This is a genomic window from Candidatus Leptofilum sp. (genome assembly GCF_965223525.1).
GTDB lineage: Bacteria > Chloroflexota > Anaerolineae > Promineifilales > Promineifilaceae > Leptofilum.
In genome coordinates this window covers 517,788-575,458 of the sequence record NZ_CBDCWX010000004.1, presented here as the reverse complement: position 1 = coordinate 575,458, position 57,671 = coordinate 517,788, and the positions used below count along the sequence as shown (strand labels likewise).

At 51.2% G+C, this 57,671-nt stretch carries 50 protein-coding genes and 1 other annotated feature (2 of these 51 cut by a window edge); of the genes, 23 read left to right on the top strand and 27 right to left on the bottom strand.

What is annotated here, in order from left to right; all coding sequences use genetic code 11:
* The 5 genes from ACOQPM_RS02675 to ACOQPM_RS02655 form a co-directional block, all read right to left on the bottom strand.
* Window positions 1-5,675 carry the 5' portion of a LamG-like jellyroll fold domain-containing protein gene (locus ACOQPM_RS02675; protein ID WP_420627681.1) on the bottom strand. It extends 2,284 nt beyond the left edge of the window, so the window shows 5,675 of its 7,959 coding nt (coding positions 1-5,675); its start codon is at window positions 5,673-5,675; the stop codon falls past the left edge of the window.
* Between the two features lie 250 nt (window positions 5,676-5,925).
* Window positions 5,926-6,297: a VanZ family protein gene (locus ACOQPM_RS02670; protein ID WP_420627680.1), complete on the bottom strand. Its 372-nt coding sequence runs from the start codon at window positions 6,295-6,297 to the stop codon at window positions 5,926-5,928.
* Between the two features lie 70 nt (window positions 6,298-6,367).
* Window positions 6,368-6,766, bottom strand: coding sequence for a hypothetical protein (locus tag ACOQPM_RS02665; RefSeq protein WP_420627679.1), 399 nt, complete (start codon window positions 6,764-6,766; stop codon window positions 6,368-6,370).
* A 105-nt stretch (window positions 6,767-6,871) separates the two neighbouring features.
* Window positions 6,872-7,333, bottom strand: a complete 462-nt coding sequence (locus ACOQPM_RS02660) for a hypothetical protein (RefSeq protein ID WP_420627678.1) — start codon at window positions 7,331-7,333, stop codon at window positions 6,872-6,874.
* Window positions 7,334-7,523: 190 nt separating this feature from the next.
* Entirely contained in the window at window positions 7,524-8,324 is an 801-nt protein-coding gene (locus tag ACOQPM_RS02655; protein WP_420627677.1) for a DnaJ domain-containing protein, read from the bottom strand.
* Between the two features lie 119 nt (window positions 8,325-8,443).
* On the opposite strand from ACOQPM_RS02655, the gene ACOQPM_RS02650 reads away from it, so the two are divergent.
* Window positions 8,444-9,853: a C39 family peptidase gene (locus ACOQPM_RS02650; protein ID WP_420627676.1), complete on the top strand. Its 1,410-nt coding sequence runs from the start codon at window positions 8,444-8,446 to the stop codon at window positions 9,851-9,853.
* A 25-nt stretch (window positions 9,854-9,878) separates the two neighbouring features.
* Here the strand turns inward: ACOQPM_RS02650 and ACOQPM_RS02645 are convergent, their stop codons facing one another.
* Window positions 9,879-11,042 (bottom strand): alpha/beta fold hydrolase, encoded by a 1,164-nt coding sequence (locus tag ACOQPM_RS02645; RefSeq protein WP_420627675.1) that lies wholly within the window; start codon window positions 11,040-11,042, stop codon window positions 9,879-9,881.
* A gap of 34 nt (window positions 11,043-11,076) precedes the next feature.
* Between ACOQPM_RS02645 and ACOQPM_RS02640 the strand changes: the two genes are divergently transcribed.
* From ACOQPM_RS02640 to ACOQPM_RS02620, 5 genes are all read left to right on the top strand, one after another.
* Window positions 11,077-11,751: a response regulator gene (locus ACOQPM_RS02640; protein ID WP_420628246.1), complete on the top strand. Its 675-nt coding sequence runs from the start codon at window positions 11,077-11,079 to the stop codon at window positions 11,749-11,751.
* Window positions 11,752-11,757: 6 nt separating this feature from the next.
* The gene (locus ACOQPM_RS02635) at window positions 11,758-13,167 is read left to right on the top strand and encodes a sensor histidine kinase (RefSeq protein ID WP_420627674.1); all 1,410 of its coding nucleotides are present in this window, start codon (window positions 11,758-11,760) and stop codon (window positions 13,165-13,167) included.
* Between the two features lie 71 nt (window positions 13,168-13,238).
* Window positions 13,239-13,604 carry a PepSY domain-containing protein gene (locus tag ACOQPM_RS02630; protein ID WP_420627673.1) on the top strand — a complete coding sequence of 122 codons (366 nt, stop codon included), beginning with the start codon at window positions 13,239-13,241 and terminating at the stop codon, window positions 13,602-13,604.
* A 145-nt stretch (window positions 13,605-13,749) separates the two neighbouring features.
* Window positions 13,750-14,118: a DUF4260 family protein gene (locus ACOQPM_RS02625; RefSeq protein ID WP_420627672.1), complete on the top strand. Its 369-nt coding sequence runs from the start codon at window positions 13,750-13,752 to the stop codon at window positions 14,116-14,118.
* Between the two features lie 35 nt (window positions 14,119-14,153).
* Window positions 14,154-14,711, top strand: a complete 558-nt coding sequence (locus ACOQPM_RS02620; protein ID WP_420627671.1) for a TetR/AcrR family transcriptional regulator — start codon at window positions 14,154-14,156, stop codon at window positions 14,709-14,711.
* 67 nt (window positions 14,712-14,778) lie between these two features.
* Here ACOQPM_RS02620 and ACOQPM_RS02615 read toward each other — a convergent pair whose 3' ends face one another.
* The 7 genes from ACOQPM_RS02615 to ACOQPM_RS02585 form a co-directional block, all read right to left on the bottom strand.
* Complete coding sequence (locus tag ACOQPM_RS02615; RefSeq protein WP_420627670.1) at window positions 14,779-14,955, bottom strand: hypothetical protein; 177 nt, start codon at window positions 14,953-14,955, stop codon at window positions 14,779-14,781.
* 160 nt (window positions 14,956-15,115) lie between these two features.
* Window positions 15,116-16,075: a hypothetical protein gene (locus ACOQPM_RS02610; protein WP_420627669.1), complete on the bottom strand. Its 960-nt coding sequence runs from the start codon at window positions 16,073-16,075 to the stop codon at window positions 15,116-15,118.
* Window positions 16,076-16,117: 42 nt separating this feature from the next.
* A complete protein-coding gene (locus ACOQPM_RS02605) occupies window positions 16,118-17,521 on the bottom strand; it encodes an RtcB family protein (RefSeq protein ID WP_420627668.1) in 1,404 nt (467 codons plus the stop codon).
* 158 nt (window positions 17,522-17,679) lie between these two features.
* A complete protein-coding gene (locus tag ACOQPM_RS02600) occupies window positions 17,680-19,311 on the bottom strand; it encodes a ribonuclease J (RefSeq protein WP_420627667.1) in 1,632 nt (543 codons plus the stop codon).
* A 428-nt stretch (window positions 19,312-19,739) separates the two neighbouring features.
* Window positions 19,740-19,970 (bottom strand): hypothetical protein, encoded by a 231-nt coding sequence (locus tag ACOQPM_RS02595; RefSeq protein WP_420627666.1) that lies wholly within the window; start codon window positions 19,968-19,970, stop codon window positions 19,740-19,742.
* Between the two features lie 221 nt (window positions 19,971-20,191).
* The gene (locus tag ACOQPM_RS02590; protein WP_420627665.1) at window positions 20,192-20,713 is read right to left on the bottom strand and encodes an HNH endonuclease; all 522 of its coding nucleotides are present in this window, start codon (window positions 20,711-20,713) and stop codon (window positions 20,192-20,194) included.
* 253 nt (window positions 20,714-20,966) lie between these two features.
* Window positions 20,967-21,431 carry a hypothetical protein gene (locus tag ACOQPM_RS02585; RefSeq protein WP_420627664.1) on the bottom strand — a complete coding sequence of 155 codons (465 nt, stop codon included), beginning with the start codon at window positions 21,429-21,431 and terminating at the stop codon, window positions 20,967-20,969.
* Between the two features lie 200 nt (window positions 21,432-21,631).
* Between ACOQPM_RS02585 and ppk2 the strand changes: the two genes are divergently transcribed.
* Together ppk2 and ACOQPM_RS02575 are read left to right on the top strand one after the other, a co-directional pair.
* The gene (ppk2, locus tag ACOQPM_RS02580; protein WP_420627663.1) at window positions 21,632-22,492 is read left to right on the top strand and encodes a polyphosphate kinase 2; all 861 of its coding nucleotides are present in this window, start codon (window positions 21,632-21,634) and stop codon (window positions 22,490-22,492) included.
* Window positions 22,493-22,497: 5 nt separating this feature from the next.
* Window positions 22,498-22,800, top strand: a complete 303-nt coding sequence (locus tag ACOQPM_RS02575; RefSeq protein WP_420627662.1) for a hypothetical protein — start codon at window positions 22,498-22,500, stop codon at window positions 22,798-22,800.
* A gap of 54 nt (window positions 22,801-22,854) precedes the next feature.
* Here the strand turns inward: ACOQPM_RS02575 and ACOQPM_RS02570 are convergent, their stop codons facing one another.
* The 5 genes from ACOQPM_RS02570 to ACOQPM_RS02550 all read right to left on the bottom strand — a co-directional run bounded on the left by ACOQPM_RS02570 (window position 22,855) and on the right by ACOQPM_RS02550 (window position 27,484).
* A complete protein-coding gene (locus tag ACOQPM_RS02570; protein WP_420627661.1) occupies window positions 22,855-25,137 on the bottom strand; it encodes a CopD family protein in 2,283 nt (760 codons plus the stop codon).
* A gap of 75 nt (window positions 25,138-25,212) precedes the next feature.
* On the bottom strand, window positions 25,213-25,737 hold the full coding sequence (locus ACOQPM_RS02565; RefSeq protein ID WP_420627660.1) for a hypothetical protein: 525 nt from the start codon (window positions 25,735-25,737) through the stop codon (window positions 25,213-25,215).
* A gap of 123 nt (window positions 25,738-25,860) precedes the next feature.
* On the bottom strand, window positions 25,861-26,460 hold the full coding sequence (locus ACOQPM_RS02560; protein WP_420627659.1) for a hypothetical protein: 600 nt from the start codon (window positions 26,458-26,460) through the stop codon (window positions 25,861-25,863).
* 113 nt (window positions 26,461-26,573) lie between these two features.
* Window positions 26,574-26,906 carry a hypothetical protein gene (locus ACOQPM_RS02555; protein ID WP_420627658.1) on the bottom strand — a complete coding sequence of 111 codons (333 nt, stop codon included), beginning with the start codon at window positions 26,904-26,906 and terminating at the stop codon, window positions 26,574-26,576.
* A gap of 35 nt (window positions 26,907-26,941) precedes the next feature.
* A complete protein-coding gene (locus tag ACOQPM_RS02550; protein ID WP_420627657.1) occupies window positions 26,942-27,484 on the bottom strand; it encodes a DUF3105 domain-containing protein in 543 nt (180 codons plus the stop codon).
* A 122-nt stretch (window positions 27,485-27,606) separates the two neighbouring features.
* On the opposite strand from ACOQPM_RS02550, the gene ACOQPM_RS02545 reads away from it, so the two are divergent.
* Window positions 27,607-28,440 carry an IS982 family transposase gene (locus ACOQPM_RS02545; RefSeq protein WP_420627656.1) on the top strand — a complete coding sequence of 278 codons (834 nt, stop codon included), beginning with the start codon at window positions 27,607-27,609 and terminating at the stop codon, window positions 28,438-28,440.
* A gap of 7 nt (window positions 28,441-28,447) precedes the next feature.
* Here the strand turns inward: ACOQPM_RS02545 and ACOQPM_RS02540 are convergent, their stop codons facing one another.
* Window positions 28,448-29,050 (bottom strand): DUF3105 domain-containing protein, encoded by a 603-nt coding sequence (locus ACOQPM_RS02540; RefSeq protein ID WP_420627655.1) that lies wholly within the window; start codon window positions 29,048-29,050, stop codon window positions 28,448-28,450.
* Window positions 29,051-29,286: 236 nt separating this feature from the next.
* On the opposite strand from ACOQPM_RS02540, the gene ACOQPM_RS02535 reads away from it, so the two are divergent.
* Window positions 29,287-29,481 carry a hypothetical protein gene (locus tag ACOQPM_RS02535; protein ID WP_420627654.1) on the top strand — a complete coding sequence of 65 codons (195 nt, stop codon included), beginning with the start codon at window positions 29,287-29,289 and terminating at the stop codon, window positions 29,479-29,481.
* On the top strand, window positions 29,478-31,136 hold the full coding sequence (locus tag ACOQPM_RS02530) for an ArnT family glycosyltransferase (protein ID WP_420627653.1): 1,659 nt from the start codon (window positions 29,478-29,480) through the stop codon (window positions 31,134-31,136). The genes ACOQPM_RS02535 and ACOQPM_RS02530 overlap by 4 nt, the downstream gene beginning before the upstream one ends.
* Before the next feature lie 81 nt (window positions 31,137-31,217).
* On the opposite strand, the gene ACOQPM_RS02525 is transcribed toward ACOQPM_RS02530, so the two are convergent.
* Window positions 31,218-31,703 carry a YbaK/EbsC family protein gene (locus ACOQPM_RS02525; RefSeq protein WP_420627652.1) on the bottom strand — a complete coding sequence of 162 codons (486 nt, stop codon included), beginning with the start codon at window positions 31,701-31,703 and terminating at the stop codon, window positions 31,218-31,220.
* A 172-nt stretch (window positions 31,704-31,875) separates the two neighbouring features.
* On the opposite strand from ACOQPM_RS02525, the gene ACOQPM_RS02520 reads away from it, so the two are divergent.
* The 10 genes from ACOQPM_RS02520 to ACOQPM_RS02475 all read left to right on the top strand — a co-directional run bounded on the left by ACOQPM_RS02520 (window position 31,876) and on the right by ACOQPM_RS02475 (window position 48,771).
* Complete coding sequence (locus ACOQPM_RS02520; protein WP_420627651.1) at window positions 31,876-33,336, top strand: glycoside hydrolase family 13 protein; 1,461 nt, start codon at window positions 31,876-31,878, stop codon at window positions 33,334-33,336.
* A 245-nt stretch (window positions 33,337-33,581) separates the two neighbouring features.
* On the top strand, window positions 33,582-34,016 hold the full coding sequence (locus tag ACOQPM_RS02515) for a response regulator (RefSeq protein WP_420627650.1): 435 nt from the start codon (window positions 33,582-33,584) through the stop codon (window positions 34,014-34,016).
* 6 nt (window positions 34,017-34,022) lie between these two features.
* On the top strand, window positions 34,023-36,836 hold the full coding sequence (locus ACOQPM_RS02510; RefSeq protein ID WP_420627649.1) for a GAF domain-containing protein: 2,814 nt from the start codon (window positions 34,023-34,025) through the stop codon (window positions 36,834-36,836).
* Window positions 36,833-37,654: an SAM-dependent methyltransferase gene (locus ACOQPM_RS02505; RefSeq protein ID WP_420627648.1), complete on the top strand. Its 822-nt coding sequence runs from the start codon at window positions 36,833-36,835 to the stop codon at window positions 37,652-37,654. The genes ACOQPM_RS02510 and ACOQPM_RS02505 overlap by 4 nt, the downstream gene beginning before the upstream one ends.
* A gap of 70 nt (window positions 37,655-37,724) precedes the next feature.
* Window positions 37,725-41,774 carry a GAF domain-containing protein gene (locus tag ACOQPM_RS02500; protein ID WP_420627647.1) on the top strand — a complete coding sequence of 1,350 codons (4,050 nt, stop codon included), beginning with the start codon at window positions 37,725-37,727 and terminating at the stop codon, window positions 41,772-41,774.
* 106 nt (window positions 41,775-41,880) lie between these two features.
* A complete protein-coding gene (locus ACOQPM_RS02495) occupies window positions 41,881-43,596 on the top strand; it encodes a pyridoxal-phosphate dependent enzyme (protein ID WP_420627646.1) in 1,716 nt (571 codons plus the stop codon).
* A 206-nt stretch (window positions 43,597-43,802) separates the two neighbouring features.
* Window positions 43,803-45,071 (top strand): hybrid sensor histidine kinase/response regulator, encoded by a 1,269-nt coding sequence (locus ACOQPM_RS02490; RefSeq protein ID WP_420627645.1) that lies wholly within the window; start codon window positions 43,803-43,805, stop codon window positions 45,069-45,071.
* A gap of 132 nt (window positions 45,072-45,203) precedes the next feature.
* The gene (locus tag ACOQPM_RS02485) at window positions 45,204-46,226 is read left to right on the top strand and encodes a DMT family transporter (protein WP_420627644.1); all 1,023 of its coding nucleotides are present in this window, start codon (window positions 45,204-45,206) and stop codon (window positions 46,224-46,226) included.
* Window positions 46,227-46,471: 245 nt separating this feature from the next.
* Window positions 46,472-47,476 carry a GNAT family N-acetyltransferase gene (locus tag ACOQPM_RS02480; RefSeq protein WP_420627643.1) on the top strand — a complete coding sequence of 335 codons (1,005 nt, stop codon included), beginning with the start codon at window positions 46,472-46,474 and terminating at the stop codon, window positions 47,474-47,476.
* A gap of 17 nt (window positions 47,477-47,493) precedes the next feature.
* On the top strand, window positions 47,494-48,771 hold the full coding sequence (locus tag ACOQPM_RS02475; protein WP_420627642.1) for a glycosyltransferase: 1,278 nt from the start codon (window positions 47,494-47,496) through the stop codon (window positions 48,769-48,771).
* Between the two features lie 36 nt (window positions 48,772-48,807).
* On the opposite strand, the gene serS is transcribed toward ACOQPM_RS02475, so the two are convergent.
* The 4 genes from serS to ACOQPM_RS02455 all read right to left on the bottom strand — a co-directional run bounded on the left by serS (window position 48,808) and on the right by ACOQPM_RS02455 (window position 53,637).
* Window positions 48,808-50,169 carry a serine--tRNA ligase gene (serS, locus tag ACOQPM_RS02470; protein WP_420627641.1) on the bottom strand — a complete coding sequence of 454 codons (1,362 nt, stop codon included), beginning with the start codon at window positions 50,167-50,169 and terminating at the stop codon, window positions 48,808-48,810.
* 96 nt (window positions 50,170-50,265) lie between these two features.
* Window positions 50,266-50,470 (bottom strand) — a binding site (T-box leader).
* Window positions 50,471-50,590: 120 nt separating this feature from the next.
* Window positions 50,591-51,460, bottom strand: a complete 870-nt coding sequence (locus ACOQPM_RS02465; RefSeq protein WP_420627640.1) for a GNAT family N-acetyltransferase — start codon at window positions 51,458-51,460, stop codon at window positions 50,591-50,593.
* A gap of 256 nt (window positions 51,461-51,716) precedes the next feature.
* Window positions 51,717-51,875: a hypothetical protein gene (locus ACOQPM_RS02460; RefSeq protein ID WP_420627639.1), complete on the bottom strand. Its 159-nt coding sequence runs from the start codon at window positions 51,873-51,875 to the stop codon at window positions 51,717-51,719.
* Between the two features lie 94 nt (window positions 51,876-51,969).
* The gene (locus ACOQPM_RS02455; RefSeq protein ID WP_420627638.1) at window positions 51,970-53,637 is read right to left on the bottom strand and encodes a WD40 repeat domain-containing protein; all 1,668 of its coding nucleotides are present in this window, start codon (window positions 53,635-53,637) and stop codon (window positions 51,970-51,972) included.
* A gap of 49 nt (window positions 53,638-53,686) precedes the next feature.
* Here ACOQPM_RS02455 and ACOQPM_RS02450 point away from each other — a divergent pair, with 49 nt between their 5' ends.
* Window positions 53,687-53,998, top strand: coding sequence for a hypothetical protein (locus tag ACOQPM_RS02450; protein ID WP_420627637.1), 312 nt, complete (start codon window positions 53,687-53,689; stop codon window positions 53,996-53,998).
* 49 nt (window positions 53,999-54,047) lie between these two features.
* On the opposite strand, the gene ACOQPM_RS02445 is transcribed toward ACOQPM_RS02450, so the two are convergent.
* Window positions 54,048-54,476 carry a VOC family protein gene (locus ACOQPM_RS02445; RefSeq protein WP_420627636.1) on the bottom strand — a complete coding sequence of 143 codons (429 nt, stop codon included), beginning with the start codon at window positions 54,474-54,476 and terminating at the stop codon, window positions 54,048-54,050.
* A gap of 279 nt (window positions 54,477-54,755) precedes the next feature.
* On the opposite strand from ACOQPM_RS02445, the gene ACOQPM_RS02440 reads away from it, so the two are divergent.
* The gene (locus ACOQPM_RS02440) at window positions 54,756-55,637 is read left to right on the top strand and encodes a bile acid:sodium symporter family protein (RefSeq protein ID WP_420627635.1); all 882 of its coding nucleotides are present in this window, start codon (window positions 54,756-54,758) and stop codon (window positions 55,635-55,637) included.
* Between the two features lie 69 nt (window positions 55,638-55,706).
* Here ACOQPM_RS02440 and ACOQPM_RS02435 read toward each other — a convergent pair whose 3' ends face one another.
* On the bottom strand, window positions 55,707-57,032 hold the full coding sequence (locus ACOQPM_RS02435) for a cytochrome P450 (protein ID WP_420627634.1): 1,326 nt from the start codon (window positions 57,030-57,032) through the stop codon (window positions 55,707-55,709).
* A gap of 153 nt (window positions 57,033-57,185) precedes the next feature.
* Window positions 57,186-57,671, bottom strand: partial view of a lysine--tRNA ligase gene (lysS, locus tag ACOQPM_RS02430; protein WP_420627633.1) — the end only. Its footprint extends 1,044 nt past the window's final position; only the last 486 of its 1,530 coding nucleotides appear in the window; its start codon lies beyond the right edge, outside the window; its stop codon occupies window positions 57,186-57,188.

Sequence of the window (57,671 nt, the reverse complement as noted above, 5' to 3'; positions counted from 1 at the left end):
ATCTTAAACAGATGGGATTGACCAATCTGTTGGGGTACGTTGCTGGTTGTGCTGTCGGCCAGCGTGCCGTCAAAGTACAGCTCTAGGGCCTCGCCGGGTCGGTATACGGCCGTGACGTGAACCCATTGATCATCGTATTCGCTAAAGAAGTTGTTGTAGATGAGCTCGGTCAAATTGCCTTCGTCATCATAGACGCCAAAGGCGAAATGGTCGGTATTGCCCCAGGTATCGCCCAAGAACCAACCTCGTCGCTGGCTGCTGTCGCTGTGCCAATCATAGGTGCTGACAATCAGACGCCCCAGCCCCGTTGGTGCTGTTTCCGGCTTTACCCAGGCACTCACCGTCATGCCCCCAACGACATCTACTGAGCCTGGATAAGATACATAATCATTAACGCCATCAAAATCCAGTGCCTGACCATGATATCCGGTGGCCCACTGCGGCCCCTGGCGGGTGCCGTCATACTGGTTGAAAGAGCTGTCACCAACCGTTGCCCCACTGCCTTCGTCAAAGGTCCAATGGTAGCCTTCTGAGGTAACTTCCTCTTCGTAGCCTGGGAACGGCGTATAGATAATGGTGCCATCCGGCTCGATGGTTCGGACCCGCTGGCCGGAGGCATCATAATAAAAAGTAGTAACCCCTACGCCATCTTTGTTGACCACCGTCAACCTGTTTTCGACATCAAAGAGCTGAGTATAATCTCCGCTCTCATCATTCCGGCTAATCATGTTGCCGTTGGCATCATAGCCAAATGTATGGGTAATAACGCCACCAACCACAATCTCCTCAACTGCATGAAGATGGCTACTGCTGTAGGAATAATCAAGGGTGTTGCTGCCATCAAGGTCGTCAATGCGGTCGGTTAAATTGCCTAATATGTCGTATTCATAGGTGAATTCGTAATTTGGCACATTGGTGGCATCGCCAAAACCCTCTGCTGTCTCCAGGCGGTACAGATTATCGTAGGTGAAGTTTTGGGTATCGGAGCCATCATTTTTAGTGGCGGCTTCGATGGAGAGAATGTTGCCCACATTGTCGTAAGTGTAGGTGAAATCCGGACGATTGTCGCCCGTGTCAGGCGTCGTTGTCGTTTCCGTGCCGTTAATGATGTTCTTCAGCCGGAAGTTTTCAACTGCGTCATAATATTCAAAATCGGTATCCAGGTTCCAGGTGTGCATCCGGTCGAGGTATTCCAGCTGCCCCCTTGCATTATATTTAACGGCCCCGACCATTGCAGAGCTGTCCAGGTTGGATTGCAAGGTATCCACACCCTCATGATCGTAGGTCATGGTGAGCGTTTCCCCATTGGGATACTGTACTTGCAAGGGGCGATGTAGGACGTCGAAGCTGAGGGTTTGCATGGTGAAGATACGGCCGTTGATCATCCGGTCCTGCTGCTCCATGCGACCCAAAGAATCGTAGGTGAACACGTCGTTGTTGAGGTCAGGATTGGAGCCCCACTCAACCGTCTCAATTTGCCCGATTCCTGGGGCAGTGTCTACGTAGCTGTAGCTAGCCAGGTGGAAACTGCCGTTGGTAGGGGCACTGGTAATGTCAGGACAAACATCGTCCCCAGGCGAGCTGTCTACAATGCGTCGCGTCAGGCGGCTTAGCTCATCGTAATAGAAACAGAGGGCGTTGCCAGCCTCATCCTTCTGGCGAATGAGGTTGCCGACGGCATCATATTCATAGAACCATTGCCCCATATCTGGGTCTATCATTCTCTCTTTGCGACCAAAGTCGTCGTAGCTCATTTCAATTTCCCGCAGCGGGTTGCCTGGATTTGAATTGGTTGGGCCACTGGTTTTGACAAGCTCAAGATTACCTTGTAAATCGTATGTGTAACGGGTGTCTGCATACCAATTATTGGTTTCGGTTAACTCCCGTACCAGCACCAGCTCCCCTCTGGCATTAGAGTAGCGACGAATACCCTGACCATTGGCATCTATTGTTTGCACTCTGCTCAACACGGTGAAGCTATCTACAGTAATTGTGTCGTAGATATCGTAGCTATTGGTCGTGGTGGAGCCATCTGGGGCGGTGATGACTAACGGCCGTCCCAGAGCATCGTAAGTGGTGGCGGTGTGGTCTTTGCTGGTGCAGGCTGCAGTCTGGAAGTTGTTATTAGGCCAGGTTGCCTGGGCATCTGAGATGTCATAGGGAACCGTGGCACAGCTTACCTGTCCCAGCGCATTGTATGCCGTTGTGGTGACAATGGTGCGGCGTCCCGTGATGTCATCAACCTCAACGGAATATTCTTGTTCCTGGATGGGGCGTCCAAAACCATCATAGTAGGTCATATGCTTCATCACATATTCGCCTGAAGAGGTGTATACATTTGGACGGGTGTGTACGGAGATACCAAAAGGCTTATTGGTTGGCGATGAGGGATTTCCCCAAATTTGACTGCCGTCGTTCCAGCTATTGTCCCAATAACGGTAGCGCATGGCTGGATCGCCATCCCACCTGTCCAAGTCGTCTAAGTCCTGTGTGTCTCCATCTTCATATACCTGGTATAGACGGCCAAATGGGTCGTATTCATAGGTGGTTTCCAAATCGCTGGGGTCTCTTACCACTGCTAGCAAGCCAGGCTGAAGCTGGAAGCCAGCGAGTGAAACCAGCGTGTTGTTGACATCCTTGAAACCATACACGTCGAATTCCGTTTCATGCCCTAAATCATTTTCCACACTGACTGGGTAAAGATTGTAATCTGCGTCGTAGTCAATGGTGGTGGTACGGCCGTCTGTTGGCAATATGTTGACTAACTCTGACCAGCTACTGTTGAATGTTCGGTATCCATAATCGCTGTATGTTGTTGTTTTCCAAACGTTGCCAAACCCATCTGCTGGATTCATTTCCATTTCGGTGTCAATGGTTCTCCGAGCGTAAGTACAGCCACTTCCGCCACCACCAGGCACATCACTACAGTTAATCGTTTCCATAGACCGTGTACGTGTAACAAAGCCCTGAGTCGGCGGTGTGGTATGGTTTGCGCTGCCGTCGTAAAAAATCCATTGACCAGTTTTTTCAGTCCAAGAGTCACCTTCATACAGTGCTTCTGCCGCCAACTTGTTGACAAACCAATCTGTTGTATTCGGGTAGAACCAGCGCCGGGTTGTGCGGTAGGGTGTGCTAGCAGTCGCACCATCATATTCCTTGATATGAGTCAGGTTGCCATATTGCGCCCCCCCTTGATTGCCAGTCTGGTACTCGTATTCAACTTTGGTAGAGATAGAAGGCGAACCGCCATTATAAAACTGTTCGTTTGTCGTTTGGCTTGTATAGGTAAAGAAGTTACTAATTCCCCCGATAGATTCGCTGACATAAGTATGTTTCGCCTGGCTTATCAATGTTGAGCCGTTACTTTGAAAGAGATCAATTTGCAAGGGTCTTCCAATAGCCGGATGTTGGGTATAATCCGATCCTGGATTAACAACTTGCTCAAACTCTGTTAGCTTCACATTCACCGGATTGCCACTATAATCATTCGTGGTGACCGTCGTTTTATGGAAGCCGACAATATTTCCGTAAACTGGCGAATCCGACGTTTTACAATGAATGGGATTCTGATAACTGCCAACAAAATTTCCGTCAGTTTGTCCATAACAGGGTCTATCGTATGAATACTCCGTTACAATGTCTGGATTGATGCCATCGTTGCTAGTAACGGCCGTAACCACATAGTTAAAGCCAATGCTGGGGAAGGTGTAATTGTTATACCCATGATATTCATATGACCCAACAACCCGATTGTCTCGCTCGTAAGTAAATTCTACAGATCCACCATACCCATTCTCGTATCCAGTAAGATAGGAAAAATAGAAACAGCCCACATTTTCAGAACTCCCCTTATGGCGATATGGCGTATAGGTAAATGTTGTTGGCGGCAAAGCATACCCAGGATCGTTATCTGCAGGATTTCCATTGATATCTACCCAACGGCGGATTTCAGTGACAACATGGGTGTTACTTCTGCGAGGTTCATTGGGCTGTAGATCCTGATTGATACAACCGGGACTATCAACAGCACGATTCTCGCTTTTGATGCGGTATTCAGATGTCGGATTACTGCTATTACCATGAAAAACATAAATGCTAGTGATTGGATTACTGTTATAAGTGCCCCCTGTATCCCCACTGCTTGCCCGAAACTCTATCCTGGAGCCAGGTGTGCTGGTCAACTGAGCAACGGTATGGTCAATTGTGCCAGTGACGCGATCAGGATAGTTATATTCGATTGCGTAAATGCGGGAGGAGCGCGTTGTTAGGGTGAAGCTTGTCAGTTCATCATCGTTGTTCGAATCGAAATACTCAATATTTTCATTTATCGTGCGCGTGTTGTAAGTGTAGGTCATCTGGTTACCGAACGGATCGGTCACCGTATCCACATGCCAAGCAATGGCAGATTTGTTATTGACATCACCTTCGTGTCCATCAATTTGAATATAGGCCCCATTTGTAACCGATTGGAACTCCTGCGCTTCATCGGTATAGCCCAGGCGATATTGTGTGCCATCCGGCATGTGAACAACCCAATACAATCCATCAGTGCTCAGGGAGCTATCATAGTGTCGTGTAATCCTTATGCCTGGCGCATCTTTGACCTGCCATATTCCAGGCGTAGTTGATCCCAGCATTTCATAGCCAGTTCCATTGAGCGTTAGCCGAAATTTTTCCTGATGATGCGTATATGGGTTTGCCCCATTGAACTTTAGCTCAACACCAACACGAACAATGCTCGTTTCAGCCAATGACCAGCCAGTACCAATAGGCCCAACTTCGGCATCTCTAATTAAGCCATCAATCGCCCGACTGCTATATGAAAGGGCCACACCGGGCTGCATCCCGTTACGGCCAGGGGGGACTTCAATAGGATAGCTAAACGTAGCCGCTCCACTAAACTCCGAAATAGCCGGTGGTGTCCAGGTTGGGTTCCATCTTTCAGGACGTACGCCAGCTGCCCAGCTAGAAAAATGCAACACATCTGCACTGATAAGACCATCTTCCTGGTAAACGGTAATTGGGACTTCATGCCAGAGATTGGGATTCTCTTCATCCTGGTAGGCCAGATAGAAGTTACTGTAAACAGGGTTCAGCTCTTTGGTCAGCGCCCGTAAGTCCACAACAATGCGTACCGGTTTCTCGAAATCTGAAACCACATCTGCTTTAGCGGTGGTGACAATATCCAACTGGAAACGAATGAGGTCTTGATTGCCAACCGGATTGGAAATGGTATTGGTTGCTGTGATGGTTAGCGTTGGCTCTTTGGCATCGTCCTCTGAACTGCTAAGCACAGGCTTAGGCACATCTGCCTCGGTAAATTCCAGGGAGACACCTTCATCAAAGGTCTTTTCTTCCACAAAGACCCCGATCCGTTCGTTGCCAATCGTTACCAAACTGTCTTTGTTTTCATCGAAGGTGGTGGCGGCTTTAGTATCTAATTCTGCATCTAAGGTGCTCACTTCGGCATCTACCGGGGCAAAGTCGCGCATTTCGTCGGCATCTGCTGGTGGCTGATAGGCCATTGCAGGCGGCACAACTTTGACGGGTTCGGTTTCTTCGTTGGCAATGTCTGTTTGGGCGATTACTGAAGCAAGGGAAGTGAACTGAAGCAGAAAAAATACTAAGAGCAGGTAGCTGGAAGCACGAACACAAAGACGAGCAAAACGACGCATGGGAACCCTCCTGAAAGCGTTCTTGTGAAGGTGGAAAATTTTTGAAAAGTGAATCTTACAATACGAAGTTGATGCAATGCTGGCTAGAGAGTTTGAAAGCCATTCAGGGCGACAAGACCTGAAAAACCTGTGCCAACTTTACTTTGGAGGGGGTCTTTACAGAAGTGTAACTATGCCACAATGGTGGGTGACAAATGTCATGTTCAGGGAAATGACCGGTTCAACGATGGAGCGAAACGGCCGTCTCCGTCTAGCTGCGCCGCTGTAACAGCCACAGGCAGGTAAGCGCACCAGTCATATCAATGGCCACATCCACCAGCGTGCCGTTGCGGCCAGGGATGAAGGTTTGGTGGAATTCATCGCTGAGGGCGTACAGGAATACGATGAGGAAGGTGGTGAGATACGGCCGTTGCCAATCCAGCACCGCCCGAAACGCCAACAACGCCAGCACCGCGTAGGCCAAAAAATGCCCTAGCTTCTTCACTCCTAAATCCCACAGTCCAAAATCCGGTAAATCCGCAGAGGGTTGGTGCGAGGCAAAAAAAATGACCCCCATCGCTAATAGCAACGGCAGCCATCGTCCCCACCAGGTTTCCCTTTTGGACAAAATCCACCTTTTCAAGTTGCCTCCCGCTTGAAAAAGCAAAAAAGTTTTGCTGTTCGCCTCTTCTGAATAGCCATCTGCGATTTGCTTACCACCACATACGTTCTTTGCCCATCTGGTAAATCGTCCAAAAAACAAAGACGGCAATGCCAATCGGCACCAAAAAGCGAATGGCGGTGATGCCACCAACAAACATAATTGCGCCTAAAAAGAGAATGGTTCCCACTACAATGAGCCGCAGCTTGATTGGGTCTATGCTGGTTTGTGCTTGGGATTTTGATCGAACGCGCTGGGCACGGCGACAGCTATTCATACTGCCAATTCGCATTACATCGCCGCTAAGCTTCCACTGGCAGCCACAGGCTTGGCATTGGTAACAAACGCGAGCGGGCTGCCCGGTTTCTACATCGGTTCGCTTTAGAATTTGCCCGCCACAATGGTCGCAATCGTAGCCGCTATCGTCCCAGGTGGTTTCGGTTTCTATCATCTACTCATTCTCGCCTGTTGCCATCATCTGTCAATCTATGTTAGTTGATTCAGATGAATACGCCAAGCAAGTTTGCGATGATTCAGGGCAAATCCAAAGAAACACTCATTCTTGTTTGATCCGTTCGCACGTTTCTAGCAGCAGATTGTAGTTGCTGTTGTGGCTCACGTAGATAAAACCGCCGCACATTTCACAATTGGTCTGGTATTCCATCGCAGAGCCAGCTACTTGTTCCCACGGCTCTAGCTGATGACCATGAATGGAGGCCCAGGCTTCTGCTTCGCACATTTGGCGTTCCAGGGCATCGGCTTGTTCCTGGTGGGCGGTTTCATCATGGTCGGTGGCGGCTTCTACCAGGGCGCGCACGGCCGTTCCCATCACCAAATTTTCGGGTACACCGTTGGGTAAGCCTTCCACCTTGTGCAGCAAATGCTGCAAGACAACGCCAATTTCCCGGCGGGTGGCCTCATCATAACGTGGTACCAGTGACCCTTCTTCCAGCAGGCCAATGAGGTAACGGATGGACATTTTTAGATGCTTTAGTTCAGTTTCTGCGGACTTTGACATACTTCTGCCTCTTGTTTGTTTACCCTAAAGGGATTGAATACCCCGCCACTTGTGGCGAAAAGATTCCTTATTAAGTATTTGATACCCTGCTGCTTTCGGCGGGGTAGTTCATTAATTTTTGTAGCTTCATTTTGGCATGAGACGGCCGTATTCACCAGAGGAAGTTTGTACCGTTAGCAGGTTAGCGGGCTTACAAATTGTTGAATTGGGTACGGAGCATGTCTCGTTCGGCCGTTTTGCGGGCAATTTTGCGCTCTAACTCTTCTGCCATTTCTGCCAGCAAGTCCCGTCCTTCCCGCTGTGCCAGCTTCACTTTCAATGCCAAATCTACCATCGAGCGATTGGGCAAATTTTGCAGCTCATTGTCCAGGCTGCGTAAGCGACGGCGACACCGCTCAATCTCCTCCTGAAGCGCCTGGGCCATCTCCTTATCTGGTGGCTGTTCAGTTTGCCGTTGGCTTTGGTGTGCTTCCAACTCTTCTGCCAGGGCCATTAGCTCCACCATGCTTTGCGCCTGGTAAGCATCGTTAATCGCCGCCATTTTGTCGGTGCGATATTGGCGGTCGGCTTCGTCCAGGGCCAGGTCTGGGTGGAATTGGCGGGCCAGTTGACGATACATCTTCTTGAGCTGGGCCTGGGTAGCGGCTGGTGGCGGGGGTGGTGGTTTGGAAACGGCCGTTTCCGACGACTGCTGCCACGTTTGCCGAAACTGCTCCTCCACCGGATCAAAGGCAGCGTCTGAGTTGGCAAATGATTGCTGGTGGCGCATCAGCTTGATGCGTGTGAGGTAGCTGTCCACTTCGGATTCCAGCGTTGCCAACTGATCCAGAAGCTGCCCCACATGTGCCTCAAAGCGAAACTCAAATGCCTGCACATCCTCAAGCTGGCTGTTCAGCTCCGCTTCCGCCTCAGCCAATTCACGGCGCACCTCATCCAGTTCCTGACGGAGCCGCTTCACTTTTTCGGCAGTAGATTCTGAAAAGGGAGCCATCTTTCAAGTTTACCGCAAAATACGCCAGCGTGATCATTAAAAGCAAATCACGAATGTCACAAATTGACGAATGATACGAATGATAGATTCGTGAAATTTGATTATTCGTGTGATTCGTGATGAAAATTCTCAAGTACAATGGTGGCATGACGCGCAAACGGCTACTGTGGTTGGGTCTGATAGGGCTGGTTGTCGCGGGAAGTATAGGTATTTACCTAGTCTACCCGCGCCTCATCTTGGCTGCTTATCAACGCTACCCCAATGCTGTGCCGGATCAGCTTCTTTATTTGGCGGCCACGCCATTGCCAACAGCACTGCCTGCGCCAACTGTGAGGGCAGACAGTAATGTCGCTGTAAGCGACCCTTCGGAACAGTTATCGGTGATCAGTGATCAGTTAGAACAGCTTCAGCCCACGGTGACTGCCTCACCAACGGCAACCCTGGTTCCCACCTTTACGCCCCAATCTCAAATTCCTTCCCTGAGTGAAACCGAAGAGTCTAATCTCCAGTCTCCCACCCCAAAACCAACTGCGACCAGCACTCCCTTGCCGCCTACCGCCACGCCTTTACCAACGGCCGTTCGCCTGGAAAATATTGATATCATCCCTCAAAAATTCAACAACTGCGGCCCGGCAAACCTCACCATTACGCTAGGGTATCACGGCGTTGAGGTAGATCAGCTAGACGTGGGTGACGTCATCAAACCAAATTACGATGATCGCAACGTGAGTCCGTGGGAAATAGTAGATTATGTCAACAAAGAGACGCCAATGCAGGCTAGGTATTTTGTGGGTGGGGATGTGCCGCTGCTCAAGCAGCTCATCGCTGCTGGCTACCCCGTCATCATCGAAAAAGGACTGTACCCCAACGCCTGGGAAGGGTGGATGGGACATTATCTGACGCTGGTTGGCTACGATGATGTCAGCCAGGAGTTCATTAGTCTGGACACCTTTTTGGGGCCGTGGGATGGCAGCGGGCGGCGCGACAGCTACGAAACGATTCACGAATTTTGGCAGCAGTTCAACCACACCTTCATTCTGGTTTATCCACCACAAGATGAAGCTGAAATTTTGGCCATGTTGCCGCCAAAATTTGATGATCCGGTGCAAATGTGGTCGCAGACAGCCATTGCCAATCAGGAACTGACGACTGCCGAACCAGATAATCCTTACGCTTGGTTCAATCTCGGCAGCAGCTTAATTCGTCTTTCAAACCTCATCGGTGATCCGTCGCTGCCAGAGAGTGCCGCCGCCGCTTTTGACCAGGCGCGCACCATTGGGCTGCCGTGGCGCATGTTGTGGTATCAGTTTGAACCGTATGAAGCATATTTGGCAAGCGGCCGTACCGCCGATGTGTTCACCCTCTCCGATGCCATCCTCTCTACCGAAGGCGGCCAAAATGTGGAAGAAACTTACCTCTACCGCAGCTATGCCTACACAGCTTTGGGGGATGAAACGGCCGCTGCTGCTGCCCTGGCCACTGCCCTTGAGCTAAACCCAAATTTAGAAACGGCCGTTTCAGACCAATAAACTCCTTCCTCCTCTGTGGCAAAAATCAATTTTCATCAAAAAAGCGGGTCACGCGCTCAATAAATAGTTCATCTGCCTGGCCACGAAAGGTATGCGGCGTGGCATAGTACGTATAGCATTCCACTGATTTTTCCAATGTCCGCAGCCGCTCACACAAATCCTGGCTCCAGGCAATGGGCACGACCTCATCTGCCTCACTATGGTGAATGCTGATGGGCGTGTTGATGCGATCTAAAAAGAAGACAGGCGAAATTTGACCCAGTTGGGCGTCGCTGGCGGCTAATTCAAATGGCCCCGTTGCGCCGCCAGACCACACCAGGATTTTCTCATAGTTTTGTCGCTCGTCGCCACTCATCGCTCCGTAGAGAACGGCCGCCCGCAAATACGGTTCATTGTTCACCGTTAGCACCCGCAAAGCCACACTGCCACCCATGCTGTGTCCCCATAAATGAATGCGATCCTCATCTGCCCGCCGCAGGTAGCCCAGCGGGTCTTGGCTCTGCTCGCGGATGATGGCAATCAGGTTTAGCACATCAATTGCATACCCAATCCGGTATGGATTTGGTCCCGCGTCTGACGGTGGATAGTTGCGAAAATTGGGATGGATGACAAAGTAACCCGCCTCCGCCAGCGCATCGGCGTAGCGTTGAGTGTAGGCTAACGTGTCATATTCTGCCGGGTTGATATAGCCATGCAGCACCAACGCCACCGGAAAATCGGTGCCCTCATTGGGCACATTCATGAAGCCGTACACGGTTAACCCGTCGCTGGGATAAGCGATGAGGTAGCGGGTAAACGTGTCGTTCTCTTCCAGCATATCAATAATATCTAACTCCCCACCCCCGTAGCTCCGTGCCGTCAGCACGTCAATCGTCAAATCGGAATATGGGTCTGGCGTGGGGATTGGTAGTGAGGTTGCTGTGGGTGGAACGGCCGTCTGCGTTGGCATAGCAGGTTGGGTTGCAGTAGCAGTCGCCTCTAGCTCATTACCGACCACCGATAACTGCTTACTGCTTCCCGTCACGGTTGGCTCAACAGGCGGCTGCGGCACAAAAGTCGGCGGTACCAATGCCGTTGGCGGGACGGGTTGCGAAGCACACGCCACCAACCACCAGCAACCAACCACTAATAACAAATACCAAACCTTCATGCGCCGAGTGTAGCAAAAAATGAGACGGCCGTCCTTCATGATTTTCTTAATTGCCTCTGCTAAACTGTACGGTATGCGCCTTTTAGTTGTTGAAGATGAACCCACCATTGCCAATTTTGTGCGCCAGGGATTAACCGAAGCTGGTTACGCTGTTGATGTCGCTCAAGACGGCAGGGAAGGTTTGGACTATGCCCTTGCCGCTGACTATGATGTGCTCATTCTAGACATCATGCTGCCCGAACTGGATGGCATTCAGCTATTGCGACGCTTACGCAGCAACGGCCACAAAACACCCACCCTCATGCTCACCGCCCGTGATACGGTAGACAATCGGGTCGAAGGGCTAGATGCTGGGGCTGATGATTACTTAGTAAAACCATTTGCCTTCCCGGAACTGCTAGCGCGGGTAAGGGCGCTGCTGCGCCGCCCACCGCTGCAAACGGACACCATTTTGCAAATAGCAGATTTACGTATGGATACCGCAAGGCATATTGTAGAGCGAAACGGCCGTCTCATTGACCTCAGCCCCCGCGAATACGCCGTGCTGGAATATTTGCTGCGCCATCCCAACCAGGTACTCAGCCGCACCCAAATTGGTGAACACGTCTGGAACTTTGACTTTTACAACGAATCGAACGTAGTAGATGTGTACATCGGCTACCTGCGCCGCAAACTTGACCAGCCAGGGGAGCCATCCCTCATCCACACCGTGCGCGGCGTAGGGTACTGCCTACGCAATGAGGAGTAACTCTTGGTGAAACGGCCGTTTCCATTGCCCATCCGCGTTCGTCTCACCCTCTGGTATTTGGCCGTGTTGGGGCTGCTGCTGCTGCTTTTTGCCGGATTTTTGTATTTTCAGCTCCAGCGCAATCTCTTTAACCAGGTGGATACAGCTTTGGAATTAGCAGCTGTTCAAGCGCAGGTGATGGTTGTACTACAAGACGGCCGTCTCACCTTCCAGTCTAACCCCAACGGCCAAACCCTTAGCCGCCTTAACGACGATTTTGCCATCAGCCTCCTGAGCAACGAGGGGGATTTGCTCGACCAATTCACCCGCGATGATGATGTGCCGCTTGCGCCGCCTACCAAATCCGGGCCATTTACGCTTACAGACGAAGATGATTTGTGGCGAGGCTACAACTTGCCTTTTGACCTGCCAAACAGTAAGCAAACAGGCTGGCTACAAGTGTTGCAAGAGTTGGAACCCGTGCAAGAGACGTTGGCCGCTTTTCGCAACCAGATTTTGCTAGCGTTGCCGCTGGCGCTGCTGCTGGCTGGATTAGGCGGCTACTTTTTGGCAGGGCGCGCCCTGCGCCCAATCGCCCGCATGACCCAAACGGCCCAAGCCATCAGCGTGCAAGATTTAGGCAAGCGGATTCACCACCAGGGGCCAGCAGATGAAATCGGCCGTTTGGCGCAAACGTTTGACGCCATGCTAGACCGATTAGAGGCAGCCTTTCGGCGGGAGCAGCAGTTTACCGGGGACGCTGCCCATGAATTGCGTACGCCGCTCACGGCGCTAAAGGGACAACTAGAAGTCACGCTCAGTCGCCCTCGCCAGGCAGAAGCGTACCAAACAACATTACAAGCAATGTCCCAACAGGTGGAGCGGCTTATTCATTTAAGCAGCAGCCTGCTATACCTGAACCGATTAGAACAGGATCAGCAGCACTTCTCCCCAGAAGCTATCCTGGTAGATGAGTTTTTTAACGCGCTACTAGACCAAATACGGCCGTTAGCGCAAGAAAAATCCATCCAAATCCACACAAAAATCGCCCCAGAGCTGCAATTTTGGGGCCAGCTCGATTTGCTCATTCAACTCTTCCTGAATCTGCTAGACAACGCGATCAAATACACACCAATCGGAGACGATATTGCACTCAAGGCAGCGTCGGCATCGCCAAACGTCATCATCACACTACACAACAATGGGCCATCTATCCCGCCGGAACATCTACCACACCTCTTCAAACGATTTTACCGTGCCGAAGCCGCCCGCACCCGCACCGAAACCGGCAACCAGAGAGGGGCTGGTTTAGGGCTGGCCATTGCACAAGAGATCGCCAAAATTCATCAAGGAGAGATTACCGTCAGCAGCCACCCCGAACAAGGAACCACCTTTATCGTCATTTTGCCAGAGGCGGTTCCATCTTCCCTTTCTTAAATGTCCTTCATCGTTTTCTTAATTTTTGCTTTTAGACTGACCGTAAATCAACCCGTCTGCACAAGGAGATAATGATGAAACAGATAAATCGAATTGGAAAGCGAACCATTTTGGCTCTATTCGTAAGCGGCATCCTTTTGGCTGGTGTCCTGATCGGTGTGTTTATGAATGCCCCGCGCAGTGCCAATGCACAACAAAGCCAACTTACCCCAGACGAAGCCAAAGCCGCCGCTGAAGCGGAAAGCCCTGGGGCAACGGCGACAGACGTGAGCCTGGAACGTGAGGGCAGCGTAGACGTGTACGAAGTGCAGCTAGACAACGGTATGGAAGTAGAAATTGACGCAGCCACTGGCGAAATTCTGGAAATCGAGCTGGAAGATGATGGAGACGATGCCGATGACGGCCCCGACACTCCAGAAGATGATGAAGATGAGTAACAATTATAGGAATTGACCTGTTCCAGATGCCCTAAAACCGCCAGAAAACTGGCGGTTTTTTATTTGCCTCTTGACAAATCAATCAAAACTAATTATATTAGTCTTCAAGAATAACGATATTAGTTTTTGATAAGCGAGGTTTATCATGCAGCAGAAATTACAAAGAATGCCCCATTTTTTATTGCGACTGGAAGGAACGGCCGTACTCATCACTGCGATCATCTTCTATAATCACAATGGCTTTAGCTGGTGGTGGTTTGCCTTGCTGTTGCTCGCGCCCGATCTGGCTGCGGTAGGCTACCTGCACAGCGAAGAAGTTGGTAGCTTATGCTACAACATCGTCCACACCTACGTTTTGCCGCTGGCACTCGGTTTGCTGGCAATGCTACTTGGCTTGGAGCTAGGGTTGCAGTTGGCTATCATCTGGCTGGCTCACATCGGCCTGGATCGCTTGGTTGGTTACGGTCTAAAATACCCGGATAGTTTCAAAACCACCCACTTCAGTAAAGTGTAAAATATTGCCAAAGAGAATAAGCAAAAGGAACTTCTATGCCCTACCCTAGCCAAGTTAGCCGTGACACAATCGTTACCCAAGCGTGGCAGCTCATCGAGGCAGACGGTGTAGAAGCTTTGTCACTTGGTAAGCTGGCTAGGGAACTGGGCATTAAGGCACCGTCACTCTATCGGCATGTGGGCAACAAGGCCAAGCTGCTGCAAGCGGTAAACCTGCATACGTCGCAGCAGCTAGTCGCCGGGCTGAACGAGGCAGCAGAGCAAGCCAGTGGCGACGCCAAAATGCAAATTGCGGTCCTCATACACAGCTACCGCAGCTTTGCGCTGGCTCATCCTCACACCTACACCCTGGCGTTCACCAATACCGATGACAGCTTGCGCCCAGATGAAAATGCGTTGGAACAGTTGGCTTTGCCCTTGCAACAGTTGATGACGGCCGTTTCTGGCGAAGAAAAATCGCTGGCAGCTTTACGGGGGGCTATGGCCTTGGTGCACGGATTTGTGATGTTAGAACTTCATGGGCAGTTACGGCGGGGGAGGGATTTGGGCGCAGATTTTGCAACAGCCGTTCATGCTTACTTAAATGGCTGGTAAAGTAAAACGGCCGTCACGCAGCGTGACGGCCGTATTAAGACTCCCAAACAGAGGTGGTGTAGTAACTTTAATTTACAGAAAACGGTGTAACTGATTTGGCTGGTACCTGAGTTGATTCCGCATACTCGGCATAGCATTCCTTAAGCCCTTCTCGCTGGCTCATACGTGAAGACAATGCACAAGCCGATACAATAAAAGCAGAAGCTACAAAGGATAGGGTGGTAAAAGTCATAATGATGGTCATAGTGGTCACTCCATTCTCTTCTTTCAACTTCAAAGGTTCGCTATTATTAAAGCTCTTACCTGATTCTTCCGTAAGGTTTCCTGTAAGAATGATGGAAGTGTAATGTCTTTTGCAAGCAAAGTCACTAGTACATACCGTACAGTACTCTGGTTTGATTAAATCAGCGTACTAAATTGGGGTTGATGATATATTGCCACCAATTGTGGGCAATATCTTGTGTCTGCCCAGCCACATGAGGCAGATGACCCAACCACCACAAATGATGTTGACGAATATCCCCATTACCCCACTCGCGGCAATTTATGGATTTTGGTTCGCCAGTTAGATCAGGGAAGTTGAGCCAGGTGTGGCAGCGGCTAGGCATCATCTGCCGGTTGCCCCAATCGTAGTCACGCTGGCTGTTGGGGGCAAAATGCACGTTGCCGCACTCCGCCTGCCCTGGATGCGTCTTGTCGTAGCGGGTGAATTTCTCCCAAAGGTTGGCCTCTCCCTGCTGGCGACGGTATACATGGCTCATAATTGACTCCACGCGATGGCCTAAATTTTCCAACATCTCCCCCGGCCCACGCTCAAAGCTGAAACCCATGATGACAAAGCGACGCTGCGCCTGCGGCTCGGTGAGTGGCGGCGCGTTGCACCAAAACGCATCCTTCCCCACCATGCGCGATTCGTAATAACCGGCATAGGGAAAGGCCATGAGCCACACTTCATCAATTGTGCCAGCATTTATTTTGGGGATGATGTTGAAGTTGTGGAGAATATGGCCGTAATCCACCCCATCCGGTTGGTGAAAGCCAGTTCTGGTTACAAAACGCTGCACATAGGTATCCGGCTCATACACAAAACCATCTACCTTCACCGGGAAGCCATCAACCTCAATCCGCTCCACAACTTCATAATTAACGTAGCCATGACTGGCCGCGTTCACGTCGTAAATGTACTGGGCTACCAACTCATCCGGGTTTTGCCAGCGCATCACCTCATGCAGTTTCCGCCCGCCATGCGATGGCACCCGCGGGTTATGAATCACCAGCAGCACCTTTGGTCGCACCGGCGGCATTGGTGATTGTGATTTTTTTGTAGGGGACGGCCGTATCCAACCAAACAAACGTCGCAACATAACACCCTCATTAACAACTAGAAACTAACCCTTCACAATTACCTAGTCTTCTGGACGTTCTCCCGCCGGAGCCATCTTAACCAATTTCGGATCAAACCGCGCCATCGTTTCCACCAAGTCCGCCTGAGCCGCCATCACCTCATGGATGTCCTTGTAGGCCATCGGCACCTCGTCCAGCCCCGCCGAAAGCAGCGTCACGTCCCGCTCCCGCAAATATTTCTTTACCGCCGACCAAGTAAATGATTGTTTGGCTTTACGGCGGCTCATGCGCCGCCCAGCCCCGTGTGCCGCCGATTGCAGCGACGCCTCGTTGCCCAGGCCACGCACCACAAAGCCGGGCGCACCCATCGAACCGGGAATAATGCCCAAAACACCCACACCCGCTGGCGTGGCTCCCTTGCGATGCACGATGACTGTTTCGCCATCGTGCTGCTCCTGCCAAGCGAAGTTGTGGTGATTTTCCACATCCAGCAGTACCTTGACGTTGAGTGCTTTGACCACGTGCTGGTGAATGCAGGCGTGGTTGGCGGCGGCGTATTGCCCCATGAGCTGCATAGCGGCCCAATATTCCCGTCCGGGGTCGCTATCTAAATCTAACCAAGCCAGATGGCGCAGCTCTTTGGGCAGTTCGGGGCGCAAATCCATTGCCAATTTGCTGTAATGGTTGGCCACTGTCGCCCCTGAACCGCGACTGCCGCTGTGGCTCAGCAACGCCAAATATTCGCCTGTGGGCAGCCCCAACTCATCATTCAATACGGTGAGGATGCCAAATTCGACAAAATGGTTGCCGCTGCCGCTGGTGCCTAGCTGCGCCCAGGCTTTATCGCGCAGACGTTTGGTAACGGCCGTTACCCCCCAATCCGCTTCCATCACTGGATGATCCCGCCGCTCCCCCTTGCGAAAATTGGCCCCGATGCCAAAGCGGGTTTCATACTCGATGGCGTTGGCCAGCCGCTTTTGCTCGCCGCGCAGGGTGTGTGGTGACAGGTTGAGCACGCTCATCTTCATGCGGCAAGCAATATCTACGCCCACCGCATAGGGAATAACGGCATTACGCACGGCCAACACACCACCAATGGGCAACCCGTAGCCCAAATGGGCATCCGGCATCAACGCCCCGCGTACGGAGACGGGCAGTTGCGCTGCATTTCTCATCTGCTTAATGGAATTCTCGTCGAGGTTTTCACCCCAAATTTGGAAGGGAGCTGGCTGTTTACGCGGCTTGAAAGCGGGATTTTCCTGCTCATGTGCCAAAATGGCAGCAGCGAGATCGCCAAATAGTTCATCTTGCAAATGGTCGGTGGGGTTTTCGACAACGGCCGTAATCAACTGGGGAATATCTCGCTTGGGAATACCAAAAGCGCGGGCATTGCGTACGGCCGTTCCTGCTTGCCGCATTGCCTCCCCCTGAGGCACACCCAACCGCGCAAATTTTCGTGCATTCATGGTTCACACAATCCTTTCTGATTCTCCACACCAATATTGTAACAAAAAGTAACCGCGGATTCTTCTGCACAACCGAGATGGTTTGCACAGAAGAATCCGCGGCTACAAACAAGAGAGCGCCCAAGACTACAAAAGTCTGGCAGACTTTTGTAGTCTTTTTAGATGCGGACGATGTGGGGGAGGATGACCGGGCGGGATTGGGTTTGGCGGTAGAAGAACTTTTCTAACGTTTCGCGGATGGTGTCGTCGTGGGAACGGCCGTTTCGCTTTAACGCCCGCTTCAAATTCCGCTTTGCCTCATCCATCAAATCCTGAGAGGCATCCATACGCAAAAAGCCCCGGCTGATGAGTTGCACATCCCCGGCCAGCTTGCGCCGCTTGTCAATGGGGACGTACACCAATACAAAACCATCTTGTGACAGCCGTTCACGGTCGCGCAGTACCAAATCGCCAATTTCACCAATTAGCGACCCATCCACATAAACGTCGTTCGCCGGAACCATCTCGTCTAGCCATGCAGTTTCGCCATCGGTTGCCCACACCGCCCCATTTTCCAGGATGAAGATGTTGGTGGCGGCTATGCCGCTGTTTTGGGCTAGCTGGGCGTGCAAATATTGATGGCGCGTCTCGCCATGTACCGGTATGAGAAAACGAGGCTGCACCGCCTCTAGCATAATCCGCATATCTTCACGGTTGCCATGCCCAGAGACGTGTATCGTTGCCATCGGGCCGTACACGACCTGTGCGCCTCGGCTAAACAGATTGTTCAACATCCGGCCCACGTCTTCCTCATTACCGGGAATGGTGCCGCCAGAGATGATGATGGTGTCACCGCTATGCACTTCTACCTCACGATGCTCTCCCTTTGCCATCCGGTTCAGCGCCGAGCGGGGCTCACCCTGAGAACCAGTGGATAAAATGACCAGTTCACTCTCTGGCACGTTGGCACGAATATCTATCAGCAGCTTTTTAGGTATCTTGAGGTAGCCCAGATTGCGAGCTAGCTCCACATTTTGCTTTAGGCTGCGCCCGGTAAGTGCCACCTTGCGATTGTGCTTCTGCGCCAGATTGATAATTTCCTGCAATCTGGCCAACACTGATGAAAAGGTGGCGATGATGATGCGACGGCCGTTTGCCTCTGCAAATAGCTCATCCAACGCCTCCGTAACCAACTGCTCCGTTGGGGTACGCCCTGGGCGATCAGCATTTGTGCTGTCAGCCAGCAAGGCCAACACACCATTGGGGGTTAACGCTTTTAACCGCTTCAAATCAGTCGTGCGGCCGCCAGCAGGCGTTTCGTCCAGCTTGTAGTCGCCTGTATGAACCACCGCGCCCGCAGGCGAATCAATCACCAACCCAACCGATGCGGGGATAGAATGTGCGACGGCAAACGGACTCACCCGGAACGGCCCAAGGTGAATTGTTTGCGTATCGTCAATCGTTTCCAGCACGGTGTGTTCTAGCAAACCAGCTTCATCCAGCTTGCCTTTCACCATGCCCAGCGTCAGGTCAGTGCCATAAACGGGCGCGTTTACCTGCTTAAGCAAATAAGGCAACCCGCCGATGTGGTCCATGTGCCCATGCGTCAGCACGATGCCACGCAAAATATCTTTGTTTTCAATTACGTATTGGAAGTCTGGTAAAACGAGGTCAATCCCGTACAAATCGCTTTCGGGGAACATTACCCCGCAATCTATGATGATCATGTTACGGCCGTATTCCAATACAGTCATGTTCTTACCAATCTCCCCCAGGCCGCCCAGGGGAATAATCTTCAATTCTTTACTCATAAAACGTTTTTTCTTGGTCCTTCGCCGTCCCGATAGTCAAAGACGGTCTTTAAAATGGTGTTCTCTAAATTTGTACAGCCGTTCCGACTGTACCCAAAAAGTCATTTCTAAATGCAAACCCGCGTAAGTCTCGCGCTGCCAGCAAAAACAGACAGCGCAAAACATTTGCAGATACTCTTTCCTAAACTGTGTCTAACTAGGGCGATTGGCTCTTAAGGAGTTCTTCGTTCAAAAGTTGGAATCAGGCAGGTTTGGCAAAAGATTGTTACTTATTTTTCACGGGCGCTAGAATAGCACAGATAAATAAGAAAGTCATCAAATTGGGAATATTCTCATATTGGGGATTACGTGTTGCGGCACAAAAAAAGCGACCTGAGAGGAAGACAGGTCGCAACAAAGTTCATTCAATTGTGGCATGTGATGGCGGCTTAGCGGTTGTACTTACGGCCGTCTCCCCCTTCTTCTACCCACACACACGGGTCTTCCATATGGGTGCATTGGTAACCAGCCGAACATTTGCGGGCTAAAACGCGGTATTCTTCCCCGCCCTTGTTCATCAAGCCCACCGGATAAACGCGCTTCTCAAAAAGCTCAACTTCGTCATTCACAAAACTGCAATTCTTGGTGCCTAATTTAATCCATTCAACCTGTGCCATCATCCATTTCCTTTTCTGAGTTGGGAATCTTAGGTAGGACGTAGTGTAAAAAAAACGGCCGTTCTTCAACAGTGAAGAACGGCACGCACAGCTTCGATAAATGTCACACAGGCTATGGGAGTGAATAGATTCGAGGTGACAGTCACTTCAGGCTTGGCAACTTCCAGAAAAATAAAAAGTGACTGTCACCTTTACCCACAAGATTACTCACTCCCCGAGCGATTTTACATTTGCAGGTAGATTTTCCACTCTTCGGGAATGCTACCAGAGGCCACCAAGTAATCCACGCGAGGCGTTTTGGGTTCCCAGCGCATGTGCATACCCGCTTCGTGAGGTAGGCGGTTGCCTTTGCGGTTATTGCAGGGAGAGCAAGCACAGGCAGTATTTGTCCAGGTGTTACGGCCGTTACGGCTCTTAGGCACAATGTGGTCTACAGAAAAATCGGCGTGGCGCAGGATACGGCCGTGTTTCCGACTACCGGGCTGCACACCACAATAAATGCAAGTGTAGCTATCGCGGCGCATCACAGCCCGACGGCTCCAGGATGCACCCCGTTTGGGCACATTCACATACCGCCGCAAACGTAAAACGGTAGGAATCTCCAAAGTGGTTGCTGCGCCAGAAAGCGCCACAACTTCTTCAGAAACTGCATCTACCACTTCGCGCAGCAGCAAAGACAACGCACGCCGTTTGGGAATCACTGCCAGGGGTTCGTAGCTTGCATTCAAGAGCAGGACTGCAACCATCTTCTTCTCCTTGCAAAGGACTGATTTTCCAGATCAGCCAAGCCCGTAAAACCTGCAACACATTTATTAACCTGCACATTGGCAAAATTTTTCACAAGCAATTTGCCAAATTCGGGCGCATTTTACCATAAAGTGCAAAAAATGCGGTTAACTGCTTGTTAAAGTTGCAAAAAAAGCGTGGCGCGTTTCTTACTGAAAACGCGCCACAACTTTAGGAGATAGATAATTTGCAGAATTTATTGAACAGTAATTGTCAGACTAAGGGTTGCCAATTGTTGGCAAACACGGCAAAATGCTCTTTTCCTTTTGGCTCAAATTTAGAAAGGTCGCAGGCCAGAAGAACCACATCCACGCCATACAAATCTGCATAACGGGAAATTGTTTCATCGTTGTAGCCAACGGCCGTACTAAGAGAAAGTGACACCTCGCCAAACCGCTGTGCATGTGCCCGGAAACCCCGCAAGGCCGAAAATAATAGCTCCCGATCATATGCGTTATCCTCGCACACAACCAAAAGCACCAATTCCATCTTGATTTTTGCAGCAAAATCCAATACGGATGTCACGACTATATCCGTAAGATTTTCATATTGAACAGGCAGCAAAATACGCTGCACCTCTGCTGGATAACTTCTAGGTCGCTGCCAGGTGGACGAGGTAACAGGTAAATAATGCCAGGCAGATTCCGTGGTTGCCACAGAAGAAAACGCTCTTATCATTACAAGCACCTCCCGAAATGAAGCTACAATATGTTATACTGAACTGGAAATCAAATGTTGGATGCGCTTAATCTTACGAAAAACCTTACAGTAACGTTAATATTAAATTATTCTGGCTGCTAGCACAAGGGTCATAGGCATTGTGTACTATTTTTCAGCGCAATTTCTAACCATCTTTTCAAACCACTGAGGAGGTAATCATGGGCAAGGAGATAACCATACCGGAAACGGCCGTTCCCAAAAAATCATCCATTCTTCGCAAAAACGGCAAGCTCAAAACCGCATACTACGAAAAAGAGCTGGCTCGACTGCAAGAGGAACTCATTAAACTGCAATACTGGGTTCAAGAAAAAGGGCTGCGCGTCGTAATCCTTTTTGAAGGGCGAGATGCAGCCGGCAAGGGGGGTGTCATCAAGCGAATAACTGAGCGCATGAACCCCCGCATTGCCCGCATTGTGGCCCTGGGCACACCTAGCGACCGCCAGAAAACCCAGTGGTGGTTTCAGCGGTATGTTGCCCAACTGCCCGCTGCTGGCGAGATTGTGCTGTTCGACCGCAGTTGGTACAACCGCGCCCTGGTAGAGCGCGTAATGGGCTTCTGCACTGATGACCAATACCGTGAGTTTTTGCGCTCCTGCCCCCAATTTGAGCGGATGCTGGTTCGCTCTGGCATTTTTGTGCTGAAATATTGGTTCTCTGTAAGCGATGAAGAGCAGGAACGCCGCTTCCAATCGCGCCTCACCACGCCGGTTAAACGATGGAAGCTGAGTCCGATGGACGTGGAGTCGCGCAACCGCTGGATGGAATATTCCCGCGCCAAAGACATGATGTTTGACCATACCGACATTAAACAATGCCCCTGGTTTGTGGTGCCCTCTGACGACAAAAAACGCGCCCGGCTGAACTGTATCAGCCACATCCTCAGCACCATTGATTATGAAGACATTACACCGCCCGCAATTGAGCTGCCTCCGCGCAAAAAAGAGTCTGGTTATGTGCGACCGCCCATGAACGAACAAACCTTTGTACCTGATCTGTATCCAACATTGGCAACAGATTAGCGGCCATGTCCGTCATCACCACGCTTGTTCTCATCCTGATGTTTATTACCCCGACTGTGTCGGTAACGGCCGTAATGCTCCAATCATCGGCCAACAAAACACAAACCGGTAGCCAACGCAGTGTACTAACCAATGGGGTGATAGTGCTATTTTCTATTGGCATTCATTTGTTGGGGGCGCGTGGCCTTCTGGTCAACTACCTGAATCTCAGTGGTAGTAGTAGTTTCGTTGTTTTATCTATCACCACAATTGTTACCTTGCTGTTGGGCTGGGCAGTAGGACAGGTGGTGCTAGACCTCCGCAAATAAAAATCCATGCTGGAGAAGTTCAACTTTTGGCAAAAGTTGAACTTCTGCTGTTACCTACTCGCGGATGCTGAGGCGACGAACGTAGTTGACTAGATGCCAAGCCTGCTCCTCGGTAAACCGGTCACCAAAGGCGGGCATGGCGGTTTCCTCAATTCCCTCCAGAATCCAGAAGAAGAGGTCGCCGTCTGTGTGGGTGGCAGTGTGGCCTGCGGCAAAATCAGCCGGTGGTGGCGACAAACTGAGTGCCGTAGGGCCATCCCCCCGCCCTTCCGCACCGTGGCAGGCAATGCAGTTTTCGTTAAATAGTTCTTGGCCAATGGCAATAGATTCCACATCGGGCAAGATGGGATTGGTGGCAAATTTGGCGGGCGTATACTCCTCGGTGAAGAAGGTGTAAAGTTGCGAACCGCCCAGCCAAAAGCAAACGAGGCTAATGGCCAGCAGCGCCACCAATTGCCCTTCGTTTTTGGCGGCACGCACGCCAACAAAGCCCCACAACAGGGCAAACAAAACGATGCCCACGCCGGTGGCCCCGTTGCCAGTTCGGTTCATAAATTTTGCGAAGGATTCTAACGGCCGTACCCCACTGTCCTGCTCCCGAATATTCCCCCCAACGCCCGCTTCCAAACGGTATGCGGCAAAGGTATCAAACGTATCTGGGCGGCGAATGGAGACTTCAACCTGCCAAGTGCCAATCAGGCTGATGTAGCTGCCTTCCAAGCGATAACGGCCGTTGCCCAAAGCTTCAGCCTCTCCCGTTGAAGACCCAACGGATTGCCCCAAAAACGTATAGCGAACAGAAACGGATTCCGCATTCGTCACCGGATCGCCATTTTCATCCATGATGAGAATATCGAAACGGTTGTTGCCCACCAGGGCTGGCTCAATTTGCATCTCCACCTGCAAATCTTCGGCAGATTGCGTGATGGTAGCCTGGCCGGGCGCATCCGCCAGCAGCGGGGCATCCACCCCTCGCTGCAAATCGGTAAGGACAGCGGCTGCGGCCAGAATAAGTAAGGCGATTGTCATCTCGACCCAAACCAGACGACCAAAGCCACGCAATACACGGGGGGTGCGGTCACTATCTGGTGTTTCATACACGGCGCTCAGGCGGGGCTTTAGAAAAAGCAGGTTTAGCCCAGCAATGGCCAGGGTGAGCAGTGCCAGGCCGATCTTGCCCAGCAGCAGCAAGCCGTAGGCCGTACCCACCAGTTCCGTCCAGCCACCCACATGCTTGGCAGATAAATAGCCGCCGCTGGTGAGCAGCAGCCCCACGCAGATGGCGGCAACGGCCGAAAAGTTGATGATGAGGCTAAGATTGAGCCAGGCGCGAGGTTCGTTCTTGAGCAACCGCGCTTGCCATAGCGAAATCGCCAGGAACAGCAGGCCGCCCACCCAAATGGTGCCCGCCAAAACATGCACCCAATCAATGAGGATGGCTTGCGTGGTCTCGTCGGTGAGGGCAGCACTGTGGCTGATGAGGGAAACAGTGAGTGACAACCCAATCGCCAGAAGAAGACCCAGCCACCACTCCCAGCCGCGCAGCTCTTTACGGCCGTTCTTCACATCCACAAATAAGCTCAGGTTAAAGTGGGACAGTGCCAATAACAAAAAGCGAACCAACCACATGGTGCCAAAGCGCGTGCTAATCCAGCTTTGCATGTTGGCGGTTTGCAGCAAATCGTAAACGCGATTTTGATCAATGAAGATGACGACCAGCCCCAGCCCAATGAGCACAATGCCAATGATGCCAATGCGAATGCCAACTTGAGCCAGCTTCAGGTCTAGTGCCTCTTCTTCCGCTTCCAAGTCTACATCGGCTACGATAGGGTTCCAAACGAGCAGCCGGAAGGCAAACAAGCCCATTAGCAGGGCAATGCCCGTAAGCGTTAGCCAGCGTGCTGTGGCGCTGAGGGGAGATAGTTGGGCAATGACGGTGTTTTCGGTAGCAACGGCCGTTGCTGCCACGCCATACCCAAAAGCAAAGGTACCGCTGGTGGTGTGTCCATCCACCGTTGAAAGCACCTGCCAGCTAACAAGGTAGGCTCCCTGATCCAGATCAGGTAAGGAGACGGCGGCGGTACGGCCGTCGGCGTCAATGAGCTGCAGCGGCCCGGTCTCAACCGCCTCCCCACCCTGCGTCAGCAAATCAATCCGGCTCAGGTTCGCCACAATCGGCTCGTTAAACTGGATAATCAGATTATCCGGCAGCTCTTCCAAAAGCGCATTGGGAGCCGGATTGGAAAATTCTGGCACGGCATGGGCAAAAATAGGTCGTACCCAAAGCCAAAGCAGGCAAAAAAGGAGCAAAAGCGGAAAAAAACGGCGAAGCTTCATCTCGTAGTTATACAGGAAACTCAACCCTCTCCCTAGCCCTTCCCCAAAAGGGAAAAGGCCCGGGTAAGGGTAAATCTACTCTTCAACAATGATGGTCACAGAATCACCATCTTCGTACTCTTCGTGAGTGCTGATAGACATGAACACGGAGATTTCATGCTCTCCCGGTTCCAGGCCAGGCAGTGCTTGATCCGTATTGTTTCCCATCACCATACCAAAGGAAACGCCATCCACATAAACGTGCCAATGGTTGCCGTCTTCACCTAGCGCAAAGTTTTCAACTTCTACTTCAACCAGCACCTGATCCAGCGTACTGAACGTGGTGCCTGCCTCTGGTGAGGTGATGGAAATGGCGGCGCCGCCTTCGTTGGGAACGCGGTTGGGGTGATCATCATGATCGTCGTGCTCATCATCATGATCCATATCGTCCATATCATCATGCTCCATGGCATCCATGTCTTCATCATCCATGCTTTCCATAAAGTCATCATCGGTGGCAGGTTCAGTACCGCCCGTGCCAGAACAAGCCACCAGGACAAGCCCTGCGAAAAGCAATCCAATAATAAGCCATGTGCGAATCAGGTTGTTTTTATTTAACATTTGTTTTCTTCCTTATGTTTTTACCAGCAGGCAGCTAATAAGCCTTGCCAGCAAATGTTGGTGCTTATTTCCATTTTTTAAGCGGGATTTTGGTGAAACGGCCGTTTCTTCCAAAATCACACATTAACCAGAACGACGACGCAGCAGCCCAATCAACCCCAGCAAGATGCCAACCAGGCCAGCTCCGCTGCCCACAAACGACCAGGTTCGGACAGTTTGCAGCTCGGCTTCCAGTTGTGCCACCTGCTCTTGCAAAGCAATACTGTCTGGCAGCGGCTGTGGGAATTGCAGATTACTGGCCGGCAGCACTTCCTCTGGGTCTACCTCCACATCTACCTCGGTGCTGCCCAGTGTGCCAAACAGCCGGGTGGTGTAAACGCCCCGCACTGTGGGGAAGAGGGTGGCTGTGTACAAACCAGGCGTCTCAGTGGGGTTCATATTCGCCCGCCAGGTGCGCCCTGCATAAAGCACCTCCACGTCTAGCGTCGCTTCGGCCCCAGCCACTGGCTGCTCATCTTCGGTAACCTCGATGGTGATGGCATTCCGCTCACCCACGATGGGCGGCTCTTGTAGCCACCCAACCACAATGGCGTATGGGCCTACTTCAATGCGGGTGTGCGCCAGGGCCGTGCTGCTGGTTTGGGAAAAGGTGAGGAGTGCCAGGAAAACGGCCGTTCCCCACAAAAAAGTTGTCCGAACGCGTCGAGCAAGTTGCTTCGTCATAAATTATTCCCTATTTATGTAAAGTTAAATTATGTGTTCATTTTGGCTTCATGATAATCAACAGCCATTGCAGATTCAACTGCCTCTCATCTGCAACTTTCTGTCCGTATCAACTAAAAGAGGATTTGGGCAACGTGAGGAGGCGGTGTTGGGGGTGGTTCAGAAAACAATAGAGGGAGATGCCATTGCGACTGCCACCGCCGAAACCCACAGCGGTGAGCAGCCAGTAAAAATGCCACGGTTACCAAGAAGGCAAGGGAGAAAAAAGTGATGAGGGTGGCAACGGCCGTATCTGACACAGAAGATTGTTCAGGAAGCCCATCTACAACCACTTGCTGCATCACAGGCTGGGCTGGAACCAGACAGGCACAGGTATAAACCCCAGCCGGGGTTACGCCCAGATATGCCAAAATAAGAAAAACAAAGATGAGCCGCGAACGAACCATAAGCATGAATTCAGTAAACTTTGTTTCAAAAAGCCCTACGGCAAGGGAACACCCACACCTTGCACGCACGCCCCACCCAACTCAGGCGTCGTTGGCCCCAGCCGATACCGCTCAATGAACTGTTCGATACGGCCGTCATCCGCCGAATCAGCCTCAAGCTGGAAGCCCCACGCTGTTACAACAACTGGGCTGCGTTGTCCCTCATAAGGACTCAGCAATAAAAATGATTGGCTGCGCGTAATATCCTCCAGTTTGGCCACGTCATCTGCTGGTAAATCAGGCTGGTACGTAATCCAGACCGCCCCATGCTCCATCGAATGCACCGCATTGCCGGCCTCGATGGATTCCGCGTAGATGCCACAATTTTGCCAAATGTTATAATGCTCGCCACCAGCCGGGGGTATCTCTAAACCGTCAAATACCAGCGTGTCATCATGCCCTCGTTCCGGGCGTGGGAATTGCACAACGCCCTCAATTGGCCGCTCTGGCCGCGCATTCAAATAAACGATGACTGCCAGACCAACCACACCCACCAAAGCCATACCCAAAATAATCAAATTTCTACGATTGCTAAACATCGTTTGCTCCAAAAATATTTACAATTAACCTAAGTTGCTACCTTAACAGTCAAAAATGGTGAAGTCCATGAAAGCCAAGTAAAGTGGGTTTGAACCACCAAACCATTTTTACGAGGACAATCATGGACGAACAAATTGTAGCGATTTACACGCTGGTTAACGACCTTTTGCTTGGTTTAGGTCATCATGAAAACAGTCAATGCCGCATGAACGATTCCGAGGTCATCACCACAGCAATCGTGGCTGCTCTGTTTTTTAGCGGCAATTATGAACTTGCCCGTGCCTTCTTGCATCAAGGCGGCTACATACCAACCATGTTGAGCAAAAGTCGGTATTCACGTCGTCTGCATCGAGTGAGCCATTACATCGTGACCTTTATCGAGATGTTGGGCGCCCACTGGAAAGGGGTCAGTAGCGATTCGATTTACGTGATCGATACCTTTCCTATTGTGGTGTGTGACAATTGGCGCATTCGCCGCTGTCGTCTCTATCGAGAAGAGAAGTATCGCGGCAAGATTGCGAGCAAACGCCGCTACTTCTATGGACTCAAACTACATTTGATGGTCACCAGTCAGGGTCAACCAGTTGAGTTCTTCCTAACACCGGGTTCTGAAAGCGATGTGACTCACCTGCGCTCCTTTCAGTTTGACCTACCGACGGGTTCAGAAATCTATGCGGACAAAATCTACAATGATTACACCATGGAAGACTTAATCAATGAGACAAGACAGGTGAAACTATGTCCTGTACGCAAGAAAAACAGCAAACGGCCGTATCCACCGTGGCGCGCTTATTGGATAAAACTGCATCGCAAGATTGTGGAGACGACAGGGTCATCCATTGCACGCAGGATGCCGAGGAGCATTCATGCAGTCACAGCCGCAGGCTTTGAGCTGAAAATCGCATTATTTGTTCTGGCTGAGAGTGTCAGCCATATTTTTAAGGTAGCAACTTGAGTTACAATTAGCCAATCGGCGTGCCAACACCGCCCGCGCAGCTTGCACCAGCTTCCGGCCCACGTACTTGCTGGTAACGATCAATAAACTCAGCAACACGCGCATCCTCAACGGAATCCACCACTAGCTGCCGATCCCAAACGGTTAGCACAACGGGGCTTGCCTGGTCAGGATATGGACTTAGCAGCATATAAGGATCGCCACTGGCTAATCCGCGCAAAGCAACCACTTGATCAGTTGGCAAATCAGGATGATAAGTAATCCAAACCGCCCCATGTTCCATAGAATGAATTGCGTACTGCCCAGCAACAGGCGTATCGTAAATGCCGCAATTTTGCCAAACGGAAGCATGCGACCCACCCATCGGCGGCAATCCACCAAAGGACATTTCTAAGGAATCATCATGCTGATTGGAAACGGCCGCTTCAACAACCGTCACCCCCTCCACTTCTGGGCGCGTTACCCGGTAAATAAGCACGCCAATTAGAGCAACCATCACCACGCCAATTGGCACCCACAGGCGCAATGCCTTCATACGCTTCTCACGCGCCACCTGCTCACGCCGAATTTCCCGCTTGCTTCGCTTCCGCTCAGATGCTTTTTTGCTCACAATATTTCTCCGTTGTTTTTATGCGAGTTGCCGCTGGTATTTGCAAATGCAAATTGGCGACTGCAATTATCCCCGCGAATTCATATCGATCCACTACAAAAGTAAACCTTTCATGTGAAACTCAGACAGAACTCTACCTCACCAAATGTGTAGCAATTTCTTCTTGCCGTTGATAAAGTATTGGGCAGTAATGACCAACAAGGCAAACCGTGTGTTTGAAGGTGGTTGTGTTATTTATGACCAAAAGACAGTTAGGGTTGATATTTATCGGGTTGGGCGTGCTCGGTGCTGTAGGGCTGCTGGGCGTTGATTTGGTTGGCGCAGGGCAGTTTAACGGCATTGGGCCAACGCAGCGGCTAGGGCTGCTGGCGGCTGGCGCAGTTATTTTGGTGGGGCTGACGCTGCTGCCGCTAGGAGACAAACCTGCATGAGTAGCCCAGCCATCGAATCAATAGAAACCAAAAGAGCTGGCTGGGAAACGGCCGTAACTTACCTCCCCAAAATCCTCATCGGGCTGGCGCTGCTGGCGTTTGTGGGCTACTTCGTCGTGTACAATATGTATGCCGTGGCGCTCTTCCGCTTCCCTTTCGACTACGATCAGGGAGAAGGGTTTGAGCTGATGGACACGGTGCTGTTTAGCCAGGGAGAGTGGCCGTACCGGGATAACGATAGCTTTCCCTTTTACTCTTCCAACTACCCGCCGCTGTTTCATGTGGTCATTGTGCCGCTGGTGTGGGCCTTTGGGCCACAATATTGGACGGGGCGATTGGTTTCCTACTTGGGTACGCTGATTACGGCCGTTGCCATTGGCTACGCGGTGCAAAAAACAGGCAAACGCTGGTGGCTCTCAGCATTGGTGGGGCTGGCATTTTTGGCTTCTAACTACGTGTACCACGTTGGGCCGCTGTTTCGGCAGCATATGTTTATGGTGATGTTTGAGACGGTGGCGGTGGTTTATTTAGCCAGAACCATTGAGAAGGAGGAAGCAGACGGCCGTTTACGCAACAAGCGTCTTCTCGTGGTGACGTTGCTGCTTCTAGCTGCTGGCTACACGAAGCAGCTAGCCTACGCGACGGTTGCGGCCGTTTTTATCTTCCTCTTTTTGCGCCAACCAAAGCGGGCAGTTGCCTGGGCGATTCCATTCGCAGCGGTTACGGGGCTTATATTCCTCTGGATCAACATTGCGACAGACGGTTACTGGTTCCTCAACACGGTCACGGCCAACATTAACCCATTTGTGCCTGGCCAGGCAGAAGGGCTGTTTAGGCAATGGTTTCGGCTGCACATGGTTTTGACGGTAACGGCCGTCCTGTTTGCCGTCTATCAGCTTTATTTTGAGCGACTCTCCCTCTACTCGATTTGGTTTGTGGTGGCCGTAGTCAACAGCATCACCGCCGGAAAATGGGGCGCGGGCGAGAGCTACTTCGCCACCGCCATCGCCGCTAGCTGCATCCTCACTGGCCTCGCCTTCAACCGTCTGCTCAACCGAGCCAAGACCAAACAATTCACAATTCACAATTCACAATTAAATATTCACTATTTGGCCATCGCCACGGTCATCCCCTTGCTCTTTCTCTTCCAGGCGCGCCAGATGTTCCACATGCCCACCCACACCCCCACTCTGGCAGCCATCGCCAACGCCCTGGGCTATCCCACCGAAGTGATGATTCCCCCACAAACCTCCTGCTCTGCCCCGCGTGACCCAGAACCCATTCCATACGTGGATTCGGCAGGCGTGTCGCTGCTGGGGCGTTTACCTACAGCCGAGGACACGGCCGCCGGCATTGAGATTACAGAACATATTTTGCGGGGGGAAACGGCCGCATTCAGTGAAGATGCCGGGTTCAACTTCCGCGCCGGGCGGGAAATTGTTACGAACCCCACCCAACTGCTCAACCTGTACAACAACAACGAGGTTGATCTCACCGAAATGCTGGCTATGCTCAACAACCAGGCGTTCGATACCGTGGTTTTACGCGCCCAGTTTTATCCCCCACCCGTGCTAGACGCCATCGGCCAGCAGTACGAAACCACAACATTGGTGCAGATGAATGGCTTTGTCTACTGCATCATGCGGCCAAGATAGGGTTTGCAACTATGCAAGTGGCAAGTTTGCAAGTGACCACCCCTTTTCACTGAATACGGCTTACCGCTAACTGAATACTGCTTACGGAGAGGAGAGATCGGCCGTTTTGGCTCTGGTCACTTTGCGTAAATCAGCCGGAGCCACCTTAATCTGAGTGCCGCGCTCCCCGGCACTCACAAAAATGTGCGGCTGTGCCAATGCCAACTCATCCAAATAAATGGCAAATCCCTTGTTTAGCAAGGCCAGCGGCGAAATCCCCCCCACCTGCAGCCCTGTCAGTTGTTCAGCCTGTTGCTGGGTTGCCATTTTTACCTTTTTTACTTTTAGCAGCTTGGCAACTTTTTTCAGGTCTAGCTGGCGATTGGCAGGCACCACAGCAAGCAATGGTTTGCTCCGTGAACCTTTTGGCGGCGACACTACCAATGTCTTAAATACCTGTTCCGGTGGCACATTGAGCTGAAGCGCAATTTTTTCTGCATCCCGCTCGCTAGAATCATATTGAATTGCTTCATAGGCTACTTTTTTGCCTTCCAGAAAGCGCATAGCCAAAGTTTTATTTGCTGCCACGTTGCTCCTTGCTCCCTCATTTGGCCTAATTTAGGTCACCCTATAACCGTTTCATACAATCAGATTGGGCCAAATGCCAAATTTGTGGTGTAAAAATGGTACTCTTTACTTAAAATAGATAGGCAATCTATTACAAAAAATGCCTATAATGGTTCATTAGGAGAAACTCTCAATGAGTATAAAGACCCCTGAGTGGGTAAAAGACGCAATATTTTACCAAATTTTCCCAGATCGATTCGCCAAGAGCGGCCGTTTTGGTAACAATGGTTACCTGCCCAAACCCAAAAATCTGCAGCCCTGGGGAGCCACGCCAACCTATCATGGCTTTCAGGGCGGCGATTTGCTGGGAGCCATTGACAAGTTGCCCTATTTAAAAGAACTTGGGATCAACGCCATTTATTTGAACCCTATTTTTTCTTCTGCCTCAAACCATCGGTATCATACACACGACTACCTCCATGTTGATCCCATTTTGGGCGGCAATCGTGCGTTTTCCGAATTCCTGGAAGCAGCCCACAAGCAAGATTTCCGCGTTATTTTGGACGGTGTTTTCAACCATGCCAGCCGTGGCTTTTTCCAATTTAACCATCTAATGGAGTGTGGAGAAGAATCTCCCTACACCGACTGGTTTCATGTACATAACTGGCCCGTAAACGCCTTTGCCGAAGGGCAGCCACCCAACTACGATGCGTGGTGGGGTATCCCCTCCTTGCCAAAATTTAACACCGCAAGCCCTGCGGTGCGTGAATTTTTATGGCAGGTAGCTACCTATTGGCTGAAACAAGGCATTGACGGTTGGCGGCTGGACGTTCCCAATGAGATTGATGATGATGAATTTTGGCAGGAATTTCGGCAACGCTGCAAAAACATAAATCCTGATGCCTACATTGTGGGCGAACTGTGGGGGGAAGCCCATCGTTGGCTCCAGGGCGATCAGTTTGATGGCCAGATGAATTACCTGTTTTCGCGGGCTGCGTTGGGTTTTTTCTCTGGACACAACATGGACCAAACGGACACGGTACGCACTGGGTATGGCTACATTCAACCATTGAACGCCTCTCAGTTTGCCACAGAAATGGAGCGCATCTTTAACCAACTTTACGATCCTGAAATTGTGTTGACACAGATGAATATGCTAGGCAGCCATGATGTGCCACGCACGCTAACGGTGGCTCGCCACGACAAAACGGCTCTGCGCCTGATGTATTTGTGCCAGATGACCTGCCCTGGTGCGCCAAATATTTACTACGGTAACGAGATTGGCATGTCTGGCGGGCACGATCCGCTCTGCCGCGGGGCGTTCCCGTGGCACGATGAAGGCAGTTGGGACACGACGCTGCTGGAAGACCTGAAGCAATATATTCGGCTGCGGCATGAAACGCCAGCGCTACGGCGGGGCAACTTCCGGATCATGTATGCTAATGAGTGTGTGGTAGTGTATCAGCGGCAATATCGGGCGCAAACGGCCGTTGTCGCCTTTAACATGGGGCAGCAGGAAGAATTGGTAATCGCCCCGCCCGGCTTTGCTTACCATTTGGAAGAGAAACTAAATCCCAACGGCGAACCGTTTACAGCACATAGCACTCTAACTTTGCCGCCGCGAAACGGCCGTGTTTGGGTCAGCAGCTCTTAAAATAGCATCGTTGAAACATCTACGTTGGCTTACGTACTCTAGGGACTTACTTTTTTCGTATCCTTAACGGCAATATTCTGCATAAATCGCTATGATAATAAACATATCGGCATCATCCAGCCAAATAGATGTTAATCCAGAAAGCAAGCTAACCCGTCTTTACTTACCAAACTGGGTATGATCTTTGTTTTCTCAGGTGAGGCTACTCAGTATGAAACCGATATCACACAAAAGGGTAACACGGTATGCGTAATGTGAATCTGAAAACGCCTGTTGATCCCAAAGACGCCTATGTCTTGGTCGTTGAAGACAATGTCTCAAACTTTGTACTCATCGCCCGGCTGCTGGCCTTTATGGGTGTGCAAAAATGTGAGTGGAAAACCACCGGCTGGGGTGTGGTAGATTTTGCCAACACCATGTCTCGCGTGGATCTTATCTTGATGGATTTGCGCCTGCCGCATGAAGACGGGTATGAAGCCCTCAAGCAAATTCGTACGGATCCTCATTTGCAAAACACGCTGGTTGTTGTAGTCACGGCTCATGGCAGCAGCGCAGAAATGCAAAAAGCCCGCGAAGCCGGCTTTGATGGCTTCTTGTCTAAACCGCTGGATGCTGATCGCTTCCCGGAACAAATCAAGCAAATTCTAAACGGGGAGCCTGTGTGGGACTTGGGAATATAACCCCTCATGCTAGCTTCATTGAACCTTCTCAAAATAAACAGTGATGACGTAGAAGTACAACGAAAAGGCAGGTTGCTTCAAGGCTTGGTAGCCGTACTCGTTGCCCTAAGTGTGCTTCGTTCTGTACTTGAAATTGTTCAACCCTCTCAAATTACCCCAACGCTTGCCTTTATTCAACTCATTGCCTCGCTACTGTTTGGCTTGCTTACCTATGCAGTAATTCGAGCCGGTAGAATTCGGCTGGCTGCACACTTTTTCTTTGGTCTGCTGAACATCATCTTCTTCGTTTTATTAGTCTCCACCACCCGCAATCTGTTTTTTCCATATTTGATGCTGATTTCGGTTGTGGCTATTGCCACGCTGGACTCTGTACGGGCTTCTGTGGTTTACAGTGCACTGACACTTGCTTCCGTTTCTGCCTTTTTCATATTGTCAGATACATATACATTGCTGGCAGTAGCCGAATTTCTAATAACGTGTTTGGGCATTAGCGTCGTAGCCTGGGCATCGGCTGAATTTCTGCAAAGAGCATTAGGTAACTCTAAAGTGTTGGCAAATGAGCTCATAGGGCAAAGCAATTTGCTGGAAAGACGCGCCCTACAGTTGCAATTTAGTGCAGAAATTGCAGAAAAGGGGAGCAGTTCTCTAGATTTGGATCAACTGCTGCGAGATACGGCCGTACTCCTCAAGTCTCAATTTAGCTTCTATCACGTCTCTATTTTCTTGGCCGGGGCTCAACGGAAAAAGCTACATCTGCGTGAAGTGGCTACAGACGTGCCGGTTGATTTGGTAAATTTGCAATACAAACTGCCAATTGACAACCATTCCATTGTGGGTTGGGTGGCTCTACACCGTGAAGCCCGCGTGGTAGATGACGTGCAAAATGATCCTGCTTACAGAGAGGAGCCGTTTTTACCTAATACGCAAACTGAGCTGGCCTTGCCGCTCGTGGCCAGGGGTGAACTACTAGGGGTTCTAGATGTACAAGGGGATCGCCCCGGCATTTTTTCTCGCGAAGATATCTCCATTCTGCAAATCATTGCCAACCAGATTGCCATCAACATTGATAACGCTCGCCTCTTTGCCCAAACAGAGTCACGCCTCAACGAGGCACGCATCTTGTATGAATATAACTCTTTGCTTTCCAGTACGCTGGATGTGGGCGAGATGCAGCGCCGGGCAGCCAGGGCGCTTACGACCTGGCTACAAGCATCGCGCTGCACTATTTTATCCTGGGAAGAAGCAGAAAATACGGCTATGGTGCAAGTTGACTTTATTTATGATTTATCAACTGGTGCTATTGATCAGTTTGGGCTGGATTTGGCCACATATGATTTGGCCGAACGCCCAGGTTTACACAAAGCGTTATCCTCTGGCCAGGCCAAAGTTTGGCATCTTGCCGATGATCATTTGGACCCAGTTGAACAGACCCAGTTGGCAGAAAACCAGCAGCTTAGTTACATGGATGTACCGCTGGTGCAAGGTGGTAGGGCTATAGGTCTGGTTCGCTTATATCGCGGTCAGGGGCAATCAAATTTTACAGATAACGAGATTCAATTGGCGCAAGCGATGGCCAATGAAACGGCCGTTTCCCTCTCCAACGCCATCCTCACCTCAGAAACCCAGGCCCGGGTTGCCCAATTAAGCTCTCTGAACCGGCTGAGTTTGGCCCTGTCAGAAGCCCCAAACCTGATCCAGGTTTACAAAGCCACCCGACGCGAAATACTCTCGCTTGTAGAAGCAACGGGACTCGCCATCTTCTTGCTGTCAGAAGACCAGCAACATCTTAACTGGCTTTACCTGTACGATTACGGCGAAGAGGTAGATTTATCCGAGATCCCGCCACTTTCTGTGGAAACTGGCTTTAGCGGGCATGTGGCCCGTACTCGCAGCACGATGCACCTCCAGGCCACCCCAGAAAACCAAGCCAAATTCAACTCATTTCAGGTGGGTACCACGGACGATTATCATGAATTTTGGCTGGGTATTCCGCTTATTGTAACCAACCGGCTCATTGGCGTGATTTCTCTACAAAATCTAGAGGCGTTTAGTGACCGGAACATTCAGTTGCTAACCACTATTGCTGGCGCACTCTCTATTGCTATCAATAATCTCCTCCAGCTAACGGCCGTACAAAATGCGTTGGCAATTCAGTCTGAGCAACGGCTACAAATGCAAACGGCCGCTGAAGTCTCTGCCGCCACCACCAGCATCCTTAACCTGGAAGCATTGATGCAAGAAGCGGTGGATTTGATTAAAGAGCGGTTTGAACTGTATTACGTTGGGCTGTATCTGGTAGAAGCAGCGTATGCCGTGCTAAAAGCTGGTAGTGGTGTAGCAGGCGCAGCGCAATTGGCGGCTCAACGTCGGCTCCGGGTGGGTGGGCAATCGCTAGTTGGTGGAGCCACCAAAGATGGCAAGCCGCGCATTACCCACGATGTTTCTACCGACTCGGAATGGCTGCCAAACCCACATTTGCCTAAAACGCGTTCTGAATTGGCGCTGCCCTTGCGCGTGCGAGGAAACATCATTGGGGCACTTACGGTGCAAAGTGAAGAAATTAACCTTTTCAACGATGATTTGCTCGGCACCTTGCAAATTATGGGGGAGCAGCTAGCGGTGGCTATTCAAAATGCGCGGCTGCTTGCCGAGGCAGAATCTCGCGCCCAGCAGCAAGCCTATCTCAATGAAATTAGCGCCAAAATGCACCAATCGGCCGATGTAGAGGCGATTGTGGGCGTTGGCTTACAGGCACTTTCTAAACAGTTGAACGGAACGGCCGTTGCCCTACAGCTTGGCCGGCAAAAAGAGAACTCATGACCAGCACAGGCACGTCACAAAAATCAAAATCTAACAGCGCCATCTTCCTGGACACCTCAATGCCCAATCTGGCACGTATTTTCGATTTTATCGTAGGTGGCACAACCCATTTTGAAGTAGACCGCCAGGCGGCAGCCAAAATGTTGGAAAATTTGCCCTCGTTACGCAAATGGGTGCGAATGCGACGCGCCTTTATTCAAGAAGCCGCCCAAATTTTGCACCACGAGGGGTTTACCCAATTTTTAGACTTGGCATCGGGCATGCCATCAGATGACCATTTGCATGGCTTTGCTCCCGGCTGCCGCATTGTGTACAGCGATATTAACCCAGTGACCGTGAGTTACGGCCGTTCCTTGTTTAGCGAGCGTGAAAATCTGGCCTACATTCGGGGCAACGGGCGCGATCCAAAGGCAATTTTGCAAGCACCAGAGGTGCTAAAACTGATCAATTTAGATGAGCCAGTTGCCATTGGCCTCAACAGCCTCCAGCTATTTTTAACAGAACCAGAGGCGCACCATCTAGCAAAAACGCTTTTTGACTGGGCACCGGTTGGCTCAAAGCTATTTCTTGTTTTCCAAACACATGGCGAGCTAAAAATGCCTGAGAAATATTACAATTTTTTAGATTTGTGCCGTCAGGCGCAGCTGCCCCTTCAACTAAACACCCTGAAAGATTCTGTGGAGATGCTGCAGCCGTGGCATACCAGCCTGGTGGAGCCAATCTCACAATTTTTGGGACTGCCAGATGATTTTATTACCGAAGCTGATGAAGAAGGAATCGGCATGGCCTTTTATGCAGCATTTTTGCTAAAGCAGTGAGGCCACGTCCCGAAGGCGATGATTCCTGAGGTGACAATATTCCCGGAATTGGCCAAATGCAAGGATTGAGATGCAAGAGCAAGAACAGGTAGTGGCTCAGCCCACAACAGACGCTGGCATAGATACGGTCGTCTTAACAGCCGCCCTCAATGATGCCTTCGTTCGCCATGCCATTGACAATCGTGGCGTGCTAACTTCGCCACGGCGGGGGCAAAATGTTGCCGCCCAATTGGTGGCAGTGGCGCAACAATACCTGGCCTTCGAGGCAAATGATTCAGACATTGCGGCCGTTGCCACCCAACTTGCCGAACAAGGCATGGCGATCGTCACTGGCAGCCAAATGATGCGTGCTTTGCAGCGTACCGCGCAAGCCCAACTAGACACAGCTGTACTCCGCCGCGTAAACGATTTTCAACTCATCTTTCTGGAAAAATTAGCCAACGCCCGTGAAATCGTGCAGCAAAGATTCCAGGAAACATCCCAAGCAGCCCTGCAGCGCGCCCTGCACGCCCAGCTAGAACGCCAAACCTCACTGCACGATGCCCAAAAAGATCGCAACGATAACCTCAACGAGATTTTGCAGCTCAATGCCCGCCTTAGCCAAACCAACGACGAAGCTAGCCTGCTACGCGATGCTATCATCGGCCTTTGCCAAGCACTAGATATCACTCACGTTACCCTGTATGAAGCGTTCGATCAGACCGAGGCAGCTTGGCGCGTCATTACCACCACGGCTCCCTTTTTGCACCAGGGAGACAGCGCCCCAAAAGAAACGGCCGCTCTGCTAGACAGTGCCCTAGACCAACAAGGGGAATCGGTGCGTGTCTACAAAACCGAAAATGGCAGGGACGGCTTTGCGGTTGGCGTTATTTTGCGTGTAGGGCAGCATTTGCTGGGCGGCATGGTGGCCAACCATGAAAATTTAGATACCGAAGTGTACGAAGAATATCTCATCCTGGTACGCACCTTTGCCCAAAATATGGCCGCCCTTTGGCACAACCTTTACTTGTTCAACCAAACGCAGCAGCGCGCCCACGAGCTAGAAATTTTGCACGGCCGTTATCTGGACAGCATCTGGAACACGCCAGAAGCCATGCTGCAAGCCCGCGCTGACCAACACAGCCTAAATATTGTACGCGATGAAGAAACGGCCGCATTGCCAGAAGATGTAGAAGAGGCAACCGTACTCCCCGTACAGCTTGGCGATAACCAATTTGGCCAGGTAAGTATTCCTGGAATTGACACCTTGCCAGAAGAAGACCGCGCCTTTGTGCAAGACCTCATTAGGGAGATGGGCAGCGCCCTGAACAATGCCCAATTTGTGCAAACCACCCGCGCCTACTCAAATCAGCTACGCCTTGCTGCCGAAGTCTCCCGCGCGGCCACAACCATCCTGGATCGGGATCAGCTCATCAGCGAAGTGGTAGAGCTTATTCGCTCACGCTTCAACCTGTACTACGTTGGGTTGTTTTTGGTAGATGGCAACAGCAAAACGGCCGTTCTTCAGGCTGGCACGGGTGAAGCAGGCAAACTCCAGCTTGCACTCAACCACAGTCAGGAAATTGGCGGTGGCTCAATGGTTGGCACGGTCATCGCCACAGGTGCGCCGCACGTAGAGCAAAACATTCAAGAGGCCGTCGCGTTTAAAGCCAACCCATTGCTGCCAGACACCCAGGCTGAACTCGCCATGCCGCTTAAAGCCGGGCAGAAGATCATTGGGGCGCTCACCGTTCAAAGCAGGCAGCAGGGAGCCTTCTCCCGTGAGACCATCACTGTGCTGCAAAGCATGGCCGATCAGCTAGCCATCGCCATAGAAAACGCGGATCTCTTTGCCCAAACCCAACAAAATCTGACGGAAACCAACCGACTTTATGCCGCCAGCCGTCGCATTGGGCAGGCAACCAACGCTTACGAAATTTACAAAACGCTGGTTGATTTTGCCCAGGCATCCGACATTGCCGATGTGGTTCAAATTGTCATTGCTGACCCCAAAGCGCCAGATTATCTCATCACGCCAGTTTACTGGAGCGACGACGACATTCCCGTCGATCCAGCACACCGCTTCCCGCGGGACAAATACCGGTACAGCGACCGCATTACCCAAACCGATGTCATCATTTTGGCCGATGCCCAAACCGACCCGGAAATCGATCCGTTTTCGTTGCGCCTCTTTGCCCAGAACGGCCGTCATGCGGCCGCCATCATACCCATCTACATTGATGACGATTGGCTGGCAACCCTGCTGTTAGCACACAAAGCCCCCAATGCCTTTGCCGATGCCAGCCTGCAATCCATTCGCACCCTGGCCGACCAGGCGGCCACCATTTTGGCCAATCAACGCCTGTTGCGCCAAACGGATATGCTCTACCGCATCGGCCGCGCCCTCAACCAGGCCATTACGCGGGACGATGCGCTAGGCATTACCGTCCGCGAGCTGCAAACGTACACAAGTGCCTTTCAGTGCCGCTTTGTCGTTTATGAACCAGGCGAGGGCAGTGGCAAGCTGCTAGCCAGCTCTAACGGCAAAGCTTTCGACAAACCGTACCATCTGCCGTTGCTGGGCGATACTATTTTTGAACGCCTCAGCCGCGAGCAAAAACCAATCAAGCTATCGTCAAAAATGGAAAAAGTGCCCAAAGAGGCTATTCAGCAGCACGTCACCCAGTTTGGAGCCGATGCGTCGCTGCTCATTCCGGCCGCCAGCCAGCAAGAGCTGCTGGGTTATTTGGCTATTGATGCGCTGGGCGGGGAACGGCCGTTTACCCACGCTAACCTTCAATTTGCCCAAACAATTGTGGATCATCTCACTACCCAGCTAGAAAACATCAAGCTGCTAGACGAAGCCCTGCATCGCGCCCAGGAGCTCATTACCCTCAACCAGGTACAGGCCAACATCTCCCGAATGCTTGATCTGTCGCTACTGGCCGAAACCATTTATGCTGAAGTCGGCCGTTTGCTAGACAACACCATCTTCCACCTGGCACTCTACAACCCAAGCCAAAATTTATATGAGCCCATTTTCACAGTGGTAGAAGATGAGCAACGAACCCTTGAGCCTCGCATCCTGGAACCAAACGAGGCAGTTTATGAATTTCTAAACCAGAGTACGCCGCCTCAAATGCTAACCGCCGATGATCCTTTGGTACAAAACTTAACGCTTACCAATGGTAAGCGTCAACCACAATCAACCCTCTGGGTGCAGCTGGTTCAGGAAGGCAAAGCCATTGGTCTCATTACTGCCCAATCTTACAAAGCACGCGCCTACGGCGACAATGATTTGCAGCTTTTGCGTAGCGTGGGCACACAAACCAGCCTAGCCATTGCCAACGCCCAGCTATTCCAACAAACCCAGCAGCAAAACGAAGATCTGCGCGAACTTGATCAGCTAAAAACCCAATTTTTGGCCAATATGTCGCATGAGTTACGCACGCCGCTTAACTCCATCATCGGCTTCTCACGTATCATCCTCAAAGGCATAGATGGCCCCACCACGCCTGCCCAGGAAGAAGATTTGCAATCCATTCATACCAATGGGCAGCATTTGCTTATGCTCATCAACGAGATTTTGGATATGGCCAAAATTGAAGCGGGCAAGATGGCGCTCAATTTTGAGACCATCTCGTTGCAGCAAGCCATCAATCCGGTGCGTGACACCATGCGGAGTTTAATTAACGAGGCAGTGGATTTTGTATGGGACATTCCCGATGATTTGCCAGAAATTGAAGCCGACCCCATTCGCCTGCGCCAAATTGTGCTCAACCTGTTGTCTAACGCTGCCAAATTTACAGACGAGGGTGAAATCCGGCTGCTGGCCTATGCTGAAGATGACCAGCTGCATCTGACTGTAAAAGACAGTGGCATAGGCATTGCCCCGGAAGATTATGACAAGTTATTTACCCCGTTTGCCCAGGCAGATAGCTCTAATACACGCACAACCAGCGGCACGGGTCTGGGGCTGCCCATTTGCAAATGGCTGATCGAAACGCATCAGGGAACTATCAATTTTGAAAGTAAAGTTAATAAAGGCACAACGTTTTATGTAGTTTTGCCTGTTGTGCAGAGTAAGGAACAACCAGCGGAAATTCCCCTCGCACCTTCGACCATAGACCTTGTAAGCTAAAAATTCTGAATTGTATCGGTAGCAGTTTACGCCAAGCCGTCTGCATAAAACCACTCATTCGTGAGCAGATGGCCACTTAGCCAAATGGGTCAGGGAGATTTCTTTTATGCGAATCACAATTGTATGTCGCGCCTGCCATTCAAAATTTGCATTTGAACGGCCGTTACCCGCCTGCCCTAACTGCAACAACGGCTGGCTAGACGCCGAATATGAACTCACCCATCCACAACAAAACGGCCATCTGGCTCAGCGCGGGCAAGCGTGGCTGCAACAACTAGACCAGCGCGGCACCAGCCTGTGGCGCTACCGCGAACTGCTGCCCCTGCACCACGACGAAAACATTGTCAGCTTGGGTGAAGGCTGGACGCCTTTACTCAAAGCTCAAAACCTCGGCCTTATGCTGGGGCATCCCAACATCTACATTAAAGACGAACGGCAAGGGCCAACAGGCTCCTTCAAAGATCGGCAAGCAGCCATTGCCATTAGCGCCATGAAAGAGGCAGGCGTCAAGGAGGCCGTCGTTGCCTCTACGGGCAATGTGGCCATTGCTTACTCTGCCTACAGTGCGCGAGCAGGCATTAAGCTGTGGGTGTTTGTTACAAGCTCTGTCCCTGCCGAGAAAATGCGGGAGGTGGCACTGTACGGTTCTGAAGTTATCAAAGTGGCTGGCACTTATGATGAAGCCAAGCGTGTGGCGGCCGAGTTTGCCGCCAGCAAGAATCTGTTTTTGGATCGGGGTATCAAGGCCATTGCCGCCAAAGAAGCGATGAAAACCCTGGCGTTCGAAATAGCGGAGCAGCTAGGCAGTATTGAGGCGGGGCAAAATCCGGCCATTCTAAACGGCAGCCAACACCCATGGCGTACGCCGGATTGGTATTTGCAGGCGGTTAGCGGCGGTATGGGTCCGGTTGGCGTGATGAAGGGTTTTGCCGAGCTAAAGCGGCTAGGGTTGGTTTCTAAGCTGCCCAAGCTGGCTTGCTTCCAAACCAGTGGCTGTGCGCCGATGGCGCATGCTTTTCATCGTGGGTTGGCAACGGCCGTTCCTATCAAAGAGCCGCGCACAGACATCACCACCCTAGCCACTGGCGCACCGGGCGAGGCTTATGAGGTGCTGCGTGAACTGATTTTGCAACATGGCGGCACCATTGATGCCATTACGGATGTGGCGGCGTTTAATGCACTCCACTTAGTTGCCAAAATGGATGGCATTTCGGTGGAACCAGCAACGGCCGTTACCTTTGCTGGCCTCTTCAAGCTGATTCGTGAAGGGAAAATATTGCCACATGAATCAGTCGTCATTAACTGCTCTGGCCACACCTTCCCCGTAGAAAAACATATCATTGGCGAGCATTATACACGCGACATGACCCTGCCAGACACAGGCGAGCTGGCCAAGATGAACAGCAGCCGCGAAGAGGGAATACTCACCGCTCTGGAAGAGTTAGACAGCCGCGTGCAGCGCATTGTCATCGTTGAAGATAACCCAGATGCCGCCCGGCTCATACGCCGCATTTTGCAGGCGCAGGGCGACTTCCTCATTGACGAAGCGCATAATGGCCAAAGTGGGCTGCGTCTTATCCAGGAAACGCGCCCCAACTTAGTGATTCTGGATTTGATGATGCCAGAACTAGACGGGTTTGGCGTGGTGGAAGCGATGAAAGCAGATCCTACTCTAAAAGAAACCCCCATCATTGTCATTACAGCCAAAGAGCTTACCAAAGATGAAAAAATGCGGCTGAAGGGACAAATTAAGGCACTGCTGCAAAAAGGCTCCTTTATGGATTCCGACCTTCTGCACGACATCCAGAAAGCGTTGCCTTAAACCACCCATTTTTCCTAAAAAACATAAAAGAAGGGTGAATTACGGCCGTAATTCACCCTTCTTTTTTTGCTGCCAGTACAAACGACTTATTTTATCCGCTTGTCCTAATTTCAATAAAAGGCCACAATGTAAACTGCAAATATGATATTTTCTATGGCACAATTAGAACTGCCTTCACCGATGTACCTGCACAAATTGCTTTTTTTATGAATAAGATAGCCACACAATCTGCAAAAATCCTATACATTGAAGATGATCCTGCCAGTCGGCGATTGGTTCAGCGTGTCTTGGACAACAAAGGGTACCAAGTCGTTGTAGCCGCTGACGGGCTGGAAGGCATCTCTATGGCCCGGGAACACCATCCGAATCTTATTCTGATGGATATTAACCTGCCCAGCATGGACGGCCGTGAAATCACCACCCGGCTGCGAAGCTTGCCTAACTTCTCCAACACGCCCATTGTAGCCTTAACCGCCAACCACAGCGCAGGCAACCGCGAACTGGCGCTGGCTGCTGGCTGCACAGGTTTCCTTACCAAACCGATTGACGTCACTAACTTTCCTGGCCAGGTCAACGCTTATTTAGAAGGCATGTCAGATGCTATCTCTATAGATGAGAAAAATGAGCATTTGCAGCGACATGCTCAAAACCTGGTAACACGTCTGGAAAACAAAATTCATGAGTTAGAAAGCGCCAACAGACGGCTACGCGAGCTAGATCGCCTTAAGAGCGACTTTATTATCATGGTTTCGCATGAGCTGCGTACACCGCTTACACTCATTAGTGGCTATGCCCATCTGCTAGACGAACAGGTAAAGCAATCTGACGATATGCTGCCAGCGGAAATGGTAGTGGGGGTAGCTGAGGGGCTTAATTTGGGCGTGGTACGTATGCGAGACGTGGTAAATGAGATTATCAAAGTAGCTCGCATTGCATCTGGTACCCTGGATTTGGCTCTAGGGCCTGTGCGGTTATCTGAATTGGTGCAGGATGTGTACGAAGAGTATCAGGAAGTGGTGGAAAAACGGAACCTAAATGTGCAAATTGGCGATCTGGAAAAATTGCCCGTTGTGCAGGGCGACGGGGCCCAATTGAAATCTGCCATTTATCATATTGTAAGTAATGCGATAAAATATACGCCAGACGGTGGCAGCATTTTTATTGTGGGTCGAGCCGTTGGTGACACGGTTGATCTCATTATTCAAGACACCGGCATTGGCATTCCAGACAGCGAACATCGCCGCATTTTTGACCAATTTTATACGCTAGGTTCTATTGACCACCATTCCACCAGCAAGTCTGCATTTCAAGGTGGCGGGCTAGGATTGGGCCTGGCAATTGTGAAGGGAATTATTGAAGCACACAACGGCCGTGTGTGGGTAGAAAGCGAGCGGCGCGATCCGGCACAATTTCCTGGTAGCACATTCCACATCTTGCTGCCTCTGGAGCAAATGAATAAGCCTGCAAACCTGTAATTTGCAATTTCTTTACGACTAATCTGCGTCCTTGTCTAATCCATCCATCTTTTTACATTTACAAACAGTGCTCATGCGGCAACCGAGGTATTGTTATCTAGTCGCTTTTCGGTTTATTGAACATGGAGACACATGGCTACCCCCTCGCCCAAAAGTCCAGCAGCTATTCCCCCTGCGTCAGCCGACACGCAACGGGAAACGGCCGCTTCGGCAGGCTCAGTGCAGGCTTTTTCCAATAAACAACAATGGCAATTAGGCTTACTTTGGGGGCTTCTTTCTCCCATCTTTTTAGGCACTGTGCCTATTCTAGCCAAAGTGGCTTATGCCGCTGGGGTGAATGTCCTCACCGTCGTGGCCTTTCGCACCATCATTGCCGCCCTGGTTTTGTGGGGGGGGATGCTCATATTCAAACGGGAACTCATTCGTAGTTCAACCCCAGCCGTCATTGGCAGCATGATCGCTGGTGCCATCAACGGACTTGGCTCCATCTTCTTCTACGCCAGCCTCACCCGCATAGATGCCTCGCTAGGGCAACTTGTTAACATAAGTTATCTAGTTTTTGTTACTGTTTTTCTGCGGCTGGCCGGGCAAACAATTTCTCTGCTCACCATCGGGCGCACGGCACTTACCATCGGAGCCATCTACCTGCTTACGCGAGGCGGTGCAGGTCCCGCTGATTGGCTGGGCGTAGGCATGATGACAGTAGCCGCTATTACATATGCTATTCAGCTTGTGCTCAGCCAGCGCATTATGCTAGACATTCCTGCCCCTACAATGGCTTTGTACGCCATCTCGGCGATGGCCATCGTGGTAACTGTCGCCTGGTTCTTTGCCCCCACCGATTTAAGTTTGGTAAGCGTCGCTGGCTGGCGAGCTATCAGTCTAATGGCACTGGTAACAGCTCTCTCTCGCTTGACGCTCTTTTTGGGGGTAAAAGCGATGGGTAGCATTCAAACCGCGCTGCTTGGCGTGTTTGAAGTGGTTGTGACCATTGCCATTGCGGCCGTTTTTCTGGGTGAGCGTCTAACTTTTTTACAATGGCTGGGAGCGGCCGTTTTAATGGTAAGCATCTTCCTGGTGCGCTTTGAGCGGGGCGTGCCTCGCTTTGTAGATTGGTGGCAATTCCTCTGGCGACGCTTTCTTCCCAAACAATAGCCCTCTCGGCACGGGAAGAACGACTTTATGAAAGTGAATAACCTCAATCCCGTGCCTGGCACTTTAGCCCCGTAAGATTTCTTCTCTCAGCATCATCTAACAGGCGTGTATTCGACCTTTATCTAATGTTTACATGAGACGTTCATTGTGTCCGCCTTGTTCCACGCTATAATAAAATCAGTCGTGAAAGGGAAACGGCTCGCAAAAAACATTCATCATTTGCAAAAAGGATAGCTCGCTTAACGATGATTACTGAATTGATAAATGGCAGTGACGCATTTACCCTGTTGGCCAACGAGTGGGATGATTTGGCTCAACGGGGCATCACCGACACGCCGTTCCAAACCCTGGCATACCAAAAAGCGTGGTGGACGCATCTTCACCCGGAAAACGGGCGTCTCCGTACCATCACCGTCCGCAACGACCAAAAAAAACTCCTAGCCATCGCCAGCCTGTACAATGTGGATGGCACACTCTACTTCAACGGCTGCGTAGAGGAAACTGACTACCTCGACCTTATCACCACTCCAGACCATGCAGAAATGGCTTGGCAAGCCATCCTTGATTGCTTATGTAGCCCCAACTTCCCCAAATGGCATAGCATAGATTTATGCAATATTCCAGAAGCCTCCCCCTCGCGCACCATTTTGGCTCAAGAAGCGCAGCGGAGAGGTTTTTTGTTTAATGAAACCCTCAACGAAGTGTGCCCGATCATTCCCCTGGCAGACTCTTTCAACGCTTATTTGAGCGGCATCGGCAGCAAGCAGCGGCGCGAAATAAACCGCAAGCTGCGCCGCGCTAAGGGAGCCGAGGCCGAGCTGGTTGTGGTAGGGTCAGAGGATGATATTGATACGGCCGTTTCCGACTTCCTGGACCTGCTGCAAAAAAGCACCTTTGAAAAACGAGATTGGCTCAATGACGGCCGTCGCGCCGTCTTTTACGAAGCCGCCCGCGCTGCCCAAAAAGCAGGCACCCTGCAACTGCTATTTATGGAAGTCGGTGGCAAAAAAGCGGCCGGGCTGTTCAACTTTGACTACAAAGATCGCATCTGGGTGTACAACTCAGGTCTGGATCCGGCTCTGTTCGGTGCTTTGAGCCTGGGGGTAGTCATTACGGCCAAAGCGATAGAGTTTGCGATTGAAAACGGCCGTGCCACCTTCGACTTCTTGCGCGGCAACGAAACCTACAAATACCGCTTCGGAGCCGAAGACACAACCATTTACCGAATCCACATGGAACCTGCTTCCTAAAATCTTCGGAGAAAAAGATGACCCTAGCAGCCACACCAAAAATTAAACGAATTGCCATGCTCAGCGTCCACACTTGCCCGCTTGCCATGCTTGGCGGCAAAAAAACGGGCGGCATGAACGTCTATGTGCGCGACTTCAGCCGCGAGCTGGGGCGGCAAGGCATCTTCGTGGATGTCTTCACCCGCTCCCAGGATGATTGCGTCCCGCGCGTTGTGCATGAGTTGGGCAGCGGTGGTCGCGTCATCCACATCCCCGCCGGGCCAGAAAAACCAATCCCCGTGGACCAGGTTGGCAACCATCTGGATGAATTTACCGCCGGCGTCCTCGCCTTCGCCACTAGCGAAAACATCCAGTACGATCTCATCCACAGCCATTACTGGCTCTCCGGTCTGGTGGCCGATAAGCTGCGCGACACTTGGCAAGTACCCATCATCCACATGTTCCACACGCTGGGCCACATGAAAAACCAGATCGCCCAAAGCAACAACCAACGCGCGTCAGAAGCACGTCTGGCCGGTGAATATAAGGTGATGGCACTAGCTGACAAACTCATCGCCGCCACCCTTGCTGAAGAAGCCCAGCTCAAAGAACTGTACGATGCCGATCCAGCCAAAATTGCCATTATCCCCCCCGGTGTGGATTTGGAGCGTTTCCAACCAATTGCCAAAGATGTGGCTAAAAAGCGTGTAGGCATTCCCTGCGGCGACACCAACATCCTCTTTGCCGGACGCATTGAGCCGCTTAAGGGTATAGATACCATGCTACGAGCGATGGCCCTCATTCAGGAACAGCGCCCAGACGTATTAAATAACGCTTGCATGGCTATCATCGGCGGCGACCCGTGGGCGGATGACTTGGATGAGGAAATGGCGCGTCTACAGCAGCTACGTACTGACCTGGATATTCATGATTTAGTAACATTTTTAGGTGCTAAGGACCAGGAAATTTTGCCGAACTACTATGCCGCCGCCGAAGTGGTTGTGATGCCCTCGCATTACGAAAGTTTTGGCATGGTAGCGCTGGAAGCAATGGCGATGGGTACGCCCGTCATCGCTTCAGAGGTTGGGGGTTTGGCACATTTGGTGAAGCATGGCGTAACGGGCTACCACGTCCCAAGCCGCAACCCGGAAGCCTTAGCCGCCCGCATCTACGAGATGCTTTCCAATCAGGATTGCCGCCAGCAAATGGGCCAACAAGCCCGCAACTACGCTCGGCAATACGATTGGGCCAACATCGTCAATCGGATGATGGCGGTTTATGAAGACAGTGTGTCAGGAAAAATAGCAGTTGAGTAATTGTCATTCCTCATTCCATTCGGAATGACATCTTCACTAATTTGGTTCAATCAGTTCAAGGCCGCCCATGTACGGCCGTAACACCTCTGGCACTACTATCGAACCATCCGCCTGCTGATTATTCTCCATGATGGCGATCATCACGCGGGGCAACGCCAAGCCACTGGCGTTGAGCGTGTGTGGATAACGCAGCTTGCCCCCTTCTGCTGGACGATACTTGATGTTCGAGCGACGCGCCTGAAAATCTTCCGCATTGCTGATCGAGCTGACCTCTAGCCATTCACCACAGCCTGCCGCCCACACTTCGATGTCGTATGTTTTGGTCATGGCAAAGCCCACATCTCCCGTGGCTAAATCCACAAAGCGGTAGCGGAACCCCAGCGCGTCGCAAATGTCTTGGGCATACTGCTTCATATCTTCCAGCACCTTGTAGCTCTCGTCTGGATGGACAAATTGGTACATTTCCACCTTGTCGAACTGGTGCCCCCGCTTAATGCCGCGAACATCTTTGCCTGCACTCATCTTTTCGCGCCGCCAGCAAGGAGTGTAGGCCACATATTTCAACGGCAGGTCAGCCTCGTCCAAAATTTCGTCGCGGTGCAGGTTGGTGAGGGCAATTTCGGCCGTACCCAGCCACATCAAATCCTCCTCCGCATCCCGGTAGATGTTGTCGTAGAATTTTGGTAGCTGCCCGGCTCCTTCAAAGACGTGCGAACGCACCATGAATGGCGGATAAATTTCCGTAAAGCCGTGCTGCTCCAAATGGGTGTTTAGCATGAACTGGATGAGCGCCCGCTGCAAGCGAGCCCCTGCCCCACGCAACACATAAAAGCGGCTGCCGCTCAGCTTCACGCCCCGCTCAAAATCAATAATGTTGAGCGCTGGCCCTAAATCCCAATGAGGCTTTGGCTCAAAATCGAACTGCGGCTCCGGTGCGCCCTGCGGCTCGTGGAAAATATTGTGTTCCTCATCTGGGCCGACTGGCACGCTTTCATGCGCCAAATTGGGCACCCACAGCAAATTGTCATGCAAGCGGGCTTCCACTTCGCGGAGTTCCTCGTCAAAAACGGCAATTTGCTCACCGATTTTGCGGGGCGCGTTTTTGGCTTCCTCAGCCTGAGTAGCTAATGTTTCTACCTCTGCCCGCAGCGCATCGGCCTCTGGGCCATCCGCCATGCGCTTTAGCTCTGCCTCTTTTTTCTTGAGATTGCCCATGAAGCGGCCAATCTCCTTCGAGGCGCTGTTGCGCTTTTGGCGTAGGGCTTCTACCTCTCTCAATATCTCACGGCGACGGTCGTCATCGGCCAAAATCTCATCAATCGGAGCATCGTTGTTGCGCTTGGCAACCTGCTCCTTCACCCACTCTGGTTTTTCACGTATCAAGTTAATATCTAGCATAAGAACCTCCGGAAGCTGCTAGTTGTTAGTGGCTAGTAATTGTTACCAGCCACTAACTCACTATCAACTAAAATAAAAAAGTCCCCTCGTCTCTTTTTCCAGGACGAGGGGGCCCGTGGTGCCACCTGGTTTTGTCGATAATCTAATTATCGACCTCAAAAGCTGTAACGGGCTGACCCGGCTTGCCTTGTTTCGGCAGCGACTCTAGAGTGGATTTCCGGCTAAACAATCATTCGCTTGCACCACCCGCGAACTCTCTGGGGATTGTGACAGCCATACTCGTCTCTGTCATCGTCGTTGTGTATCTTGTTGTGGGGCATTATAGCTGGGCGGGAAACTGCCGTCAACTTCACAAAAAATCATCACGAATGGGACGAATATCACAAATTTTTTCTTTATTCGTGTCATTCGTTCATTCGTGTTATTCGTGTTTCAAAACACTATCGTCAAAATAATATTCGTGGAAGTCAGCAACGGCCGTATACCCTATCTTCTCATAAATGTGGTTGGAGACAGGGTTGCTCAAATCTGTGAAGAGCGTGCAAAACTGATAGCCATCGTTCAACAGCTTCTGGCTGAGCGTGGCGACGCAGGCGGTAGCGTAGCCGCGACCACGTAATTCAGCAGGCGTGTAAACCAATGAAACTGAGATACCGTGTCGGGTTGGACGCGCTTTGGAGGCCATTGTCACCACCTCCCCCACTTCATTTTCCCATACAAACAGGTCACCATTCTGGATTTTGCCTCGTGCTAAAAGCTCTGCTGACTCTAAATCATCCTGAATATTCGCATCTTGGTGGAAACCTTGAATCCACGCTACCGTGCGCTCAAAATCATCGGCATTGGCCGGGCGCAGGGTGCCGGGTGGCAAATTGAGGGGCTGCACCTGCCGCAGTTCAAAGACACGCTGCATCATGCCTGGCTTGGGGGAACGGCCGTTCTCTCGCTCCCACATTTTTGCCCACGCATCGGCCACATTGGCTGGCCCCAGCACCGCAGGCACCGTCCAACGGCCTGCCATCGCGCCCTGCAACGCCTTGACCACTGGCTGGCAGTCGTCCCAATGGCTGTACAGCACCATCTTGCGTGGCGGGGTCATGACAGCCGCCCCGACCAATTCGCTGCCGTCTTCCACCACTGCCAAAAACGGCCGATTTCGCCGCCGGGTTGGGCTCTGGCTGAGCCGAAACACAATACCCAACATGAGACCATTCAGCACTTCCTGCGCTTCCAAATAATCGAGCACCACATTCAAAAAATCAGTTGTATTCTTAAATAATTTGACTTTCATTGTGAAATCCCGCATCGTCCGCCCGCCCATAAATGGGCAAGCTAGTACAGTCCTGGAGAAGTCCTTACCATGTTTTGAAAAGTTACTTCTCGGACTGTTTAAGTATTGCGATTGACATAATAACGTGTTGCATATTTGCAAATCGCAATACTAGATTATGGAAGCCCCGCAGGGGCTTTTCACAACTAGCCGGGGTGATTCATCCCCCGGCGGTCCTGCCCAAATTTGGGTAGACACAGGGGTCTACCCCTACATTTTACACCCGTTCGTCATTGACGAATTGACGTTCGTACAGTTTGCGGTAGAGGCGCGCCTGGGTCAACAAATCTTCATGGATGCCTTGTTCGACGATACGGCCGTCCCGCTCCACCACGGGCACGTCCGGTGGTTCTAAAGTTGTTTTGATTGATGTCATAAAGTGGAACGTATCACGAAAAGAAGTTTTGACAAGAAGTGTAGGGCATAAAAATGATGAATAGATTTAGCACAAGTGGCAAGCCCCAAACGCCTTACGGAATCCCCCACAAATGAATCAGTCCATCAACGGTAGCAACTGCCAGAAAACGGCCGTCTTCTGAAAAAACCACGCTGGAAAATTCAGTCTCACCGTAAGGCAATGTCGCCGCAAACTCGCCGCTTTCAGCCAGAAAAAGTTGATTTTCGGCAACAAGGAGCTGTGCATCAGCAGAAAAAACCAGATTCGGTGACGCAAATTGCTGCGAAATCCAAATAGGTAAGTAAGAGAGGTCATCATTCAGTTTCCAAACAGACAAAGGGCCATCCAGCACCAGGTAACGACCGTTTTCAGAGAAAACAACCGCGTCAAAATAGGCTGGAAAATCATCAGTAACCTCAATAAATTCACCATCTGCCAGATGAAACAATACAAACTCGGGGTGTTCACGAAAATCAGAAGGAAAGTTGGATAGTGTCAAAGCGACGGCCCCGCTATCTCCTAAACTGGAAATATAGCGCATGCCTGTTGGCCCGGCTGGTGTATCAGCCCAAATGCTCGGCGAGAGGTAAGGAGGTAATGATTGCACGAGAGTACCGCTCTGCCACATCGCCCAACGGCAATCAGCACCGCTTGATAATAGCTCATCACTTTGTGCCACAAACTCAAGGCCAAACACCTTTCCAGAATGCGCCTGGGCGCTGTTCAAAATCTGGTTTCCGTCAAGTGAACGCCACTCGACTGTTCCATCAGCATAACCAATGGCATAAGTTTTATCCAAATCAGAAAATGATAGAGCTGTGGCTGAAGGAAAATCGGCGGCAATTGAGCCATCTGAGGTTTGATAAAGGTTGATGCCGACATCAGACTTGGCTGCCAAATATTGTCCATCCTTGCTGAATTTTAATTCAGTCGTCATGGCTTCATAACCAGCGGCAGTTTGTAACAAAGCAACTGCGTTTACGCCCCACAATTGAACAAGCCCCTCTGGTAAACCTGTGACCAGCATTTGACTATCTGGGGAAAAGGCAATGCTTTCAATGCCCGGATCAAATTCATGGATGAAAGCACCATCCTCCACCCGATACAGCCTTGTTCGCGTTGGGGCAAAATCTGACCAATAGCTGAAACTTGCAGCCAAGAAACGACCGTCCGGCGAGAAGCTAATTTTCTCAACGAACGCTGGCCCAGATGGTTCAGCCAAATGTATTCCATCACAATCAAAATCTGAGGCAAAATCATCATTATTGCTTTGAGGCAATTGAAGAATCATTTCTCCATTACTGACTTGAAACAGCTCAATCGCACTACCGCCCTGTGTCACATAAGCTGTTGGCTGCATACCGACAGCTAAAATGGCCGCGTCTGGGGAAAAAGTCAGAGCACTGACTTTTCTACTGAAATCGTGACGATTTTGGTCATCCATGGTTGTAGTTTCGCTTGGAATAACAGTGCTAACAATCTCTAGCGAAGGCCAGCGATAAATGGTGACAATGTTATCATCATTTACAGCCAACAATGTTTTGTCAGGCGAAAAAGCTACAATTTCCCTGGTAAAATCTGACGGCAGCTCAGGGTTGTCATTATTGAAATGTTCATCTACAGAATCAAGTGTGAAATCCTGACCAAGCATCGCTAAGTCAGCATTGTGGGTAAAAACACCCAACTCGGTGCGTACAAAAATCTCCTGACCATCATCCGAAAACCGAACGTCTTGAATCACCCCACGCCCCCAGCGGGCTAGTTCAGTTACCTGGCTCACGTTTTCGGGTATGATGGCGGATTCTGGTTGTGGTACGGCCGTTCCGCTCAAAACAGGCACCAGTGTGGGTGATGGGGTTGGGGTTTGGGTCGGGGGCAAAGTGGCTGTTGCCGTGGGTGTTGGCGAGGGCGTATTGGTTGGTGGTGAGGATGTTAGGGTGGGAACGGCCGTTGCCGTAACAGCAGCAACCTCCGTATTTACCAATGTTGGCACCGGAGTTTGTACAGGCGGTTCCGAACAGGCAATTAGCAAGCAAAAACAAGACAAACAAGAGGAAAAGATTTCACGATTGCGACTCCTTTCCCTTAATTATACCGCGTAATTTATGGATTCCTCATCCATCAACAAACGATTGCTATGTGATTTGCCCATCAACTTTCATCAATTCTTTGCCGTACAGGATGGCCGTCCTTTAGTTGAAGCAAATCCCAGAGATTGCCGTACAAATCGGCAAACACAGCGACGGTGCCGTACTCTGCCTCTTTTGGTTCACGCACAAAGGTAACGCCTTTGGCTACCATCTCGTTGTAATCGCGCCAAAAATCGTCGGTGTGCAGGAAGAGGAAAACGCGCCCGCCGGTTTGGTTGCCTACAAATGGCTCTTGCTCTGGTTTGGAAGCGCGAGCCAGCAGCAGCGTGGTGCCGCTGGAGCCAGGCGGAGCCACCACCACCCAGCGTTTGTCCTGCTCTGGCTGGTAAGTGTCTTCGATGAGGGTAAAGTTGAGCTTCTCGGTGTAAAAAGCAATGGCCTCGTCGTAATCGCGCACAACGAGGGCAATATGAATGATGGCTTGGTTCATAGCTGACTCCTCGGAGAATTATGAAGGATGAATTATGAAATCTGTTAATTTTCACTCAGTACATATTGCGTGTTGCGTAGAAGTTGACGCAATACGCAACACGCAATACGTTTTTCATTCATGGTGGTGGGCAGTGAAGGAATGTAACCTTATCAACACACGGGTGTTATTTTATGTGAACGGCCGTGTTGGTCAACCGCTCCATTTCCATAACATATAGATGGGGTAGCCGCGCAAACAAACCAAATTGAAGCAGATCATTGACCTGGAGGCGTAAAAATGGAAGCAAATGTGGTGTCTGAAGTTATTCTGCCGTTAGCCATTTTTATCATCATGGTGACGCTGGGAATGACCCTGACAGTGGCTGATTTTCGCCGTGTACTGTCTGAACCGAAGCAGATTGGCGTGGGATTGCTGTGCCAGATTATGTTGCTGCCCCTCGTAGGCTTTATCATCGTTTATCTGTTCCCGCTGGAGCCAATTTTTGCTCTCAGCATCATCTTGCTGGCTGCCTCTCCTGGCGGCACAACCTCCAACCTCATCGTTCATGCAGCCGAGGCAGATCGGGCTCTATCTGTCTCACTCACCGCCATCTCTAGCTCACTGGTTTGGCTTACGCTCCCATTTTTGATGGATATTGCTTTTCGCACGGTTGGGGATAGTACCCAAAGTATCACCTTCCCCATCGGTGAGGTGATGATCCAGGTGGCCGGATTAACGCTGGTTCCGGTGATAGTTGGCATGTTAATTCGTCGCTACCGACCTGAATTTTGCGAACGCGTCAAAAATGGCTCCAAAATCTTCTCCGGCCTTTTTCTTTTGCTCATTATCATCGTGCTGGTCATTCAAAATTGGGACACCATCTTAACGGATGGGCCGCGTTTCGCGCTGGCATTCATCGTGCTAAATATTGCCGCGTTGCTCATTGGATACGGCCTATCCAAGCTGGTAGGCATCAATAAGCTCCAGTCAATTACGATTGCCATTGAGATGGGGTTACAAAATTCTACAATTGCGATTACCGTCGCCCTCTCCATTTTTGGCAGCGGCGACATGGCGATTATTCCTGGGCTTTATGGAATGTGGATGCTGCTGACTGGCTTTGCATTTGCCTTTTGGATGACGCACAACCGCACCGAACCTTCAGCAGTGGCGGGATAGGCTATAGTCAACCTCCCGCAGGTTTTTCCAGAAAACAGTTGCAAACAGAACCTGTGGGAGGTTTTCTCTCTAGCGTACTGTGGCCGTCATCAAAATGCCCTGTCTAGCGCGCAGCGTCACCAGGGCATGTTCATCGATGGGATGGTCGGGAACAAGCTGGAGGCGGAACCGCTGCAAGGTCGTGGGCAAAATAATAATGCTTTCCATCAGGGCAAACTGGTCGCCAATACATTTGCGGGCACCTGCGCCAAAGGGGATGTAGGCGTAACGATGCCGAGCAGCTTCTTGCTCCGGCGTAAAGCGTTCAGGATCGAACTTTTCTGGTTCTGGCCAAAATGTGGGGTGGCGATGCAGCGTGTACGGGCTAACGGCTACAATGGCTCCCTTGGGGATTTCGTAGCCGCCAATTTCATCATCCACCAATGCCCGGCGGCTAATTGACCAGGCCGACGGGTAGAGGCGCATCGCCTCTTTGATGACTTTGTCACAGTAAAGTAATTGGGGGAAATCGGCAACGGTGACGGTACGGCCGTTCAAAACCGCTTCCAACTCCGCTTCAATCTGACTGACAACTGCTGGCTGCTGCGCCAGCAAATACCACAGCCAGCCCAGCGTGTTGGCCGTCGTTTCATGCCCGGCAATGAGCAACGACATCACCTCATCCCGAATTTGCTGGTCACTCATGCCCTCGCCGCTGTCCTCATAGCGGGCTTGAATAAGCATGTCCAGCAAATCGTGTTGTTCGGCGTGCGGCCGTTGCCGCCGTCGCTGAATGATGTCAAAAACAATGGCATCCAGCACCTTGAGCGTTTCCTGAAAGCGTTTGCGCTTGGGTTTGGCAATTTCGATGAGCGTATTGACCGCCTCGCCAATTTGCTCGGCTTGGGCATCTGTGTCGTAGCCAAACAGGGCGCGGGAAACGATGTTGAGGGTAAGCGTCATCATCTCGTTAGCCATATCAAATGGCTCATTTTGGCTAGCGTAACGATCTAGCCTGGCTAGCGTTTCATCCGTGGCCGCGACCATTAAATCGGCAAAGTTAGCCAAATAACGGCGATGGAAAAAGGGCTGGATGAGGCGGCGCTGCTTGCGCCAGAGCGGGTTTTCGCTGGTAAGCAGCCCCTGCCCGGTCACGGCCTGGAGCATATATTTGTTGAGGTGGGTGTCTTTATTGTAGTTACGGCCGTTGCTCACCAAAATATGCTTCACAAAGTCAGGATGGTTGAGCAAAAAGGCTGATTCTGGCGTGGCGCGGTACTGCACCACGTCACCATAGTCGCGGGTAAGCTGCAAGAAAAAGCGATGCGGCGCCCGCACCAGCTCCCGTGCCCCGCCCGAAAAAAAAGGAGCTTTTTTCAGCTTCTGTTCACTGATACCACTAAGTTTTATATTCATTTTTTCTCAAAGATACACAAATATTTTACGGCCGTCTCGCTCACAACTAGCCGCTAATTCTCCAATAAAAGTTGCCCATATCATACCCGAACGAGAATCGAAAACCCAAGAAAAAAGCCCGGTTCGTTTTGTCACCGGGCAGTTTTTCTTTCGTTATCCCTCGTCGCGCTCGCGGAGGTGGGGGAAGAGGAGCACCTCGCGGATGGTGGCTTTGTCGGCCATGAGCATCACTAGCCGATCCACGCCGACGCCAAAGCCGCCATTGGGTGGCATTCCGTAACGCATCGCTCGCAGGTAATCTTCGTCAATGGGGTTTAGCTCGTCCTCGTCCTGGGCGTACATTTTTTGCAAATCTTCAAACCGCTTTTGCTGATCCAGCGGATCGTTTAGCTCAGTGAAGGCGTTGCCCATTTCCATGCCCGCAATGAAAAATTCAAATCGCTCCACATGCCTTGGATCGCCAGGGATTGCTTTGGCCAGCGGCGAAATGTCGCGGGGGTAAGTAGTGATGATGGTGGGTTGGATGAGCTTTGGCTCCACAAAGTCACCAAAGAGGCCATCAATTAGCTTGCCCCAACTCGCCCCGATGGGCGCATGCCCGCCCGCCTCGCGGATGGCGTTGGCCAGACCGGGGGCGTC

Coding starts and splice junctions, on each gene's coding strand:
- ACOQPM_RS02665 (WP_420627679.1), bottom strand. CDS start 6,766: ATGATAGAAACCGAAACCACCTGGGACGATAGCGGCTACGATTGCGAC.
- ACOQPM_RS02660 (WP_420627678.1), bottom strand. CDS start 7,333: ATGTCAAAGTCCGCAGAAACTGAACTAAAGCATCTAAAAATGTCCATC.
- ACOQPM_RS02655 (WP_420627677.1), bottom strand. CDS start 8,324: ATGGCTCCCTTTTCAGAATCTACTGCCGAAAAAGTGAAGCGGCTCCGT.
- ACOQPM_RS02650 (WP_420627676.1), top strand. CDS start 8,444: ATGAAAATTCTCAAGTACAATGGTGGCATGACGCGCAAACGGCTACTG.
- ACOQPM_RS02645 (WP_420627675.1), bottom strand. CDS start 11,042: ATGAAGGACGGCCGTCTCATTTTTTGCTACACTCGGCGCATGAAGGTT.
- ACOQPM_RS02640 (WP_420628246.1), top strand. CDS start 11,077: ATGCGCCTTTTAGTTGTTGAAGATGAACCCACCATTGCCAATTTTGTG.
- ACOQPM_RS02630 (WP_420627673.1), top strand. CDS start 13,239: ATGATGAAACAGATAAATCGAATTGGAAAGCGAACCATTTTGGCTCTA.
- ACOQPM_RS02625 (WP_420627672.1), top strand. CDS start 13,750: ATGCAGCAGAAATTACAAAGAATGCCCCATTTTTTATTGCGACTGGAA.
- ACOQPM_RS02620 (WP_420627671.1), top strand. CDS start 14,154: ATGCCCTACCCTAGCCAAGTTAGCCGTGACACAATCGTTACCCAAGCG.
- ACOQPM_RS02615 (WP_420627670.1), bottom strand. CDS start 14,955: ATGACCATCATTATGACTTTTACCACCCTATCCTTTGTAGCTTCTGCT.
- ACOQPM_RS02610 (WP_420627669.1), bottom strand. CDS start 16,075: ATGTTGCGACGTTTGTTTGGTTGGATACGGCCGTCCCCTACAAAAAAA.
- ACOQPM_RS02605 (WP_420627668.1), bottom strand. CDS start 17,521: ATGAATGCACGAAAATTTGCGCGGTTGGGTGTGCCTCAGGGGGAGGCA.
- ACOQPM_RS02600 (WP_420627667.1), bottom strand. CDS start 19,311: ATGAGTAAAGAATTGAAGATTATTCCCCTGGGCGGCCTGGGGGAGATT.
- ACOQPM_RS02595 (WP_420627666.1), bottom strand. CDS start 19,970: ATGATGGCACAGGTTGAATGGATTAAATTAGGCACCAAGAATTGCAGT.
- ACOQPM_RS02590 (WP_420627665.1), bottom strand. CDS start 20,713: ATGGTTGCAGTCCTGCTCTTGAATGCAAGCTACGAACCCCTGGCAGTG.
- ACOQPM_RS02585 (WP_420627664.1), bottom strand. CDS start 21,431: ATGATAAGAGCGTTTTCTTCTGTGGCAACCACGGAATCTGCCTGGCAT.
- ppk2 (WP_420627663.1), top strand. CDS start 21,632: ATGGGCAAGGAGATAACCATACCGGAAACGGCCGTTCCCAAAAAATCA.
- ACOQPM_RS02575 (WP_420627662.1), top strand. CDS start 22,498: ATGTCCGTCATCACCACGCTTGTTCTCATCCTGATGTTTATTACCCCG.
- ACOQPM_RS02570 (WP_420627661.1), bottom strand. CDS start 25,137: ATGAAGCTTCGCCGTTTTTTTCCGCTTTTGCTCCTTTTTTGCCTGCTT.
- ACOQPM_RS02565 (WP_420627660.1), bottom strand. CDS start 25,737: ATGTTAAATAAAAACAACCTGATTCGCACATGGCTTATTATTGGATTG.
- ACOQPM_RS02560 (WP_420627659.1), bottom strand. CDS start 26,460: ATGACGAAGCAACTTGCTCGACGCGTTCGGACAACTTTTTTGTGGGGA.
- ACOQPM_RS02555 (WP_420627658.1), bottom strand. CDS start 26,906: ATGGTTCGTTCGCGGCTCATCTTTGTTTTTCTTATTTTGGCATATCTG.
- ACOQPM_RS02550 (WP_420627657.1), bottom strand. CDS start 27,484: ATGTTTAGCAATCGTAGAAATTTGATTATTTTGGGTATGGCTTTGGTG.
- ACOQPM_RS02545 (WP_420627656.1), top strand. CDS start 27,607: ATGGACGAACAAATTGTAGCGATTTACACGCTGGTTAACGACCTTTTG.
- ACOQPM_RS02535 (WP_420627654.1), top strand. CDS start 29,287: ATGACCAAAAGACAGTTAGGGTTGATATTTATCGGGTTGGGCGTGCTC.
- ACOQPM_RS02530 (WP_420627653.1), top strand. CDS start 29,478: ATGAGTAGCCCAGCCATCGAATCAATAGAAACCAAAAGAGCTGGCTGG.
- ACOQPM_RS02520 (WP_420627651.1), top strand. CDS start 31,876: ATGAGTATAAAGACCCCTGAGTGGGTAAAAGACGCAATATTTTACCAA.
- ACOQPM_RS02515 (WP_420627650.1), top strand. CDS start 33,582: ATGCGTAATGTGAATCTGAAAACGCCTGTTGATCCCAAAGACGCCTAT.
- ACOQPM_RS02510 (WP_420627649.1), top strand. CDS start 34,023: ATGCTAGCTTCATTGAACCTTCTCAAAATAAACAGTGATGACGTAGAA.
- ACOQPM_RS02505 (WP_420627648.1), top strand. CDS start 36,833: ATGACCAGCACAGGCACGTCACAAAAATCAAAATCTAACAGCGCCATC.
- ACOQPM_RS02500 (WP_420627647.1), top strand. CDS start 37,725: ATGCAAGAGCAAGAACAGGTAGTGGCTCAGCCCACAACAGACGCTGGC.
- ACOQPM_RS02495 (WP_420627646.1), top strand. CDS start 41,881: ATGCGAATCACAATTGTATGTCGCGCCTGCCATTCAAAATTTGCATTT.
- ACOQPM_RS02490 (WP_420627645.1), top strand. CDS start 43,803: ATGAATAAGATAGCCACACAATCTGCAAAAATCCTATACATTGAAGAT.
- ACOQPM_RS02485 (WP_420627644.1), top strand. CDS start 45,204: ATGGCTACCCCCTCGCCCAAAAGTCCAGCAGCTATTCCCCCTGCGTCA.
- ACOQPM_RS02480 (WP_420627643.1), top strand. CDS start 46,472: ATGATTACTGAATTGATAAATGGCAGTGACGCATTTACCCTGTTGGCC.
- ACOQPM_RS02475 (WP_420627642.1), top strand. CDS start 47,494: ATGACCCTAGCAGCCACACCAAAAATTAAACGAATTGCCATGCTCAGC.
- serS (WP_420627641.1), bottom strand. CDS start 50,169: ATGCTAGATATTAACTTGATACGTGAAAAACCAGAGTGGGTGAAGGAG.
- ACOQPM_RS02465 (WP_420627640.1), bottom strand. CDS start 51,460: ATGAAAGTCAAATTATTTAAGAATACAACTGATTTTTTGAATGTGGTG.
- ACOQPM_RS02460 (WP_420627639.1), bottom strand. CDS start 51,875: ATGACATCAATCAAAACAACTTTAGAACCACCGGACGTGCCCGTGGTG.
- ACOQPM_RS02450 (WP_420627637.1), top strand. CDS start 53,687: ATGATGGCGGATTCTGGTTGTGGTACGGCCGTTCCGCTCAAAACAGGC.
- ACOQPM_RS02445 (WP_420627636.1), bottom strand. CDS start 54,476: ATGAACCAAGCCATCATTCATATTGCCCTCGTTGTGCGCGATTACGAC.
- ACOQPM_RS02440 (WP_420627635.1), top strand. CDS start 54,756: ATGGAAGCAAATGTGGTGTCTGAAGTTATTCTGCCGTTAGCCATTTTT.
- ACOQPM_RS02435 (WP_420627634.1), bottom strand. CDS start 57,032: ATGAATATAAAACTTAGTGGTATCAGTGAACAGAAGCTGAAAAAAGCT.